57 protein-coding genes and 1 tRNA gene (2 of these 58 running past the window's edge) are annotated in these 57671 nt (G+C 48.0%); 25 read left to right on the top strand and 33 right to left on the bottom strand.

The features are described from left to right. A protein-coding gene (locus ACFQRK_RS15420) for an AAA family ATPase (RefSeq protein ID WP_379008264.1) crosses the window boundary here: on the bottom strand, positions 1–319 show its 5' portion. 239 nt of this gene lie to the left of the window's left edge; the window shows 319 of its 558 coding nt (coding positions 1–319); it begins with the start codon at positions 317–319; its stop codon lies off the left edge, out of view. Between the two features lie 191 nt (positions 320–510). Between ACFQRK_RS15420 and ACFQRK_RS15415 the strand changes: the two genes are divergently transcribed. After that, on the top strand, positions 511–1164 hold the full coding sequence (locus tag ACFQRK_RS15415; protein ID WP_379008261.1) for an HAD family hydrolase: 654 nt from the start codon (positions 511–513) through the stop codon (positions 1162–1164). Between the two features lie 68 nt (positions 1165–1232). Here the strand turns inward: ACFQRK_RS15415 and ACFQRK_RS15410 are convergent, their stop codons facing one another. Next, on the bottom strand, positions 1233–1463 hold the full coding sequence (locus ACFQRK_RS15410) for a dodecin family protein (RefSeq protein WP_379008258.1): 231 nt from the start codon (positions 1461–1463) through the stop codon (positions 1233–1235). Positions 1464–1704: 241 nt separating this feature from the next. Between ACFQRK_RS15410 and ACFQRK_RS15405 the strand changes: the two genes are divergently transcribed. After that, a complete protein-coding gene (locus ACFQRK_RS15405; protein ID WP_379008256.1) occupies positions 1705–2652 on the top strand; it encodes an MBL fold metallo-hydrolase in 948 nt (315 codons plus the stop codon). Positions 2653–2666: 14 nt separating this feature from the next. Here the strand turns inward: ACFQRK_RS15405 and ACFQRK_RS15400 are convergent, their stop codons facing one another. Next, positions 2667–3401, bottom strand: coding sequence for a hypothetical protein (locus tag ACFQRK_RS15400; RefSeq protein ID WP_379008254.1), 735 nt, complete (start codon positions 3399–3401; stop codon positions 2667–2669). Positions 3402–3556: 155 nt separating this feature from the next. Between ACFQRK_RS15400 and ACFQRK_RS15395 the strand changes: the two genes are divergently transcribed. The 4 genes from ACFQRK_RS15395 (at position 3557) to ACFQRK_RS15380 (ending at position 7158) form a co-directional block, all read left to right on the top strand. Next, positions 3557–3919: a hypothetical protein gene (locus ACFQRK_RS15395; RefSeq protein WP_379008251.1), complete on the top strand. Its 363-nt coding sequence runs from the start codon at positions 3557–3559 to the stop codon at positions 3917–3919. A gap of 9 nt (positions 3920–3928) precedes the next feature. Further along, positions 3929–5548: an alpha-amylase family protein gene (locus ACFQRK_RS15390; RefSeq protein WP_379008248.1), complete on the top strand. Its 1620-nt coding sequence runs from the start codon at positions 3929–3931 to the stop codon at positions 5546–5548. 9 nt (positions 5549–5557) lie between these two features. Next, a complete protein-coding gene (locus tag ACFQRK_RS15385; RefSeq protein ID WP_379008246.1) occupies positions 5558–6523 on the top strand; it encodes a TIGR03885 family FMN-dependent LLM class oxidoreductase in 966 nt (321 codons plus the stop codon). Between the two features lie 110 nt (positions 6524–6633). Continuing rightward, positions 6634–7158 (top strand): RNA polymerase sigma factor, encoded by a 525-nt coding sequence (locus ACFQRK_RS15380; RefSeq protein WP_379008244.1) that lies wholly within the window; start codon positions 6634–6636, stop codon positions 7156–7158. A 16-nt stretch (positions 7159–7174) separates the two neighbouring features. Here ACFQRK_RS15380 and ACFQRK_RS15375 read toward each other — a convergent pair whose 3' ends face one another. Genes ACFQRK_RS15375 through ACFQRK_RS15365 form a run of 3 tightly spaced genes read right to left on the bottom strand, consistent with a single transcriptional unit; the run spans position 7175 to position 8285 of the window. Then, the gene (locus ACFQRK_RS15375; RefSeq protein WP_379008242.1) at positions 7175–7615 is read right to left on the bottom strand and encodes a DUF421 domain-containing protein; all 441 of its coding nucleotides are present in this window, start codon (positions 7613–7615) and stop codon (positions 7175–7177) included. A 1-nt stretch (position 7616) separates the two neighbouring features. Continuing rightward, positions 7617–8111: a hypothetical protein gene (locus ACFQRK_RS15370; protein ID WP_379008240.1), complete on the bottom strand. Its 495-nt coding sequence runs from the start codon at positions 8109–8111 to the stop codon at positions 7617–7619. A gap of 12 nt (positions 8112–8123) precedes the next feature. After that, a complete protein-coding gene (locus tag ACFQRK_RS15365) occupies positions 8124–8285 on the bottom strand; it encodes a hypothetical protein (protein WP_379008238.1) in 162 nt (53 codons plus the stop codon). A gap of 150 nt (positions 8286–8435) precedes the next feature. Between ACFQRK_RS15365 and ACFQRK_RS15360 the strand changes: the two genes are divergently transcribed. From ACFQRK_RS15360 to ACFQRK_RS15350, 3 genes are read left to right on the top strand one after another with little or no spacing between them, the layout of a single operon-like run. After that, a complete protein-coding gene (locus tag ACFQRK_RS15360; protein WP_379008235.1) occupies positions 8436–9188 on the top strand; it encodes a DUF892 family protein in 753 nt (250 codons plus the stop codon). Between the two features lie 8 nt (positions 9189–9196). Next, entirely contained in the window at positions 9197–10000 is an 804-nt protein-coding gene (locus ACFQRK_RS15355; protein WP_379008234.1) for an SDR family NAD(P)-dependent oxidoreductase, read from the top strand. A gap of 47 nt (positions 10001–10047) precedes the next feature. Beyond that, complete coding sequence (locus tag ACFQRK_RS15350) at positions 10048–10401, top strand: response regulator transcription factor (RefSeq protein WP_379008231.1); 354 nt, start codon at positions 10048–10050, stop codon at positions 10399–10401. Positions 10402–10406: 5 nt separating this feature from the next. Here the strand turns inward: ACFQRK_RS15350 and ACFQRK_RS15345 are convergent, their stop codons facing one another. Beyond that, positions 10407–11204, bottom strand: coding sequence for an SDR family NAD(P)-dependent oxidoreductase (locus ACFQRK_RS15345; RefSeq protein WP_379008230.1), 798 nt, complete (start codon positions 11202–11204; stop codon positions 10407–10409). A 73-nt stretch (positions 11205–11277) separates the two neighbouring features. Here ACFQRK_RS15345 and ACFQRK_RS15340 point away from each other — a divergent pair, with 73 nt between their 5' ends. Next, positions 11278–11478: a KTSC domain-containing protein gene (locus tag ACFQRK_RS15340; RefSeq protein WP_379008227.1), complete on the top strand. Its 201-nt coding sequence runs from the start codon at positions 11278–11280 to the stop codon at positions 11476–11478. A gap of 5 nt (positions 11479–11483) precedes the next feature. On the opposite strand, the gene ACFQRK_RS15335 is transcribed toward ACFQRK_RS15340, so the two are convergent. After that, positions 11484–12605, bottom strand: a complete 1122-nt coding sequence (locus ACFQRK_RS15335; protein WP_379008224.1) for a DUF748 domain-containing protein — start codon at positions 12603–12605, stop codon at positions 11484–11486. A gap of 13 nt (positions 12606–12618) precedes the next feature. After that, a complete protein-coding gene (locus ACFQRK_RS15330; RefSeq protein WP_379008222.1) occupies positions 12619–14187 on the bottom strand; it encodes an FAD-dependent oxidoreductase in 1569 nt (522 codons plus the stop codon). 233 nt (positions 14188–14420) lie between these two features. Between ACFQRK_RS15330 and ACFQRK_RS15325 the strand changes: the two genes are divergently transcribed. Next, complete coding sequence (locus tag ACFQRK_RS15325) at positions 14421–16616, top strand: bifunctional alpha,alpha-trehalose-phosphate synthase (UDP-forming)/trehalose-phosphatase (protein ID WP_379008221.1); 2196 nt, start codon at positions 14421–14423, stop codon at positions 16614–16616. Here ACFQRK_RS15325 and ACFQRK_RS15320 read toward each other — a convergent pair. The 19 genes from ACFQRK_RS15320 to polA form a co-directional block, all read right to left on the bottom strand. Then, entirely contained in the window at positions 16606–18393 is a 1788-nt protein-coding gene (locus ACFQRK_RS15320) for a glycoside hydrolase family 15 protein (RefSeq protein ID WP_379008218.1), read from the bottom strand. The genes ACFQRK_RS15325 and ACFQRK_RS15320 overlap by 11 nt on opposite strands. Positions 18394–18461: 68 nt before the next feature. After that, complete coding sequence (locus tag ACFQRK_RS15315; RefSeq protein ID WP_379008216.1) at positions 18462–19250, bottom strand: metallophosphoesterase; 789 nt, start codon at positions 19248–19250, stop codon at positions 18462–18464. Positions 19251–19259: 9 nt separating this feature from the next. Beyond that, positions 19260–20048, bottom strand: coding sequence for a nucleotidyltransferase (locus ACFQRK_RS15310; RefSeq protein ID WP_379008214.1), 789 nt, complete (start codon positions 20046–20048; stop codon positions 19260–19262). A 26-nt stretch (positions 20049–20074) separates the two neighbouring features. Beyond that, complete coding sequence (locus tag ACFQRK_RS15305) at positions 20075–20569, bottom strand: GNAT family N-acetyltransferase (RefSeq protein WP_379008212.1); 495 nt, start codon at positions 20567–20569, stop codon at positions 20075–20077. Between the two features lie 3 nt (positions 20570–20572). Continuing rightward, complete coding sequence (locus ACFQRK_RS15300) at positions 20573–21136, bottom strand: thiamine diphosphokinase (protein WP_379008209.1); 564 nt, start codon at positions 21134–21136, stop codon at positions 20573–20575. A 12-nt stretch (positions 21137–21148) separates the two neighbouring features. After that, a complete protein-coding gene (locus ACFQRK_RS15295) occupies positions 21149–22330 on the bottom strand; it encodes a M20 family metallopeptidase (protein ID WP_379008207.1) in 1182 nt (393 codons plus the stop codon). 11 nt (positions 22331–22341) lie between these two features. Then, complete coding sequence (locus ACFQRK_RS15290) at positions 22342–22785, bottom strand: SPOR domain-containing protein (RefSeq protein WP_379008206.1); 444 nt, start codon at positions 22783–22785, stop codon at positions 22342–22344. A 20-nt stretch (positions 22786–22805) separates the two neighbouring features. Next, entirely contained in the window at positions 22806–26096 is a 3291-nt protein-coding gene (gene secA, locus ACFQRK_RS15285; RefSeq protein WP_379008204.1) for a preprotein translocase subunit SecA, read from the bottom strand. A gap of 145 nt (positions 26097–26241) precedes the next feature. Further along, positions 26242–27081 carry a 1,4-dihydroxy-6-naphthoate synthase gene (locus ACFQRK_RS15280; protein WP_379008201.1) on the bottom strand — a complete coding sequence of 280 codons (840 nt, stop codon included), beginning with the start codon at positions 27079–27081 and terminating at the stop codon, positions 26242–26244. After that, the gene (locus tag ACFQRK_RS15275; protein WP_379008198.1) at positions 27078–27341 is read right to left on the bottom strand and encodes a hypothetical protein; all 264 of its coding nucleotides are present in this window, start codon (positions 27339–27341) and stop codon (positions 27078–27080) included. The genes ACFQRK_RS15280 and ACFQRK_RS15275 overlap by 4 nt, the downstream gene beginning before the upstream one ends. A 3-nt stretch (positions 27342–27344) precedes the next feature. Further along, complete coding sequence (gene surE / locus ACFQRK_RS15270; protein WP_379008196.1) at positions 27345–28121, bottom strand: 5'/3'-nucleotidase SurE; 777 nt, start codon at positions 28119–28121, stop codon at positions 27345–27347. Positions 28122–28194: 73 nt separating this feature from the next. Then, a complete protein-coding gene (locus tag ACFQRK_RS15265; protein WP_379008194.1) occupies positions 28195–28380 on the bottom strand; it encodes a CsbD family protein in 186 nt (61 codons plus the stop codon). Positions 28381–28524: 144 nt separating this feature from the next. Next, positions 28525–29925: an OmpA family protein gene (locus tag ACFQRK_RS15260; protein WP_379008635.1), complete on the bottom strand. Its 1401-nt coding sequence runs from the start codon at positions 29923–29925 to the stop codon at positions 28525–28527. Between the two features lie 432 nt (positions 29926–30357). Continuing rightward, a complete protein-coding gene (locus ACFQRK_RS15255) occupies positions 30358–31368 on the bottom strand; it encodes an anion permease (RefSeq protein WP_379008192.1) in 1011 nt (336 codons plus the stop codon). A gap of 23 nt (positions 31369–31391) precedes the next feature. Then, positions 31392–32039: a DUF47 domain-containing protein gene (locus ACFQRK_RS15250; protein WP_379008189.1), complete on the bottom strand. Its 648-nt coding sequence runs from the start codon at positions 32037–32039 to the stop codon at positions 31392–31394. Positions 32040–32131: 92 nt separating this feature from the next. Continuing rightward, the gene (locus ACFQRK_RS15245) at positions 32132–33169 is read right to left on the bottom strand and encodes a sensor histidine kinase (protein WP_379008188.1); all 1038 of its coding nucleotides are present in this window, start codon (positions 33167–33169) and stop codon (positions 32132–32134) included. A 19-nt stretch (positions 33170–33188) separates the two neighbouring features. After that, positions 33189–33848 carry a phosphatidylserine decarboxylase family protein gene (locus ACFQRK_RS15240; protein ID WP_379008186.1) on the bottom strand — a complete coding sequence of 220 codons (660 nt, stop codon included), beginning with the start codon at positions 33846–33848 and terminating at the stop codon, positions 33189–33191. Between the two features lie 51 nt (positions 33849–33899). Further along, entirely contained in the window at positions 33900–35030 is a 1131-nt protein-coding gene (locus tag ACFQRK_RS15235; protein ID WP_379008183.1) for a toxin-antitoxin system YwqK family antitoxin, read from the bottom strand. Between the two features lie 13 nt (positions 35031–35043). After that, positions 35044–37818, bottom strand: a complete 2775-nt coding sequence (polA, locus tag ACFQRK_RS15230) for a DNA polymerase I (RefSeq protein ID WP_379008182.1) — start codon at positions 37816–37818, stop codon at positions 35044–35046. 164 nt (positions 37819–37982) lie between these two features. Here polA and rsgA point away from each other — a divergent pair, with 164 nt between their 5' ends. From rsgA to ACFQRK_RS15215, 3 genes are read left to right on the top strand one after another with little or no spacing between them, the layout of a single operon-like run. Continuing rightward, complete coding sequence (gene rsgA / locus ACFQRK_RS15225; RefSeq protein WP_379008179.1) at positions 37983–38909, top strand: ribosome small subunit-dependent GTPase A; 927 nt, start codon at positions 37983–37985, stop codon at positions 38907–38909. Between the two features lie 50 nt (positions 38910–38959). Continuing rightward, positions 38960–39778: a purine-nucleoside phosphorylase gene (locus tag ACFQRK_RS15220; protein WP_379008177.1), complete on the top strand. Its 819-nt coding sequence runs from the start codon at positions 38960–38962 to the stop codon at positions 39776–39778. Next, the gene (locus ACFQRK_RS15215; RefSeq protein WP_379008174.1) at positions 39775–41772 is read left to right on the top strand and encodes a putative porin; all 1998 of its coding nucleotides are present in this window, start codon (positions 39775–39777) and stop codon (positions 41770–41772) included. Before ACFQRK_RS15220 ends, ACFQRK_RS15215 begins: the two co-directional genes overlap by 4 nt. A gap of 16 nt (positions 41773–41788) precedes the next feature. On the opposite strand, the gene ACFQRK_RS15210 is transcribed toward ACFQRK_RS15215, so the two are convergent. Both ACFQRK_RS15210 and ACFQRK_RS15205 read right to left on the bottom strand, forming a co-directional pair. Then, positions 41789–42451, bottom strand: coding sequence for an HAD family hydrolase (locus ACFQRK_RS15210; RefSeq protein ID WP_379008172.1), 663 nt, complete (start codon positions 42449–42451; stop codon positions 41789–41791). 141 nt (positions 42452–42592) lie between these two features. Then, a tRNA-Val gene (locus tag ACFQRK_RS15205) sits at positions 42593–42670 on the bottom strand. Positions 42671–42789: 119 nt separating this feature from the next. Between ACFQRK_RS15205 and ACFQRK_RS15200 the strand changes: the two genes are divergently transcribed. The 3 genes from ACFQRK_RS15200 to ACFQRK_RS15190 are packed head-to-tail and all read left to right on the top strand — an operon-like array spanning position 42790 to position 45906. After that, positions 42790–44142 (top strand): sigma-54-dependent transcriptional regulator, encoded by a 1353-nt coding sequence (locus ACFQRK_RS15200; RefSeq protein ID WP_379008169.1) that lies wholly within the window; start codon positions 42790–42792, stop codon positions 44140–44142. Then, positions 44143–45462, top strand: a complete 1320-nt coding sequence (locus tag ACFQRK_RS15195) for a sensor histidine kinase (RefSeq protein ID WP_379008167.1) — start codon at positions 44143–44145, stop codon at positions 45460–45462. Positions 45463–45471: 9 nt separating this feature from the next. Next, positions 45472–45906, top strand: coding sequence for a low molecular weight protein-tyrosine-phosphatase (locus ACFQRK_RS15190; RefSeq protein WP_379008166.1), 435 nt, complete (start codon positions 45472–45474; stop codon positions 45904–45906). A 205-nt stretch (positions 45907–46111) separates the two neighbouring features. Here ACFQRK_RS15190 and ACFQRK_RS15185 read toward each other — a convergent pair whose 3' ends face one another. Continuing rightward, entirely contained in the window at positions 46112–46297 is a 186-nt protein-coding gene (locus tag ACFQRK_RS15185) for a hypothetical protein (protein ID WP_379008164.1), read from the bottom strand. A gap of 145 nt (positions 46298–46442) precedes the next feature. On the opposite strand from ACFQRK_RS15185, the gene ACFQRK_RS15180 reads away from it, so the two are divergent. Beyond that, the gene (locus ACFQRK_RS15180; RefSeq protein WP_379008162.1) at positions 46443–46790 is read left to right on the top strand and encodes a hypothetical protein; all 348 of its coding nucleotides are present in this window, start codon (positions 46443–46445) and stop codon (positions 46788–46790) included. Beyond that, positions 46787–47539 (top strand): peptidylprolyl isomerase, encoded by a 753-nt coding sequence (locus tag ACFQRK_RS15175; protein WP_379008161.1) that lies wholly within the window; start codon positions 46787–46789, stop codon positions 47537–47539. Before ACFQRK_RS15180 ends, ACFQRK_RS15175 begins: the two co-directional genes overlap by 4 nt. Positions 47540–47569: 30 nt before the next feature. Here the strand turns inward: ACFQRK_RS15175 and ACFQRK_RS15170 are convergent, their stop codons facing one another. Then, positions 47570–49345, bottom strand: a complete 1776-nt coding sequence (locus ACFQRK_RS15170) for a hypothetical protein (protein WP_379008159.1) — start codon at positions 49343–49345, stop codon at positions 47570–47572. 265 nt (positions 49346–49610) lie between these two features. On the opposite strand from ACFQRK_RS15170, the gene ACFQRK_RS15165 reads away from it, so the two are divergent. After that, a complete protein-coding gene (locus tag ACFQRK_RS15165; RefSeq protein WP_379008158.1) occupies positions 49611–50708 on the top strand; it encodes a VWA domain-containing protein in 1098 nt (365 codons plus the stop codon). 122 nt (positions 50709–50830) lie between these two features. Further along, positions 50831–52312: a sigma 54-interacting transcriptional regulator gene (locus tag ACFQRK_RS15160; protein WP_379008156.1), complete on the top strand. Its 1482-nt coding sequence runs from the start codon at positions 50831–50833 to the stop codon at positions 52310–52312. Here the strand turns inward: ACFQRK_RS15160 and ACFQRK_RS15155 are convergent. After that, on the bottom strand, positions 52290–52787 hold the full coding sequence (locus ACFQRK_RS15155) for a DUF6702 family protein (protein ID WP_379008155.1): 498 nt from the start codon (positions 52785–52787) through the stop codon (positions 52290–52292). The genes ACFQRK_RS15160 and ACFQRK_RS15155 overlap by 23 nt on opposite strands. Before the next feature lie 76 nt (positions 52788–52863). On the opposite strand from ACFQRK_RS15155, the gene ACFQRK_RS15150 reads away from it, so the two are divergent. The 4 genes from ACFQRK_RS15150 to ACFQRK_RS15135 form a co-directional block, all read left to right on the top strand. After that, positions 52864–53442, top strand: coding sequence for a HupE/UreJ family protein (locus tag ACFQRK_RS15150; protein ID WP_379008153.1), 579 nt, complete (start codon positions 52864–52866; stop codon positions 53440–53442). A 35-nt stretch (positions 53443–53477) separates the two neighbouring features. Continuing rightward, a complete protein-coding gene (locus tag ACFQRK_RS15145; RefSeq protein WP_379008151.1) occupies positions 53478–55826 on the top strand; it encodes a M1 family metallopeptidase in 2349 nt (782 codons plus the stop codon). After that, the gene (locus ACFQRK_RS15140; RefSeq protein WP_379008149.1) at positions 55823–56893 is read left to right on the top strand and encodes an Ldh family oxidoreductase; all 1071 of its coding nucleotides are present in this window, start codon (positions 55823–55825) and stop codon (positions 56891–56893) included. The genes ACFQRK_RS15145 and ACFQRK_RS15140 overlap by 4 nt, the downstream gene beginning before the upstream one ends. Positions 56894–57058: 165 nt before the next feature. Further along, positions 57059–57671 carry the 5' portion of an O-methyltransferase gene (locus tag ACFQRK_RS15135; RefSeq protein WP_379008147.1) on the top strand. It continues 23 nt past the right edge of the window, so only the first 613 of its 636 coding nucleotides appear in the window; it begins with the start codon at positions 57059–57061; its stop codon lies off the right edge, out of view.

The raw sequence follows: 57671 nt of genomic DNA, 5'->3' as shown, positions 1-57671 counted from the left end.
CATCCTCGACAGGAAGTTTGCACAACGTCAGGTAGCCGATTACGTCGGGAAGCCCTCTGTCGAAGAATGTAATAGTATGGTCATTCCGAGCTTGTTCGTAATCGATCACGGCCCTGTTGAACATTTCCCTAGCGAAACCCTGTCGATCTGCCCATGGCAGTTTGTCGCCCCCCGATTCAAGTTCCGCCTGAATAATGTGCCGACCGGATTCCGGCATATAGGCATATCCCATTTGTCCAAGTTTTTCAATAAGTGAGGTCTTACCCATTCCGGGGCCTCCGGTTACAACGATCGCCTGTTCGTTTATTTGAATATCCATCGGATGCTGCTTTGAATTTTACCAGGGTTGTTTTCACAATTTAGAAATCCCGATCTTACCGTTTCCGCGGTGTATCGACAATAGGCCGGGGTAAGTTGACGCCCAAAGATACGCGTTTAATTTTAGCCGTCAACTTAATTGCGTTGCATATAAAGGTGAATTTGTATAAGTTTACCACGAATTAAACGCAAATGATAAAAAACTGGGAAGCCGTATTGTTTGATATGGACGGAACACTCATCGATTCCGAATGGTTCTATTATAAAGCGTGGCGAGCTGCACTTAAGTCCTATGACTTTGCGCTGGGAAGCGATTTGTGGTTGAATGAGCTGGCTGGAAAAACTGATGGGCAGGCTTTTGAGGTGCTGCGTAAAAATTATGCTTTCACGGCTGACCGGGAGACGTTCTTCGAACAGGTGCGGGGCCACATTGCCGAACAACATGAAAAGGAATTCGTACCCTTAATGCCGGGAGCTATCGATTTGATCCATTTTTTGGACGAGCGAAAGGTTATCATGGCCGTGGTCACTTCCAGTAAGCGTGAGGTCGCCGCCTATCACCTCGAGCGAAACGGGATCAAGCATTTTTTTGCCGTGTTGGTAACGCGCACGGATGTACAGAAACCTAAACCGGACCCGGAGCCCTATTTCCGTTGCCTGGAAGAGCTGGGGCTGGCGCCGGATCGCTGTTTAGTATTGGAAGATTCCGAGACCGGAACGACTGCCGCTAAATCCGCCGGCTTAACCTGTTTCGGTGTGCAGTCACATGAAGCGATCCGACACGCTTTGAACGTAGATCTTGCCTTTGATAATCTGCACGAGGTACGCGAGTTCTTGGAGAAATGACATGCCGTGCGTTGCCGACGCGGTCTAGCAGTGGATCCGGTCCCCGTGTGGGATGAGGGCCTGTCCGCCTAAACGTTATCATGCTTTTGCCTTTGGCTCTCGTCTATACGGAAGGACACTTTACAAACGGCCCCAAAACTCTTGATTTCACTGCCCTGTACATGTACCTTGAAATCTTTGACGTAAACCGAGTCGACGTTTTTGATGGTTTTGGTGACTTCCGTCACCGCATTTCGGATCGCATCGTCAAAACTGTTTTCGGAAGATGCGATTACTTCGATTACTTTTACAAGTGCCATGGTGATTTTTTTTAGTGATACCAACATCTTTCCGGAGGTGTGGACAAAAACCTTCCGAATCAATGACGTGGCGAAAACGCCGATGGCAAGATTTTTCTTGTGTACTGTTTTCTGACACAATTGTCTACGAAAGTGAATTCCCCAGCAGCGGTGTAAGCAGGGCAATGAAGGAACTCCACGCAGTGCCGATCCGGAGAGCAAACAAACCCGGGCTTTGAAGGTTACCCCTAAAAAGAGGGTTATGAAACAAACTCATGTACATGACGCAACGGAACAGGTGGCGACCGGTGTTTGGCGGCTCAGAATTCTATTTGTAAACGTTTATTTTATTGCGGCTGAAGACGGAAAATGGGTGTTGGTGGATGCCGGGCTCAAGGGATCGGGGAGAAAAATCGTAAAGGTGGCTACCGAATTGTTCGGAGCAGACAATCCACCGGCCGCCATTATTCTCACTCATGGCCACTTCGACCATGTGGGCGCATTTCCTTATTTGCTAGAAGCGTGGAAAGATACGCCTGTATACGCCCATTCCTTGGAAATCCCCTATTTAACCGGGCAGGCGGCTTATCCGCCGCCGGATCCGTTTGCCGGCGGTGGAATGATGAGTTGGGTATCTTTTCTCTATCCTAATGAGCCTGCCGATTTGGGCAACCGAGTTCATGCACTGAATAAAGAGGGTAGTTTGCCTTTTCTTCCAAAATGGCGCTACGTTCACACGCCGGGCCATGCGCCGGGCCATATTTCCCTATTCCGCGATACAGACCATCTCCTTATTACGGGAGATGCATTCGTCACCACGCGCCAAGAATCGGTCTTTTCAATTCTTTTTCAAAAAAAGCAATTATCCGGTCCACCGAAATACTTTACGTACGATTGGGAGGCGGCGGCGGCCTCCGTAAAAGTGTTACAGGAACTCAATCCATCGATCGCCGTAAGCGGCCACGGAAAACCGATGCGAGGAAATGAACTAACCGATGGGCTTATGAAGCTGGTTAGAAATTTCAATTCGCTGGCGGTGCCGTCGAGCGGTCGATATACGAAGGAGCCGGCACGTGTAAACAGGCGGGGCGTGACAAGGCTTCCGAATCCCGCACGGATGCCTACATCGACAAAGACGTTGGTGGTCGCCGTGGCGACCCTGGCGTTTGTAAGTGGCGTATTATGGATGCGAGTTAAAAAAAGGAGATAGAAAAATGGGGTCACTCACTCAAAATGCTCAAAAATCTGATGACCGATGGCATCCACTAGTCCTTGGTCAATACCGTCCATTTTCCAACCACTTTTTGCGCAGCGGATGATGCCCATCGGCTGGTCATTTAGATTTACATCCACTTCATAGCAAACACCCTCCTGACAGGTCTGGGCAATGGGGGCACCTTCGCCTTTATACCGATCGCCTTTATATTCAAATTCCAAGGGAATGGGATCGCTTTCTAACTGCGCGATTATATCCTTTAAAAACTGGATGAGATGTTTGCGCTGCGTCTGTCCGGAAACGCTCCATTTGTTTTTGGTTGCACGCTTATGTGCAAGTTTGAATTCAAGTCCTGTCAACGCCGTTGAATAATCGTTAGCATTCAGCTTTTCAACATATTGATGAGCGAGAACATACCAGTGGTAACCAGTGCCGACGGGTACACCAGATCCCTTGGGAGCCTTTCCCTTCCGTCGTTTGGTTACGGCATAGGAAATCTCCCAGAGGTCGGGTGTGATTTTTGTTTCCCGCCAATTGCCGGCGTCATAAATCCAGTGATGGCTCCTTCCGATCTGCATGCCGGTATAGACTTTTCCATCGTATTTCTTGAATTTATTATAGCTGGATGAAAGGTCCTTTTTGGATGAAGGCCCTTTTTTAAGGGGTTTTTTCGGGCTTTCGCGCTTCACGTTTTGGGCTTTTTCGGGATTGCCCTTCTTTTTTTCATTCGTTAACGTCGCCATGCCGATATCGTTGTTTCTCGTTTACGAAGATGACAGTCTGCCGATGAAATTGTTGGGGGGAATTGAAAAAAATGCGACTGAAAAATTGAAGCCAAACAAACCCGCCCGTCGCGGGTTAGAAAACAAACAGTTTGCAGCGAAAGGAGGATATGCTTGTGAGATTTACGATTCCTGACTTCACACTGTTAACGGAATTGGCGCCGAAGGCGATTACCCTGGCGGGTCGGGTAGTGATTTTTCATTTTCCGACGCATACCATTCTGGAACTCTTAGAAGCTCATAACCCGTTGCTTCATACCATTAGCCCTCGCTATGAGTGGGAACGCGTCAATAAATACGGCGAAATCGAGCAGTTTGCGTTCATTGTACATCGGTATGTAACGGACGATCTGATCAAGGTATTCGAGCAAGCAAAGAGTTGGTATGGCGGCATACTGGACTCGTTTGACGAGCGCCAGGATGAAGCGGATGATTTTCTCGATGTATGGGAGAAACGTTCGGATGATTTGCCAAATTAAGAACACCGTATGCATGAAACCAACTGGTTAAAAAAAGGCGTTATTTATTCACTTGATGTTAGGAGTTTTAAAGATGGGAACCAAGATGGAAAGGGCGACCTCAAGGGGTTACTCTCCAAGTTTGACTACCTGGTAGAATTGGGTATTCAATGCATCTGGATGGCTCCGTTTTATTGCTCTAACCAACAAGACGACGGATACGATGTCGTCGATTACTATCGTATTGACCCCCGGTTGGGTACGTTGGAGGAATTTGGGCTCCTAGTTGAAATGGCCAAATCCAAGGGTATTAAGATTGTTTTGGACTTGGTGGTAAATCATACCAGCAACGCGCATCCCTGGTTCAAAACTGCAATCGGTATGCCAGACTCGCTCTACCATGACTACTACATCTGGAAAGCCGAAAAGCCACCTCACGACAAGGAAGATCTGGTGTTCAAAACGGTCGAAGAAAGCAACTGGGAATATGAGCCCGCCTTGTCGGCTTATTTTTACCACACATTTTATAAGCATCAGCCAGACTTGAATATGACCAATCCTCGCGTCCAAACCGAAGTGCTCAATATCATCGATTTCTGGATGGGAAAGGGAATTGATGGATTCCGGATTGATGCGGTGCCACACATCCTTCGCGACAAGGGGGACTGCCGATTCAACGGCGACCCCCATGATCTACTGGAAGAATGGCGGCGGGCGGTACTCGCCCATGAAGAACGTGCCATCCTAATTGGAGAAGCCGACGTGGAACCAGAGAACTATCCTGAATTTCTGCATAGCGGTCGGTTATCCGCCTTATTTAATTTCTACCTAAATAACTATACGTTCCTCGCGCTGGCCACGCAACGTGCAGATCCCCTTTATTGGGCATTGAAACGGCTTCCGCTTAAAGACCGCAGACCTTATCTTAATTTTCTGCGTAACCACGACGAGCTTGATCTGGAACGTCTCACCGAAGAAGAGCGGGAACAGGTCTATGCACAATTTGCTCCTGAACCGTCAATGATCATTTACGACCGCGGAATCCGGAGAAGACTGGCACCCATGGTCGGTAACGATCAACAGCGCCTGAAATTGGCCATGAGCTTGCTTTTTACATTGCCCGGTACACCTGTGCTGCGGTATGGCGAAGAAATTGGTATGGGAGACGATCTCAATCTTCCCGAACGGAGGAGCGTGCGTACGGTGATGCAATGGTCTGGCGAACAAAATGGCGGCTTTTCGGACGTTGTACCGCATGCGCTTAAGTCACCGCTTATCCGAAAGGGCAGATTTTCATACGAATGCGTAAATGTAGCGAGTCAATCCGCGCAACCGGCATCGTTGCTTAACGAAACGAAGGCGATGATCCATACGCGAAATAAAGAAAGCGACTTATTTGCTGACGGGGACTTTAGGTTATTGGATACGGACCAGGATACGGTCCTCGCTTACATTTATTCCCTGAAAGCCCGTTGGTTGGTTGTGGTCCATCACTTTTCGGCGGAACCAACGCAGGCAACGTTCCTGTTACCATCGGAAGGTTCTACTCCTCCTATTTCGCTGATTGGCAGGGCTCGCGCCACTCAATCAGGTAGTCGATTGACCGTCGAACTAGGGCCATATGCATATAACTGGTTAATTATATCATAAATATTTCGCATGAGCCAGATTCTTTTTCACGCGTCCCATGAACAATTCAAGCCTTCGGAATTATTGGAATATGCTGTATTGGCACAACGGGCTGGCTTTGATGGTATCCATTCATCCGACCATTTTCAACCGTGGAATGAGCGGCAAGGAGAAAGTGGCCATTCCTTCAGTTGGCTGGGGGCTGCCATGCAGGCAACCACACTGCCCTTTGGATTGATCTGTGCGCCTGGCCCACGTCACCATCCAGCGATGGTTGCGCAGGCTGCTGCCACCTTGAGCGAGCTATTTCCCGGCCGCTTCTGGCTGTCGCTCGGCAGCGGTGAGGCCATTAATGAACAAATAACGGGGCAACATTGGCCAAGCAAAGCACTTCGGAACGAGCGATTATTGGAATCCTTCAACATTATCCGGGAACTGCTGGAAGGGAAAACCGTCACTTACCAAGGGCATGTTTGTGTAAACGAAGCACGTCTGTATACGCTCCCTTCAAGTCGGCCGCCTTTGTACGGAGCAGCCCTTACCGAAGAGACGGCTTATTGGATGGGAAGTTGGGCCGAAGGGATGTTAACCGTCAATCATCCGTTGGAAAAACTAAGGCAAGTTATCAAGCAGTTTCGAGATGGAGGAGGACTTGGAAAGCCGATATATGTAAAAGTACAGCTATCTTATTCACGCGACGAATCGAAAGCGTATTCCGGAGCCCTGGATCAATGGCGTACAAACGTGCTGGACGGTGCTATGTTGGCAGAACTATGGAAACCCGAACAATTCGATGCGATCTCCGCGTTTGTTGGTCCGGATGAAATGAAGCGATCTGTCAATATTTCCAGTCATTCGTCACAGCATGCCGAGTGGTTGAAGGCATATCTTTCACTGGGAGTAGACGGATTGATCTTACACAACGTAAACCGGGACCAGCACACGTTTATCGAAGACTTCGGCAGGTTCGTCTTGCCCGAAATACGAAAATTTTAAAAAATCCAAACAATTTCAGGCCGTTTTTGTCTGCTTTTTGCCAGAACGCTGGAACCGAATACTAGACAAACACAATTATTGTTGATTTACTTTCTAATTAAAATGAAGTTATGAATCAGGTAGAATTTAGCAACAAAGTAGTCCAAGAAACAGGAGCATTGACCAGTTACGCACGTTATTTTACACGAGATCCAGAGAATGCGAGTGATTTAGTACAGGACACGATGCTAAAGGCATTTTCCTATTACAATAAATTCAGGGAAGGAACGAACTTACAGGCGTGGCTTTATACGATTCTCAAAAATACATTTATCAACTACTACCGCAGAAAGATCAAAACCAACTCACTGATCGTTAAATCCGAAACCCTGTCATCATCAGATCTTTACATGAGTTCCTTGCGTAATCAGGCCGAAGGAAAGTTTGTGATGAAAGACATCGAGAACGCGCTTTCAAAGCTTTCGGAGGAATATTATTACCCCTTTACCATGTATTATGAGGGGTACAAATACCACGAAATTGCGGAGCAATTCCAGATCCCGATCGGAACGGTAAAGACCCGGATCCATATGGCCCGGCAACAGTTAAAGAAAAGACTAAAGCCTTATGCTAAAGCGACAGATAGAAGGGCATAAATAATAATGATCGTTGCTAGGAAGGTATAATTGAAATTTGCCCATCTCGTTCCAACACCGCATATTTTATTTGGTGCATCTGCTCAAGCCCATGGCTGATACGTGCTGCCTCAAGGATATCCTCGGTGTCGACCTTGGCTTCTTTCATCCTTCCTTTCAACGGTTTACCGTGATCTACCAAAATAAGCGGCGTCCCTTCCAGCAGCCTATCCAGCTTTTTGTATTTTCCTTTTAGTTTTACGAAAACCAAGTCAATCCCCATCAGCACTGTAATCAACACAAGTGCGTTGGTAGTCGAAAAATCATTACCTAAAAGCGCCTGTTGTGTAGCCTCCCCTATAATCAGCAATAAGACGAAATCAAACGTTGTCGTCTCGGCGAGACTGCGTTTACCGAGTACACGGAAAAGCAATAAAAGAAACAAGTAAATGACAGCGCCGCGAATAATAAGTTCCATATTACGGGTAAATAAAGTGCATGAATTTAAAGCTCTGTTTGTTGACCAACCACTCGCCCCTGACACTCCCTGTTTTTTGCGGGTTTAGGTAAAAGCGTACCAACGTCTGCGCTGCCGGGTTTGCCTTGAACGTATAACTAACATATCCTTCGGTAATAGCCGTTTCATAGCTTTCAGGAACGACTTTTTCAATTTTAAAGTGGTCAAGGTATCGCATAGGTATGAGGAATTGAACTTCCTTTTGATCGGTTATCGCCCAACCGATATTCATTTCCTTTTCGTACCGCAGAAACTTTTCGTAATGAAGTGATGTGCCGTTAATTACGATCTTTTTGCTACTTAGCCATCCGTCGCCAAATAAGCCAAGAGCGGTTAAAACAACGATAATTCCAATTCCTATACTGCAAATTTTCTGGACCATCCAGCCTTTTTGTTGGTGATCCAACTTTTCGTCAAGCTCGAGCGAATGCTTGATTCTTTCGATTTTTGTCTGCATAGTGATCAGCCGTTATTCATCTTCCTCTTTCTCTTTGGGCTCGTTGTGGGGCTGTGAATACGAAGGAGGGTCACTCGCAGGGAATGTCTGCTCGATTTCTTCATCCAATTTCCGCTCTCTTTCTTCCTTCGTTCGCTTGACGTCGGCGGCCTTGGTTTCTTTTTTCTGTTGCATGATGTTTCCAGTTTGATTTCCAAATTCCTGTGAAAAGATAACAAGTGATGTGACATTCTGTTTTATAATGAAATTCTTAAAACCGACCATCCACGCTTTTGTTAACTCATCATCCAAGTAAGAATATTTGATAATAAAAAACTATACAACATGGCAACTCAAGAAAAGGAAACCCCGTCTGGTCTGGAACGATTCTACCGGACCATGTTACAAGAAATTTATTGGTGCGAGCTGCACCTGCGTGACGTGCTGGAAAACATGGAAGAACGGGCCAGTACGGACGAATTAAAGGCGGCCTTTCGCACCCATCGAAAGGAAACCGATGACCACGTAACCCGATTAGAGAAAATCTTTTACCTCGAAGGCATGGGAGCGCAACCGATCTTCTGTGTCGGAATGCAGGGCTTGTTTGACGAAGGGTGGCAGGTGATCGACGAAACCGAGGAGGGCTCGGCGCACCGCGATGCCGCACTGATTGTGGCCGCCCAAAAAGTGGAACATTATGAAATTGCCGCTTATGGCAGCCTAAGTACCTTGGCGAAAACGTTGGGCTTTCAGGAAGCGACCGATCTGTTGGCGCAAACCCTAGCTGAGGAAAAGAAGACTGACGGAATACTTACCCGATTAGCCGAAGGCGATATAAATATCGACGCGAGTGTTGAACCGGCTACTGAAAGTCAGTTGCCACCACCCGATACCGAAAGCATCACAACGGATTCTGAACCGGCCATAAATGCGATGAAGGAGGCAACGGCAGGCATGGATGCGGGTGCGGGCTCGCAGTCTGCACGTGAAGGGACCGAGGCAAGTGCGCCGGGGTCGGCTGATGCGCTTTTGGTGGATGACTCAGGTGAGCCCAAAGGCAGGAAGCGGGGTTCCAGCCGCAAGGCCTCAAATCAATAGGAGGAACGATGAACACAAATAAATTTGCACTTGTAACGGGAGGCACTCATGGTATCGGGTTAGAGCTTGCTAAGTTGCTGGCAGCGGATCATTATAACCTGGTCATCGTCGCCCGCAACAAGCAGGAGCTTGACGAGGTAAGCAAGGCGTTGTCAGACCTACACCCCATCGAGGTGATTACCATTGAGAAAGATCTTTCCGATCGCGATGCTCCCCACCAAGTCGTGGAGGCGCTTCAGGCCAAGGGTATTGTGCTAGACATCTTGGTAAACAATGCGGGCCAAGGCGTGTATGGCGAATTTGTTGACACGGAATTGGATCGTGAGTTAGCGATTGTGCAGCTGAACATCAACGCTTGTGTCATACTTACCAAGTATGCGCTGAAAGAGATGGTAGCACGTAATTCAGGGAAGATTCTCAATGTCTCCTCCATTGCAGGTAAAGTACCGGGTCCTTATCAAGCAGTTTACCACGGCACGAAAGCGTTTGTCCACTTTTTTAGTGAGGCCATCCGCAATGAAATCAAAGAAACGGGTGTCACCGTCACTTCCCTGCTGCCAGGGGCCACGGACACCGATTTTTTCAATAAAGCGGATATGGAGGAATCAAAGATCGTTCAAGAGGGCGATTTGGCAGATCCCGCCGATGTTGCCAAAGATGGGTACAACGCGTTGATGGAGGGGAAGGACAAGGTGATTTCTGGATTTAAGAACAAAGTTAAAATCGCAATGAGCAATATGATGCCCGATAGCCTGGCTACGGATAATATGGGCAAACAGCAGGAGCCGGTGACAAAAGGCCAAAATAACTGATCAACGGTTTGAACCCGATCAGTGATTGGAAAATTCAAGGAAACGATATGAAAAAGCAAGTAGCGGTGTTGGAGGATAATCCAAATATACGGGAATTGATAGAATATATACTCGAAGAAAATGAAATTGACGTGGTTAGTTTCGAGTCGACGAGAGCTTTTCTCAATGCATTAGCGAAGATCAACCCAAGTCTTTTTATTTTGGATATTATGCTCCCTGATGGTAACGGAATCGACGTATGCCGGCAATTGAAGTCCAACGAATTAACTCAAAAAATACCCATTGTGATGATTTCGGCTCATTCCAATCAATTACCGTTGGATTGCGATGCCGCAGATTTTATCGAAAAGCCGTTTGATATCGACAACTTTGTAAACACAGTTGAACGGCAGATCGCCTGATAGGCTTACGCTCCCTGCCCAAGCTGGATCATTAATCCTCCATCTACCACGTAGGTAGCGCCGGTCACATAGCCGCTTTCGGCTGAGGCGAGAAAAACGGCTACGTTTGCCACGTCCTCGGGCGTCCCGGCACGTTTCATAGGGATGTGCTGTTCTTTTTGCTTTCTTACCCGCTCGTTTTCCAGGGCTTCCTGATTCATTTCGGTCAGTATCATGCCCGGAGCGATGTTATTGACCCGAATGCGCTTGTCGGCTAACTCTAGCGAGAGGCTTCGGCTGAAATTTTTTATTGCCGCCTTTGAAGCATTGTAATCTGCGTTTCCGGCAGTATTTACATCTTCATGGATCGAACTTATGAAAATGATGTTTCCATCGGAGTTTGGATCCGCTTGCCTGCGCAGGTATTCCCGGCAGCAAAAAAAGGGGCCATACAAGTTGGTTTTTAAGCATCGGTCAAACGTCTCGGAATCCATTTCCGCAACCCGTATATTGCTGCCGTTTACCCCAGCATTGTTCACAAGGATATCGATTCGTCCGTACCGGTGGATGATTTCTTCGAATACGGATGCCACAACGGTTTCATCGCTGACATCCAGGTAGAGGCAAATGGCATCTGATCCCCTGGCCTTGATTTCTTCGGCCGTACGTGTTCCACCTTCTTCATCGGAACGATAGGTAACGACAACCTTTGCGCCCTCTGCACCATACGCAAGCGCTATGGCCCGGCCAATCCCGGAATCAGAGCCGGTAACCAACGCTACCTTGTCTTTCAATCGGTTCATACCGGTATAACAGTGAGCCATGGCATTTGTTTTTACTCACATGGAAACAAACCGGCGAATATGAAGTTATTCCCTTAGTGCATATGCGTAAGAAATGCCGTCAAGCGTTATCAAATACATGGACTATAAAGCGGATACGCGCCTTTTAAAAATCATCTTCCAAACAGGAGCTGTTTACCAGTATTTCAACGTTCCCGAGGCAGTGTATCTTGGACTCCGGCAGGCAAGATCAAAAGGTCGCTATTTCAACAAGCACATTTCCGGTGTATTCTCCTTTGAGCGGCTCTCGTCCTAATCCCATCAATCGTTAAAAATTCCCTTACGTCCATCTACTTCTTTGGGCGAATTGATGTTAATTGCATTGTCTACACTGGGCATCAATGCTTTGATAAATGCGTTTTTTAGAATTTGCCAAACCGCTTCCCAAACCAATACATCCGTTTCACCAAAACTGCCCTCGATAGGAACCCGGGTAGCTACTTGGTTTTCTTTGGGATTTTCCAGGATTTTGCCTACGAAACCTACGATTGCTTCTTTTGCTTGCTGGAAAAAGCTATCGTCGCGGTCCTCCAGGCCGACTACCTCCAAATCCTTGACGATCGGCTTTACATAACCTTTATATCGCCCTCCGTCTGCGGCGAATTCAGAATAAAGCCCAAAAGTACCTTTACTGATGTCGAAACGACCATATGCGATAAAGAAGTCGTTCAGTTCCGGTAAGCTGGCACCCTTGATTTCTGCGGTCAGGTCGAAGGTGGCCTTTTCTGCCAACGCGTCCATCCGCATATCCAAAGAAAGCGTGCCTCCGTATGCATGTGCCTGTGCATGGATCGTTGAAGGCAGCTTTTCGTCTTCCCGATTTGTGTTTTTAAGGTTTTCCGCCAGGATATATGCCTGTTTCAGCGAGATATCTACCAATGGCGACGTCGTGCTATCGGTATAGTGAATACTTCCGTTTTGGACTTCAAACCGATTGACGCGCAACGGCATGAAATCCTTGAGTAACTGCCGGAAATCGTTGGTATCCTTAGCCACTGCGTCGATTTCAGCTTTTTCTTTGGTAAAAATTAACTCGGGCGAATCAAACATGAGTTCACCTACGATTGAGCCGCGGAACAGCGAACGCCATTCGACGGACAGATCGATCTCCTTGACAGCAAAAAACCGCGTCTGGTCGCCGGATGCCGAGTCGACTTTATTCAGGTAGAATCCGTTCAACTGATAGGCGCCCCGATACAAGGCGATATCAATGTCGGCGACCTGGCCATAGTAACCATCCAAACTGGCAAGTGTGCGGTTCGCATACTTCAACACAATCGTTGGCAGCAGCAATCGGATGACAATACATAGCAAAACCACTCCAGCAATTATGCGGTATGTTATCTTCCATTTGCGGGTTTTGGGGTTTCGTTGACCAGTCATTATAGCCTATGCATTAAGAAATGGGAATGGTTTGTAAGTTCTTTCGGGGCGGGCCCGTTAACACATTTCCGTAAACGTCATAGCGCCCGCCGTGACAAGGGCAATCCCAGGTTTTTTCGGCATCATTCCATGCCACGATGCACCCTGCGTGCGTACACACTGGGCTTAGCGCGCTGACCTTGCCGTTCGGAGACTTGTACAGGGCGATTTTCTCTTGTTCATAGTTGACCACTGCGCCGGTTCCGGGAGCCAATTCTATCAGTGCCTCGAGCTGTTCCGTACCAAACCGGTCTGACACAAACCGATAGGCCACATCGGCATTTTCCTTTACGAAATTGGTGAAGCCCGCAACGGGCTTGATCCTCGACGGCGAAAACATTTTTTCGCCGGGATTCTCCCTTCCGAGAATTAGATCGGCCAACAATAATCCCGAAAAACTTCCGAATAAGATGCCGTTGCCGCTAAAGCCGGTGGCCACGTACGTGTCTTCATCGGCTCCCGGAAGTGTTCCGATGTAAGGCAAACCATCGGTGGGTTCAAAATATTGGGCGGACCAACGGAAATCGACTGATGACAACTGGAAGTGTGTACGGGCATAGGCTTCGAGCGATTGGAAGGCACGAGTTGGTGAACCGTGCCCGGTTTTATGGTCTTCTCCACCGATAATGAGGTAGGGCGTATCGTTTACAACATGCGTACGGAAATAATGGTATGGCTCCTGCATATCATACGCGAGATCGGTCGGATACTTACCATCGGCAAGCTGCACTGCCAACACATAACTACGATAAGGTGCACACCTTAGGTGAAGCATATTCAAACCTGGAGGAATGTGGGTTGCATAGACGATGCGGCGGCTCTTTAGGGGCTGATCAGTTGTCTCGATTTGATGAAGATCGCCCTTGCGTGTACTGCCCATCACCCGGGTGTGCTCGAAAATGACGCCTCCGTTGCGAACGAAGCGGTCTGCCAGCGCATACACGTAACGGAGTGGATGCATCTGTGCCTGTTTGTGATAGGCAATGGCTGTTTGAAATTCCAGGGGAACGGGTACGTGGCTTGTTCGGTCTACATCTACGCCTGCGCGTTGGGATGCGGAGTATATTTTCTCGAGTTCAGCGGCTTCCTTTTCGGTTTGGGCGAAAAGAATTCCCTCTTTGTATTCAAAATCACAGGCGATTTGATAGTGAAAAACATTTCGGGCAATAAGGTCTCGTGCTGCCCGGGCCGCATTCGCTACGATCTCGGCGCCGGATGTGCCGAAATTGTTTTCGATGGTATGATACGGTGTATCGAGCATGGTGTTAATGTGGGCCGTCGTACCGCCGGTTGTACCAAAACCCACAAGGTGTGCTTCAGCAATCGCACACGCCAGCCCGGCTTCTTGCAGCAGCAACGCCGTGGTCAATCCGGTGATACCGCCGCCCACGATCAACGCATCCCAGGTACGGTCTGCCCCGGCACCGCTGGCGTTTAGGGGCATGGACGATCCTCTGGCAGCTTGCTGCCAGAGGCTTGGCAGTATGCCATCTCTTGTAAGCACGTCTGATCCCGATTCAGGGGTGGTATTATTTCGCATCATCGCTAGTCTTTTCCTGTGATAACAGGAAGAAGTCGGGATTGTTTAAATTAAAAAAGGGTAAGAAAAGCACAAACTTTTGGTGCTTTGCTTGTTTATAACTATATTGGGGAAGTTAAATCATACGGGTGTACCTGTGCCTGCAATAATCCCCAAATTGGATAAGGCCGCATTCTTTTCACCGACTATCCGTTTTTAAGCAGGCATGGAAACGCCTAGTAATCGTATAAATAAAAGTGAGTAAAACAATCATTGTATCCAATCGTTTACCCATCAAAATTACCGAAGATGAAAATGGCTATACACTGCAACCCAGCGAAGGCGGGCTGGCGACGGGGTTGGCCTCTATTCACGCGAAAGGCGATAACAGCTGGATTGGATGGCCGGGTATTTCTATCGATGATCCACAGCAACGGTCTTATTTCACATCGGTGTTGAAAGAAAAACGGTTGGTTCCGCTGTTCTTGAATGAAGATGAAATCAAGGGCTTTTACGAAGGTTTTTCCAACGAGGTGTTGTGGCCCATTTTTCATTATTTTTCCAACTACGCCAATTACAACTTGCAGAATTGGGAGACGTATGTCCGCGTCAACCAGAAGTTCCTGGATCTGATTTTAAGGGAGGCGGGGCCCGATGACACGATTTGGATTCACGACTATCAGTTGCTCTTGCTGCCCGGTATGCTCCGAAAGGCGCTGCCTGACGTGTCCATTGGCTTTTTCCAGCACATCCCGTTTCCCTCACAGGAGTTGTTTCGATTGATTCCCTGGCGGAAGGAACTGCTGGAAGGGATGTTGGGAGCAGACCTGCTCGGCTTTCACACGTTTGACGATGTCCGTCACTTTATCAGTTCGGCGACCCGCTTGATCGGAACAAACAACAACGCCAACCGGCTGGAAGTAGACGGCCGGGTTGTTTTTGTTGAACCTTTTCCCATGGGAATTGACAGCAAGCGTTTCGCCGATCTGTCGAGAGCCGAAGCCGTCACCAACCGGGTCACCGAATTGAGGGCCAATTTCAGCGGACAGAAAATCGTTCTTTCCATCGATCGCCTGGATTATAGCAAAGGCATTATTCAGCGGCTGGAGGCCTTTGAATTGTTCCTCAGCGAAAATCCCGCCTTTCATAAAAAGGTAACGTTGTATATGATTGTGGTTCCTTCGCGCGACACCGTTCCGCACTATCGGGATCTCAAGGATCAGATAGACCGGCTGGTGGGGCACATCAATGCACAATATGGGGCGTACGATTGGTATCCCGTGGCGTATTTCTATCATGGATATCCCATCACCGAGATCACAGCGCTTTACAACATAGCAGACGTATGTTTGGTGACCCCCATGCGCGATGGGATGAACTTGGTAAGCAAGGAGTACGTCGCTTGCCGAAAGGACGAAACCGGCGTCTTGATCCTAAGTGAGATGGCCGGTGCCGCAAAAGAACTGATCGATGCAATCATTGTAAATCCAAATAATATTCACGACATCAGGGATGCCTTGCTGACTGCGTTGAATATGCCGATGGCCGATATGAAAAAACGCATGAAATCCATGCAGGCCCTCGTATTCAAATTTACCGTCCAACATTGGGCAACTTTATTTATGAATAGACTACAGGAAATTAAAAACGTACAATCCACCACCAAAGCGAGATTGGTTGGAACAAGCATTGAAGAACACATCATTACACAATATAGAAATGCCAGCAGCCGCTTATTGCTACTCGATTACGACGGCACATTGGTTGGCTTTCAGGACGATATTGACAAAGCTTCGCCCGATGAAGAGCTCTACCAATTGCTGGACAGACTGGAAGCCGACATCCTGAATCACCTGGTGATTATCAGTGGAAGAAAGCATAGTACACTCGAAAAGTGGTTTCCGGGCCGGAATTACAGTTTGGTGGCCGAGCACGGGGTTTGGACCAAAGAGCCCGGCACCGAGTGGAGACTCAAAAGCGGACTTTCAAATAGTTGGAAAGAAGAGGTAGGGGCGTTGATGGAGGCTTTTGCCGATCGTACGCCGGGCGCTTTTGTTGAGGAAAAAAGTTTTTCACTGGCGTGGCATTACCGCAAGGTGCAGCGGGATTTGGGGCCGCTAAGGGCCCATGAGCTGATCGATAGCCTGCGCGACTATTCGGCAGCGTATGGGTTGCAACTTTTGGACGGCGATAAGGTGGTGGAAATACGGAGTGCAGAGGTGAACAAGGGCCGTGCGACCCTGGACATCCTTCACGATAACCGATACGACTTCATTCTTTCGGTCGGCGACGATCGGACGGACGAGGATACGTTTCAGGTGTTACCGCCGGATGCATGCACCATCAAGGTGGGAACGGAAGTGTCGGCGGCACGATTTTACCTGAAGCAGCAACGCGACGTAAGGGCATTGCTGCGGAAATTGGCAGATGCGTCAGATACCGCTACCCAATAAAAATAGGCCGGTCGAGCTTCATGGATATTCGATAGGCGGCATTCATCAAACCTACATGGCTGTAAGCCTGCGGAAAATTGCCCCATTGGCTGCCATTGGTCTCATCGACGTCTTCGCTAAAGAGCATTAAGTGATTTGCGTAAGACAACAGCCGCTCAAAAGTTGTGACTGCTTCGTTAATGCGGCCTACGCAGGCTAAGGCTTCTACGTACCAAAAAGCACAAATGAGGAAAGTCGATTTCGGTTTGCCAAAGTCGTCCGCATGCAGGTAACGGTAGAAAAGTCCTTGCGGAGTTTTTAGTTCTCGCTCCAGGGCTTCCAAGTGGGCGCGGGCTTTTTCGGATGCCGGATCCAGATAGTGCATCATGATCAGCTGCAGGGTGCTGGCATCCAGATGAGGGCTGCCCGCTGCATTTGCATAGACCTTACGCCTGTCATCGTAGCAGGCTTCAATGTAATGTGCCGCACGATTCATCAGTGCCTCCGCCCTGCTCATTAACCCCGGGTCGCCGATAACGCGCCCGATCTTATACGCGGCTGAGCAGCCAGCCCACTGGAAAAGGTTGGAGTAGCAATGGTGATTAGCGAAATTTCTGAACTCCCAGATGCCAGCGTCTTTCTCGTCGATTGTCTTCTCGATTTTGAGGAGGATGTAGTCGACCCAACGACCCGCATCCGAACGCTCTTTAAATACGAAGCGATAGTCGGTATATAAGGGAAGCAAAGCGATCATGGCCTGTCCATAGACATCGTTCTGAATGTGTTCATACGCCTGGTTACCGATGCGCACAGGTTTGTTGTTCATGTATCCTTCCAAATTGTCCAAAATGCGCTCGGTTAATTCGAATTGACTATTTATCCCATAAAGTGGCTGCAGTCTTCCCCGATCCGCATGTGCGATATTCGTAATGTAGTGCGCGTACAATTCCATTTCTTCGAACTGTCCGATGTGATTTAATGCGGTGATTACGTAGTAGCTATCGCGTAGCCAACAATAGCGATAGTCCCAGTTCCGTCCGCTGCCCGGATATTCGGGCAGACTGGTGGTTCCGGCCGCAATAATGGCCCCTGTGTCTTCATATTGGTGTATCTTTAACGCGAGTGCTGACCGGATAACCGCTGCCTGGTAAAAAGGAGCAATCGTTGCATGCTTGATCCACCTGCGCCAATAGCCGACAGTTTCGCGTAGAAAATGTTCGACCGTATGTTCAAGGGGAGCCTCCAACGGTTGGCCATAGGTGAGTACCATATATTTGGTTTCGCTCAGCACAAAAGACTCTTCACCGAAAAAATGGCTAATGGAGACGTTGGTGGTTAACCGCATTTGCTCCATTCCGTTGCTGAACTCAACGTGGTTGCTTCCCCGGAATTTGCGGAAAGATTGTTGGCCGTAATCGGATACCGGCTCACAAACCACGCGAATGCGGGGGCTTCCATTCAAAGGTTCAATCTTACGGATTAACATCAGCGGTTTGAAATAACGTTCATATTGGCGGAATCGGGGGGCAAAATCGGTAATCCGGTAGGTTCCATCGGCCGCGGTGATTTCCGTTCGCAGCACATTGGTGTTTTCAATGTAATATTGGCGGCTCGTATATTCGCTGATTGGCCGGATGGAAAACTGCCCGCCCTTTTTTGTGTCGAGAAGGCTTCCAAAAACAAATGAACTATCGAACGAGGGCCAACATAACCACGAGATATTCGTGTCTTTTTGAATATGGGCAAGGTAGGCGCAATTTCCGATGATTCCACTGTTATAGACATGTCGTTTTTCCATGCGTTTGCTAGTAGGTGTTTCAAGAAGGGGGTAAGATACGACTCGTAGCCCAAAAATAAAAAAAGTGGCTATTTGATAGGCAACCGGTCACGAGTGTCAGACAATTCATCAACTTCGATTTCCAGTAGGTGGAACGGGTGGGGTTTTCCCTGCCGAGCGAGCACGGGCAGGGATACGTTCCACACTTTGGTGCCATCAGGTGTCTCTCCTTTATACTGCCCCATATGGGCATGCCCATGGAATACCGCCGCAACTTCTGTGCGCTGAAGCGGTTCGAGCAATCGGGATGAGCCGAGAAACGGGTAGATTTCCAAAGGTTCGCCCTCCACCGTTTGGGGAATCGGTGCGTAATGCATGATGGCTATTTTGGTTATTTTCCCCTGGTGCTGCCCCAACCGGGACAAGGCCCGCTCCAATTTCAATCCCTCGTCTACAGCTTCCTGCACAAACGATTTCATCATATCTTCCCCGAATCTTGAGAGCATGCGTGGGCCAAAGCCGCCTCCGAATCCTTTGATGCCCGCAAATCCAATGCCTTCAATCACCGTTGATTCTCCGTCCAGGACCTGCATATTGGCATGTGTAAGCACTTCCTTTATGATTTTGTGGCGCCCTTTCTCGTAATCGTGGTTGCCTAACACGCCGACGATGGGAAGGTGGTTGCCCTGCAGTTCCTCGGTAAACAGGGTGGCCTCATCTTCGTCTCCGGTATCCGTAATATCGCCTGCGATAACTAATATATCCGCCTCTCGATTGATTGCGGCGAAATAGTCCTTCCATTTTCCCCGGTCTGTATCACGTATATGTAAGTCGCCTATTGCTGCTATTCGTATCTTTCTTTTATTTTCTGTTTCCATCCCTGTCCTTTACACGGTTTTTATGGTATATGCCTTATAATTCCATTCCTTTATATCCACTTCATACTGCGTTTGGTCAATTAACGGCCCCTGGCATACGCGTTCAAGCGAGGGGGGCAGATCGTATTGCTCTTTGGCGCGGTTCAACAAGTCGAGAAATAACTCGTCGGGAATAATACCGCGGTAATCGGCGGGATATACGAATTGAAAAATCAAGAGTTGTGCCAGTAGCAGGTGCCAATGGGTATCCAGGCGCTTCCAAAGCCGTGCCCAATCCAGTCTATGGCCTGTCTTTAATAGCAGGTGGTTGATATCTGCGCTATCGTTGCGCTCCCTGTTCTGTACGTACGTCTTGCACCAAATCAATTCTTCGGGGGGAACGTATCTAACGGGCACGCCGTGGAAGTCGCCGTTCTCGGCATATTCATACCAGGTCTCATCGACTTTGCAAATATTGTTGACCGTATCAAAAATGATATCGATAAAATAATCGTCCTTAAAAACCTTCGCCAGCCACCTCGAATCGGTCAATTCGGTGCGATATCCGTGGTCAGCAAAACATTTAAGGATTTTGGGATACTCCTGCGGCAGGCAGAAGATATCCAGGTCTTTGGTGGCTCGCGGTACACCCGTGTAATGGACTACGGCATATCCGCCGCCAATCATAAATTCGCACTGGCAGTTCTGTAGTATCGCTAACGCGTCGCTATAAATCGAAATTACTTGATCGTTCATCATCATGGATCTTACACCTTGGGAGAAAGCATCCCATGATGAGAGACAATCATAGGTTGTCATTGTTTGGCCTTACGGCCAAAAAGAAGCTATAACGATTTTTGCATGACATAATCCCTCAAGGTATAATCGTGGTACGGGATGTCCACTTCAGACACCACTGTAAAACCTTGGTGCTCATAAAACGCCTTGGCGGGATTATGGCGGTATACATTTAATTCCAAGCGGGACAGATTTGCCGCTGAGGCGAGGGCCGACACATGGCTAATCAGCTGCTTACCGGTTCCTTTTCCCTGTTCGGAAGGCAGGATATACAGCTTTTCGATCCGCATGATGGACAGATACGGCTTCGATTGGAAGCCGACAAATCCAACGGCCGCTTTATCCCGTATTGCCAGCGCAAACTGTTGGCCTTTCTCGAGTTGGTCCAGCAGGGCCGATTCCGAGTACATGAGGTCCAGCATCAGGTTAATCTGACCGTGCGGCAATAACTCACCATACGTTGGCCACCAGATTTCATGGGCTAACCGGTGAATTGTTGTCACATCCGACGGTGTAGCTGCCTGAATCCGTGTTTTGGTCATGATCTAAAGCTGCTCGCCTACTAAGCCGTAAGGCTGATCAAAATGAATGGAATAGAAGCCGTCCGTTTCGGTGAGGTATTCTCTTTCGCCCGTTGGTTGCAAGCCTTTGATTTCCGTTGCTGAATTGCCATATAAAAATACCTTCTCTCCTTGGGGCTTCCATTTCGCGAATCCGGACTTGACGGTAAAAACCCTTCTGCCATTGCCCAAAAGGACTGCTTGGATTTTCGCTGCATAGCGAAGCAGTACGTCAGGCATCGTGTGTGTTGATACAATGTTAGCGGCACGGCACCTTCGTTTTATCAGGTAGTTGAGGGCTGTATCCAGAAATGACGTAGCGATTGGTAAAATACGGATATGATCTTGGGGTAGCTCTACAGGTTCGTCGGCAACGAGCACGTCTGCCTTGATTCCCAGTTCCATAACGGAATCCAGGCTATGCCGATCCAAGATGACCATCGGATTCCATTCCAGCAACTGATTTAGTAGGGATAACGAAATGCCATTTACATCTGCGATGATCAGTGCGGGCTCTTGGTCTTCTCTAACAAAATGGTGCGAAGACATGGGGCGACCTTCTTAATTGCCTAATTGCCGCAAGGCGATGTAGGCCATCAGTCCGGTACTGAGTGCCAGCGCACTTTCATCAACATCAAAGGTCGGTGTGTGCACGGCCGATGTGATTCCCTTCGCCTCATTACCCGTACCTAGTCGGTAAAAGCAGGCGTCGGTTTCCTGCGAATAATAGGCGAAGTCTTCGCCCGCAAGCCAAAGGTCTAAATCCAACACATTATCCTTACCAAGAAATTCTTCCGCATAACCCCGTACCTGGCCCGTCAATTTTTCCTCATTAACAAGGAAAGGATAGCCAATGCGAATGTCAAAATCGCAGGTAGCGCCCATGGCTTCCGCAATGCCGGTTGCCATTTTTTTCATGCGTTTGTGAGCTTCTTTGCGCCATTTCTCGTCGAATGTGCGGAATGTGCCTTCGAGGTACACCTCATTAGGAATCACGTTTGTTGCACCGTTAGCAATTATTTTACCGAAGGACAGCACGCTCGGCATTCTCGGATCGGCAATGCGGCTTACAAGTTGTTGTAGAGCGGTTAGGATGTGGGCGGTAATTACCACCGGATCAATATTTTGCTGCGGCTGCGCACCGTGCCCTCCTTTTCCGGTTACGGTTACGTACAGTTCATCGGTAGAAGCCATGTATTTCCCTGCACGGAAACCTACCTTGCCCGCCGGGATTGAGGGCATCACGTGCTGACCGACGACCGCTTGGGGTGCAGGGTTCTGCAATACGCCGTCTTTGATCATTAAGCTGGCACCGCCGGGTAGGCGTTCTTCCCCGGGTTGAAAAATCAGTTTAACGGTTCCGCCGAAATCTGCTTTTAGTGACTGAAGGATACGTGCGGTTCCCAATAACGAAGAGGTATGCACGTCATGGCCACACGCATGCATCACGCCATCTCGTTTTGAACCGTATTCGCGGCCGGGTACTTCGGTAATGGGAAGTGCGTCCATATCCGCACGTAAGGCAACTACCCGATCCGAGTTTTTTTCACCAGTTATGTGCGCCACCACACCTGTATTCGCCATCGGCGTATACGGAATTCCCAAGTTGTCTAATTCCGCTTTTACAAATGCAGAAGTTTCATATTCCTCAAATGACAGTTCTGGGTTTTGGTGAAGATGCCTTCGGTTGGCCACCGTGTTTTCATAGATTTGTGTGGCGATCGAATTAATTTTATCCCTCATTACCTATTTCTTTATTGGTATACGTAGATCTCCTCGGTAAATATAAATACGTTGTTAAACTGTTTCCGCAGGCCCTGCATCAGGTCCTGCGCTTCGCCCCGGCTTCGAAAGTCACCCACTTTCACGCGGTAATTGGGTTCTTCGTAACTGATGTAGGTATCGATGTCTTTATATAGCGTCTTGAAGCGGGCTTGCTCCGAATAAGCTTCCGAGCGGTTTGCTCCAGAATAAATCTGGACACGGAAACCCATAGCCGTCGTACGTGTAGCATTTTTCCTGTCAACAGGTGGTTTGTTCGCGGGTGCGGCCGAGATCCTGGTACCCATACGGGTCCGCTGCATCAAGCCGATGAGCGGGTCGGCTACCACCTCTACTTCTCCTTTCCGCTGGGCATATCCCATATTGCCAGAAAAACATAGCAGCAAACCAATCAGTGTAAAGCCTAATTTAACCATTGTACTTATTTTTTTTGCGTCTATGCACCGTGGCAATTTTTATACTTTTTGCCGCTTCCGCAAGGGCAAGGATCGTTTCGCCCTACTTTTTGCTCGTTGCGGATAGGCTGCGTACGTTGCACTTCGCGGGTGTCTTCGACCGGGGTGCCGCCGCCTGATGCCACCAACTCCGGCTTGGATGTTTTTACCCTCGCTTCCTGCCGGGGCAGTGGGCGAGCTTCACGTACATCCTGTGGTTGCTGGTTAGGGATTTCGCCCTTAAAAAGAAACCCGACGACGTCTTTATTCATATTGACCAGCATTTCCTTAAACAGATTAAACGCCTCCATCTTATAGATGATAATCGGGTCTTTTTGTTCGTAGACGGCATTTTGTACGGATTGCTTCAATTCGTCCATATCCCGAAGATGTTCTTTCCATGCTTCGTCAATTAAGGCGAGGACAACTCCTTTTTCGAAGGACTTAAAGACCTCTTTTCCGCCGGATTCGACGGCTTTTTTGAGGTTGGTCGCCACTTGGATGCCGCGGAGACCGTCCGAAAAAGGAACCACAATATTTTCGATCTGTCCGCCGCGTGTGGCAAATACGTCCGTCAGGACGGGCAATGTCTGCTTTGCTATTTTTTCGGCTTTTTCATGATAATAAGCGATTACCTGTGCAAATAGCTTGTCCGTTAGCGAGATCACATTGCTATGTCCAAATTCTTCGGCGTCAATATCGGGATCAATGGAGAAGACACGAATCACTTCCAGTTGGAATTCTTCATAGGTGCCCGAGTCTTTGCTGGCTGCCACCAACTCTTCTACCACATCAAAAATTGTATTATTGAGGTCTACATCCAAACGCTCTCCAAACAAGGCGTTTTTCCGTTTGGCATAGATCACCGTACGCTGGGAATTCATAACATCGTCGTACTCCAACAGTCGTTTACGGATGCCGAAGTTGTTTTCTTCCACCTTTTTTTGTGCGCGCTCAATGGACTTGGTAAGCATGCTGTGTTGCATGACCTCACCTTCCTGCACGCCCATGCGCACCATGATGTTGGAAATCCGTTCTGAGGCAAACAAACGCATCAGCGGATCTTCGAGCGATACGAAAAACTGGGATGACCCAGGATCTCCCTGCCGGCCTGCACGACCGCGCAACTGTCGGTCTACGCGGCGTGATTCATGGCGTTCCGTACCGATGATGGCCAAACCGCCCGCTTCCTTAACCCCTGGCCCCAATTTGATGTCCGTACCACGGCCGGCCATGTTGGTGGCGATGGTCACCATGCCCGGCTGTCCGGCTTCGGCCACGATGTCTGCTTCACGTTGGTGCAGCTTGGCGTTTAACACATTGTGTTTTACACCACGCAATTTAAGCATCCGGCTCAACAGTTCTGATATTTCCACAGAAGTGGTACCTACCAGTACCGGGCGTCCTTCCTGGGTGAGCCGATGGATTTCTTCGGCCACGGCATTATATTTTTCACGGGCAGTGCGGTAAATCAGATCGTGGCGGTCTTCCCGCTGAGTAGCTACGTTGGTAGGAATTTCGACCACATCCAGTTTGTAAATCTGCCAAAGTTCTCCCGCCTCCGTAATTGCTGTACCGGTCATGCCCGCCAGCTTGTGATACATGCGGAAATAATTCTGTAAGGTGATCGTAGCGTAGGTCTGCGTCGCATCCTCGACTTTCACGTTTTCCTTTGCCTCGATGGCTTGATGCAGACCGTCAGAATACCGGCGGCCTTCCATGATACGTCCCGTCTGTTCATCCACAATCTTCACCTTGCCCTCGTCGATGATGTACTCATCGTCCCGCTCAAACAGCGTATAGGCTTTAAGCAATTGGTTGACCGAGTGAATGCGTTCAGACTTGACGGAAAAATCACGCATCAATTCTTCTTTTTTCGCCAATTTTTCTTCCGGGCTGAGTCCTGACCTTTCAATTTCTGCCACGTCCGTGCCGACGTCGGGCATAATAAAGAAATTGGGATCTTCTCCCGAGGTGGTAATCAGCTCAATACCTTTTTCCGTGAGTTCTACTTGATTGTTTTTTTCATCGATGACGAAATATAACTCGGCATCTACTTTGGGCATATTCTTGCTTTGTTCCTGCAAGTAATAATTTTCGGTTTTTTGAAGGATTTGCCGGTTGCTGCCCTCGCTGAGAAATTTAATAAGTGCCTTGTTCTTGGGTAATCCCCGATGCGCGCGCAATAAGGCAAGCCCACCGCCTTCCACGCCGGTGTCGCCCCCTGCAATGGCCTTTTTTGCGTCATTCAAAACGCCATTGATAAATGCCTTTTGGGTATTAACCAAGCGTTCGATACGCGGTTTGAGTTCGTAAAATTCATGTTCATCTCCACGGGGAATCGGCCCTGAAATGATTAGGGGCGTACGCGCGTCGTCAATCAGTACCGAATCCACTTCGTCTACCATCGCGAAATGTAGTTTCCGTTGTACCAACGCGTCGGGTGACTGCGCCATATTGTCACGCAGGTAATCAAAGCCGAATTCATTATTGGTGCCAAATACAATGTCAGCGGCATAGGCATTCCGTCTGGAAAGTGAATTTGGTTGGTGTTTATCAATGCAATCGACACGCAGACCGTGGAATTCAAACAAGGGGCCGTTCCACTCGGAGTCGCGTCGGGCCAGGTAATCATTCACGGTTACGATATGCACCCCTTGTCCGGACAGGGCATTCAGGTATGCGGGTAGGGTTCCTACGAGCGTTTTGCCCTCCCCCGTAGCCATTTCAGCGATTTTGCCCTCATGTAACACGATACCTCCGATCAGCTGTACATCGTAATGTACCATGTTCCAGGTTACTTCATTTCCGGCAGCAATCCAGGTGTGATTCCAAAAAGCTTTATCGCCCACGATCCGCACATGCGGCTTGGACGCGGCAATTTCTCGGTCGAAATCCGACGCAGTTACTTCAAGCTCTGCATTTTCCGTGAAACGACGGGCGGTTTCTTTGACGACGGCAAATGCCTCAGGCAATACTTGCATCAGAACCTCTTCCAGCTTTTGGTCCCGATCCTTACCCAATTTGTCAACCTTATCGTAGATGGCTGTTTTCTGGGTCATATCGATTCCTTCCTGTTCAGCCTCTGCTTTCAGTGCGGTTATCTCTGAATCAATGTCAGCAAGGTATTCCTTAATACGTTTTTTGAAATCAGCAGTTTTTGCTCGGAGTTCATCGTTCGAGAGGGATTCCAGCTTCGCATACTCAGTTTTGATTTTTTCAACCAATGGCTGAATATGTTTGATGTCCCGCTCGGACTTACTACCAAATATTTTACTTAAAAATGTTAACATCAGTTATCTCTTAAATGATATGGCATGCTCAATAATAACACCAAACGGCCATTACCGTCATTATGGCATAATGGGCAAAGTTAGTTATTAGATTTGAGATTTGGGACATCCGACTTGACACAATCCCATCCGTTGGCGAAAGGTGCTAGGATAAAAATAAACCCTGGTTTGTTTGGGGAATCAGCCCCATCCCCCAAGCTTTATCAAAAAGTGTCCGGATAGCTGTCTTTCCTTCGTCGCCTAGCGATAGCGAATATCGATTAACGTATAATTCAATATGCTTGTACATTACAGCTTCGCTCATCTCCTGTGCATGTAAGCGGATAAAGTCCAGGCCGGATTTCGGATTGGCAAACGCATATTCCACACTTTTGCGGATTACACGGTCGATCCGGTGTAGGATTTCTTCCGGCAACTGGCGTTTCGCTACGATTCCGCCCAACGGGATGGGTGCACCGGTAGTACGCTCCCAGTAATCGCCGAGATCCATAATCTTATGCAGCCCTTTGTCTTGGTAGGTAAAGCGGTTCTCGTGGATAATCAGGCCCAGATCGATTCGTTCATCAAGCAGTGCCTGTTCGACGGCTGAGAATACCATTTCCTGTTTATTGACTAAATGGGGATATGCCAACCCCAAAAGAAAATTCGCGGTCGTGTATTTCCCCGGTATTCCTACTAACAAATTTTCGGGAACGGAGCTGCTATCCATCAACTCAGGGCGTTTGCAGATCAGCAAGGGCCCGACGCCAAAGCCCAAAGCGCTTCCCGCGTTCAGCAGTACGTAATTTTCCACCGCGTACGCGTAAGCGTGGTAACTCAGTTTGGTAACATCGAGTTCACCCTTGAACGCTTTCTGATTCAACGTTTCAACGTCTTCGTAATACACCTCAAAGTCCAACCCTTCCGTGTCGATTTTATGGTGGATCAGTGCGTCAAAAATAAACGTATCATTTGGACAGGGGGAAAATCCCAGGGTTAACCTCATATCAACGATAACTTCTTAGTAAAAATCAGCAACATCGCTAATGCAAAGGTAATCAAAAGCACGCCACGCGCCGTTGGTTCAAGCTCCCTGCGGTAGAAATAACGAACAAGAAACAGGTTAATTAACGCGGCTATGACATATAAACCTAGTGGTTTGAAACCGTGGGAAAGAATTCCGGGAATCAACATCGGCAGTACGTGCGCGATTACAGGTGGTAACAGTCCGATACCGACTCCCGAAAATAAAGAATTTCGCTGCATTACTTACTGGATTTCGAACTCCCAGGAGTTCAGTTCGGGTATTGCGTGATGTGCCGTCATATCGAATTGAACAGGCACGATCGAAGCGTAGCCGTTCTGCAACGCCCATACATCCGTATCTTCTCCCCGATCACGCAGCTGAAATACGCCGGTAAGCCAGTAATAGCTGCGATTATTGGGGTCTTTTCGTTCATCGAATTCTTCCGCCCATTTAGCGTCGGCCTGACGGCAAATCTTGATTCCTTTTATCCGGTCGGTCTTTGGAAAATTAACATTAAGCAGCGTTCCCTTGGCCAAGCCTGTTTTGAGGACTTGCTTGGTAATGCTTCTCACGTACGGACGGCAGTTCGAAAAGTCGGCATCATTTTCCAGATCATCGTATGAAAATCCCAACGAAGGAATTTCTTCGATTGCTCCTTCTACCGCCGCAGACATGGTGCCGGAATATAATACATTGATGGAGCTATTCAGACCGTGGTTGATCCCCGATACACATATATCGGGCTTCCTTCCCTTGAACACCTTGTTTACGGCGAGCTTTACGCAGTCTACCGGGGTGCCCGAACATTTATACATTTCCACATCCGGGTAAATGTAGACGCGATCAATACGCAACGGCTTTCCGATCGTAATCGCATGGCCCGTTCCGGATTGGGGTCCTTCAGGTGCAACAACAGTCACGCGACCCAGTTTCTGCATTTCTTCAATCAATACCTTGATACCAGGTGCCGTGATACCATCGTCATTGACGACAAGTATAGAAGGTTGTTTTTTTGACATGGGACGAAGTTAAAAAGAAGAAGCGTTATGGACAACTGTCCATAACGCTTCTTCGCCTAATCTGTTAAGCCGATTACAATTGATTCAACCAATCTACCACCTCGTCACGGGCTTTGCCGGTCTTCTTCTGAATACGGCCGATCAGCTCATCTTCTTTCCCTTCTTCATATAATAAATCGTCATCGGTTAAATCAGCATATTGCTGTTTAGCTTTTCCTTTTAACTCGTTCCAGGTTCCTTTTAATTTCAGATTGCTCATCGTATAACATTTTTAGTCTAACACTACAGATTAAACAATAGGATTTGGAAAAAGTTTTAAGAGTATCTCGGTTAGGCTCGTGAAATGCAAAAACGGCTGCCTGTATGAGGCAGCCGTTTTAGGACTGTAATTCGAATAAATTACTTATCTTTTGATTTCAACACGACGGTTAAGTACGCGGCCTTCTTCGGTTGCATTAGAAGCAATCGGAGCTGACTCGCCAAACGCTTGTACGTTGATTTTGGCTGCGTCTACGCCTGAATTAACCAAGTATTGTTTTACAGAGTTCGCCCGGTCTCTTGACAGGTTCAAGTTATAAGCTTCTGAACCTTCAGCAGATGCGTGGCCGTCTAAGGTAACGGTAGCACCGCTTTCGCGCAGATCAGAAGACAACCGATCAAGAGTCGAGTAAGACTCGGTCTTCAATACTGAGCTGTCAAATTCAAACTGGATGTTTGAATAGGTAGCTGAAGACTGTTGAGTTTGAGGCTCGGGGAATTTGATTGGGCAACCAGCACCATCAACCTGAGTACCTGCAGGTGTGCCTGGGCACTTGTCAAATTTGTCAGATACACCGTCACCGTCTTCGTCGCGGCTCAACTCATCAACAAGGCCTTCCAGCGTAGATACGCGTTGCTTCAAAGCCTCAAGCTCGTTACGCAATGAAGGGTCTTTCAACTCATCATACAACGTTGATACAGGGTTGTGCCAAGTCAAATCTGGTTTCGAAGAAGAACCCAAAGAGAATTCTAACCCAGCGTAGGTATACGAGAATTTGTCGTTAGCAGCACGGTCAACTACCGGACCAAACAGCGCCTTGTCATCCACGAAATTCATCGTGTAGCCCAAGTTCAATGCTACGCGGTCAGAAAGTTTGAACTTCACGCCTACACCAACCGGGATGTAAGTTTCCCGTTTGAAGTCGCGATCACCTACTAACTCACGGTCAGCGTTAAATTCTTCGCCCCAACCGCCTTTGTTATCCCAAGCACCGGCTGAACCGTCTGCATCTGTATAACCTACAGGGTTAAATGCGATTAAGCCGTAACCTACGCTTGCATAGAAATTAACTGCATTTTCGCGGCGCAGGAAGTCGATGGTAGCCAATTGGAACACACCATTCAAGCTAGCAGCATATTGTACTGAAGTTTCTGCAGATTGGTATCCACCGGCAGGCGCAGCTGCGGCACCGTTTTCTGCAGGGAACAAGTAAGCATTTCCTACACCGTTGTTGTTGTACGTAAAGATACGGCCACGGTTACCGGCAGCTTCCAAACCGAACCAGCTTGACAATTGCTTGCGAACTGTGATTCCGTAGTATTCGCGAAGTTTATATCCGCCAAAACCTACTTTTTGATTAAATGCATTTGATCCACCGATGATCACAGATGGCGTTGTAAAACCACCGTTGACCCCAATTGACCACGTCCTGTATTGACGCCTTCCGCCAAATACAGTCGGCTCTTGCGCCTGCACCGTTTCGGACAACCCTAAGGCCGCAACGAGCGAGCAAGCAACTGCCGTTTTGATTGTAGAATAATTCATACTCTTGTTTTTTTTAAGGTTAAAAATTTTTAATTGTCTAATTTTTCGCAAAAATAACCAATAGTTTGATTCACGCAATATTTGCAAATACTATTCCAGTTTTTTTCTTTTCTGTGATTTTCTAAAAAAAACTCACTAACAGGCACTAGCCAAATAATCTATAAAGAACTCACTCAGCTGTTTAACAATCAGTTATAAACTTTTTTGCTAATTCTATGCTGTCGACCGGTTTCCTCTCGGAAACGGGTTAAATGCTGTCAAGAAACTTCAAACGCACGATAGGCCACCTCGGAAAATTGCCTTGTTTATGTCTACTTTTATAGGCAGTTTGGCAAAAACGATGTAAATCTACAGATTAATCATATGGTTTCCTAAAAAAAGCCAAAAGAAATTTGGCGTCATAAACCGGAAGCAAACCGAGCGGAAAGCCGTTTAGAACAAATAGTGGATAACGGCGTAGGTAGCACCAGCGAGTATCGCAGATACCGGAATCGTCAGTACCCAAGCCCACAAAAGACTGATGGTAACGCCCCATCTTACCGCAGAGACTCGCTTCACGACGCCGACACCGATGATTGAACCCGTAATGGTATGGGTGGTAGATACCGGAATGCCGAAATGTTCGGTAATTCCCAATGTTACGGCGGCAGCCGTTTCGGCCCCTACACCTTCCAGAGCATTCACTTTCGTGATTTTAGTGCCCATGGTCTTTACGATTTTCCACCCGCCGCTCATGGTCCCTAAGGCAATGGCTGAATAACAGGTGAGGGGGATCCACTCCGGCATGGCGGCGCCCGACTCGAGATACCCTCCAGCAACCATTGCCACAAAGATAATCCCCATTACTTTCTGGGCATCGTTACCTCCATGTGCAAAGCTCAGCGCTGCGGATGAGACCAGTTGAAGTTTTTTAAACCACCATTCGGCAACAGAGGGTTTGGCCCGTTTGGATATATTGATGATCAAAAGGGTGATAACCACGGCAATGAACATGCCGATGAGCGGGGCCAATGCGATAAACGATATGATCTGTAACGTGGCCTTTAAGTTGATAGCGCCGATGGCGCTGTCGCCTAGGATAAACGCATGGGTCATGCCTGCGCCCGCAAACCCACCGATTAATGTATGGGAAGAGCTGGAGGGGACACCATAGTACCAGGTGAAGAGATTCCAACCGATTGCGGCCATCAATCCCGCGAAAATTACTTCAAGTGTGATGTATTGTTCGAGTACAGTTTTTGCGATGGTGTTGGCTACTTTATGGTCGGTAAAATAAAAATAAGCTGCAAAATTGAAAGCAGCCGCCCATAATACAGCCTGGAAGGGTGACAACACTTTTGTTGACACAATCGTAGCAATCGAATTCGCCGCGTCATGGAATCCATTGATATAATCGAAAGCTATCGCAAGAATAATAACAATAACCAATAGTGTTGTGACCATAATACGCTTTCGGGATTATTTAATTAGGCGTTTTTCACTAAAATGCTTTCCAACACGTTGGCTACGTCTTCGCACTTATCGGTGGCGGTTTCCATCGCAGACAATACCTCTTTATACTTTATTAGCGCGATTGCATCTTTTTCGAACTCAAACAGTTCACCTACGGCCTTATCAAAAATGTAGTCCGCTTTATTTTCAATACTGTTAATACGGACGCACGAGTCGGTGATATTCCGAATATTTTTAAGGTCGCGTAATTCGTGAACTGCTTTAGCCACATCTTCCGTAGCCTCCAGGATCAGATCGGCTATCTCAATAATGGGATCAGTAATCTTTTCCAACTTATAGAGATCTATCCGGTTGGAAGCTCCGTGTATAAAGTCTGCCACATCATCCAGCGAACTGGTCAATGTATGGATATCTTCCCGGTCGAACGGTGTGATAAAATTTTTGCCCAGCTCTAAATGGATCTGGTGGGAAATATCGTCACCGCGGTGTTCTAGGCCTTCGATTTTCCGGCACAATTCCTTCCGTTTACTGTGATCGGCCAGATTTACCAGCTCTTTCAATAATTTCGCCATGTCAATCAAGTTACTACTGGCTTGCTCAAACAGGGGAAAGAATTTCTTGTCTTTGGGAACAAAATACTGGAATATACTATTGAGTGACATAAACAAAATATTTCTGCAAAAATATAACGTTAATGTTAACTTAATGTTAATTAACAGATTGTTCCATGTTAACTTGCTGGGTTTAGGGAAGCCTAAATGGACGGCTTTATTTTTTCGAGTGTGAATGCAAAAGTCGTTCCCATACCTTCTGTACTTCGCACGTTGATGGTTTGTTGATGAGCTTCGATGATATGCTTTACAATCGCTAGGCCTAATCCGGAACCGCCGATTTTGCGCGAGCGGCTTTTATCTGTCCGGTAAAACCGTTCAAAAACTCTTGGTAGGTTCTTTTCTTCGATTCCAATGCCATCGTCCGTCACTTCGACCAGTACGGCTTCAAACAATTCGTAAATTCGTATATTCGTATGGCCTCGCGTCTTTCCATACTTTATTGAATTGCTTACCAGGTTGACCAGTACTTGTCTGATTTTCTCCCGGTCAGCTTTAACCAGTGTGGAAGAATGGTACTTTTCCTTGAACACCAAAGATATATCATGTAATTTGGCTTTATCTTCCATGGATTCGAGCACCTCTTTGATCAAAATCACCAAGTCAAACTTCTGGTAGTTGATAGGAATCTGGCCACTTTCCAATTTGGATATTTCGTCAAGGTCTTTGATTAAAAATGTCAATCTATCCAAATTCTGAGAGGCCTTAGTCAAAAACTGAGCAGCCATTTCTGGATCCTCTTGCATCATGCCGTCTTGTAACGCATCGATATACCCTTGAACGGCAAATAGCGGCGTCTTGAATTCATGTGAAATATTGGCGAGGAATTCCCGTCGGAATTTCTCCTGATCCTTTAGTGCATCTATCTCCCTTTTTTTTTCTTTCGCCCAATCCCTTACCTGTTTTTCCACGTCGTTGATTGGGTCATCGCTCATTTTTTCGCCCAATGCGTCTTTCAGGTCCTTGCCCAACTTCAGGTTATGGATCAATTTATAAATCAACCTAATCTTGTTATATATATAGCGTTGAAATAAGTAATAAAAAGCAAAAAAACTGATGGCAAACGAGATGGCAAAGGTGATGAGAAAGTGGAGCCAGCTGTGCTGGAAATAAAAGTTCACACAGGCAATGGAGATGCCAACGGCACACGCATTGATGAAAACAAACCAGAGAAACCTCATCGTTGCAGCAGATTAAAAACTAGTGAAACCGGCCCAGCACCGTAAGGCCGCCGGAGACCTTGTCTCCGATTTTAACATCGACTTTGGCATCCAATGGCAAGAAGACGTCTACGCGTGAGCCAAATTTGATAAACCCAAACTCCTTCCCCTGCTGTACGGAAGCACCTTCTTTCACATACCAAACGATACGTCGTGCCAGGGCTCCGGCAATTTGCCGGAAAAGTATTTCCTTTCCCTGTTCGGTGCGCACAGCTATTGTGGTTCGCTCATTGAGGGTCGATGATTTGGGATGCCAAGCCACCAGGTATTTGCCCGGATGATAACGGAAAAATGTGACCAAACCGCTCACGGGATTCCGATTGATGTGAACGTTGACGGGCGACATGAAGATGGACACCTGTAGCCGCTTGTCTTGGAAATATTCCGTTTCCTCCACTTCTTCGATCACGACAACCTTGCCATCTGCCGGGCATAAAATGAGATTTTCATCCGTGGCGATCCGCCGTTTAGGGCTCCTAAAAAACTGAAGGATTGTCACAAACAGCAAAAACGACAGCACGTAAGTGAACCAAACGATCCACACATTATCCGGTAAGAAGTAGTGCACCAGCGCATTGGCAACCAAAATAAGCAATGCAACAATCGCAATACTGGTATATCCTTCTTTGTGAATGGTCATATAACGAATTTAGCTAGCGAAGTTAGGCAACTTACGGAGGTTATGCAAGTGTCAAATTCCTTTCTCCCGCCGGACTTTGACGTCAAAAAAACGAAGTTTCCGCTCCGCAACATCGGGAAATGCTTCCATGGTTACCGTGAGCTTATCGTCAATGAATTTCCCGTCTGCGAACGACGGGAACCAAAACCTCACCCACTTAATTCCCTCGACAAACAAATCGGCGTACCGTTTCCGGGTAAACGTCGTATCCATTTCTATTTTTTCGGGTTCTCCGGTCCGACTCACAGTGACAGTAAATTTAATATTCAACGGCTCGGGTATTTCGTCCAATTCACCTTCAAACCAATCTTCCAGATGGTTACTTAAATAACCGGTAAACCCTGAATATTCATCGATGGAACATTCCTTGCCAATAAGTGCTTCGGCCCGGGTAAAAAAGTCGACAGGCAGCAGCCGGTATCTCGCTGCATCGGAGAATTCTTCGTCCTTGTAACTTTCGTATCCACGGATGAACCTGCCGTGTTGATAAAACTCGTGTCCTGCGCCCTCTTTCTTGCCGTCGCTGAAGATGTATTCAATGATCCAGTTGCCATGGGGTTGACCATCAACCACCTTCCCCCTACGCGTATACCGAACGTATCCGAATTCGTTGTAGCCATCGGCTTCAACGGCAAACTCGTATTGTCCGTTTCCGTCGACTACCCGTTGACGACCGCGGCGGTCCCAGAAATTACGGATCTTTATCCCTTGGTCGCCGTATTCCACTTCGAGCAGCGGCTTTCCATCCGGATAAGCATATTTCCACAACCCGTCGGGAACATCTTGTATATAGGTGCCTTCCCACTTAATCTGCCCGTTTGGATGATATGCTGTGAATTTTCCAGCTTTCTTGCCGTTTTGATAGCTTCCTCTTAGAACCACCCGGCCCTGGTTGTTAAAGTCAATGAATGGACCAACAAACACCCGCTGCTGGAAATCATAATTTGCTACACGTTCGACCGCCTTAAACTGACAGTTCTTATCGGCTAAAAAATAGTGATCGTCATAGAAAAACCGGGTCTGCCCGTTGGGTGCGCTTTCGTAATAATGGGGAACTTTCTGGGTCGAATCCAACCCATTTGCCAAGGTTATCGGTGAAAATACCAGCAAACAGAAGAACAGCCCTAACCGCAACGCAACCATACCTGTCTAATGCCTAATGAGCTTCCAGCCAATTACGCCCCACTCCCAGTTCGACCACAATTGGAACAGACATCACCAAGGCATTTTTCATATGCAGCTCAGCAAGTTCGCGGAATACGGGCAACTCCTCCTTTGGGACGTCAAATACCAGTTCATCATGCACTTGCATGGTCATCTTGCCGCGCAATCCGCGTTGCTTAATCGCCTCGTGTATCGCAATCATGGCTATCTTAATCATATCCGCCGCCGACCCCTGGATCGGTGCGTTAATGGCATTTCGTTCGGCAAACCCCCTTACGGTTTGATTGGCCGAATTGATGTCTCTCAGATAACGCCGCCGTTTCAGCAACGTTTCTACATAGCCATTTTCTTTCGCGAAATTGATGGTGTCATTCATATAACGCTTGATGCCTGGATATTGCGCAAAATACTGTTCGATGATCTGTGCTGCTTCCGTTCGAGGAATACCCAGGTTCTGGGAGAGGCCGAAAGCTGACTGACCATAGATGATGCCGAAATTAACGGCTTTGGCATTTCTCCGTTGTTCAGAGGTGACTTCATCCAACGACACCCCATATACCTTCGCCGCAGTGGCCCGGTGCACGTCCAAGCCTTTCGCAAATGCATCCAGCATACCTTCATCTCCGCTCATGTGAGCCACCAACCGTAATTCAATCTGCGAATAATCGGCGGATAAAATCACGTGGTCGTCATCCCTCGGTATAAATGCTTTGCGCACTTCCCTTCCCCGCTCCGTACGGATGGGAATATTTTGAAGATTGGGGTTTGTCGAACTCAGCCGGCCTGTGGCCGCCACAGCTTGGTTATAGGATGTATGTACCCGCCCGGTGATGGGGTTTATCAGCTGAGGAAGTGCATCCACATAGGTCGATTTGAGTTTCTGCAATTGTCTGAATTCCAGAATATCTTTTACAATATCGCTCTTCGGAGCTAATGCCAGGAGTACATCTTCGCCGGTTTTATACTGTCCGGTCTTGGTTTTTTTGGCTTTGGGGTCAAGCTGTAATTTCTCAAAAAGCACTTCGCCAAGTTGCTTCGGCGAAGCGATGTTAAATCTAACACCCGCTTTTTCATAAATGGTTTTCTCAATTACAGACGACTCACGTTCCAAGGCTTCCGAGAATTGCCGCAGCACCGGTACATCAATATTGACTCCGCATTGTTCCATTTCGGCAAGTACATGCACCAATGGAAACTCTACCTTTTTAGCCAGTTCGATAGCCTCTGCCTGCTCCAGCAAGGGTTCAAAAACCGCCTTCAGCTGCAAGGTAATATCGGCATCCTCCGCAGCGTATTCTTTGATGGTTTCTATATCGACATCCTGCATGTTTCCCTGTTTCTTACCCCTCGGGCCAATCAGTTCTGTAATGGAGATCGGCGTATAGCCTAGGTAATTTTCAGCCAGGACATCCATTCCGTGCCGCGTATCCGGATCGATGAGGTAATGTGCCAGCATCGTATCGAACAACGGCCCCCGCACGGTGATGCCATACCGGGCGAGGAGAAGGATGTCGTATTTTGTATTCTGTCCGATTTTTTCTATGGTCTCGTCCTCGAACACGGGTTTAAAATAGGCTAGTAACCGCAGGCATTCATCGCGATCGGGGCACGCGGGAACATACCAAGCCTTGCCCGGTTCAATGGCAAAGGAAAGACCCACCAAATCTGCGGTGTTTGCGTCTGTACCCGTGGTTTCCGTGTCAAAGCAAAAACTTCGCTGTTTGGATAACAAAGCGGCCAATTCCTGTTGCAGCTCCGGCGTATCCGCCAGGAAATAGGTATGGGGTGTGTTGTGGACACTACGGCCGGCCGTGGGTGGCACATATTCGGCTGCCGCATCCGGAGTCTGCAAGCTGCTGTCGACCGCGTTTCCGAACAGATCCATCTGTGCACCTACGGTCGACTTTCCGTCCAGCACGTTAAACTCTTCACCAAAAACCCGCTTGCCAAGAGTACGGAATTCCAACTCAGCAAATAGCGGCTCTAGGGCTTCCCGATCGGGTTCGCGAAGCACCAATTTCTCTTCGTCCAATTCAATGGGTACATCCAATTGAATGGTCGCTAGCTTTTTCGAAATCAGCCCCTGTTCCGCAAACGTTTCTAGATTTTCCTTTTGCTTGCCTTTGAGCTGATCGGTATTAGCCAATATATTCTCCATGGAACCAAAGCGTTTAATCAGGTCCTTGGCCGTCTTCTCGCCGATACCCGGTATGCCCGGTATGTTATCCACGGAATCTCCCCAAAGCCCCAGGATATCGATCACCTGCTTGACGTCGGTTACTTCCCACTTTTCCAGTATCTCCTTCACGCCAAGGACTTCCGCTCCATTGCCCAATCGGGCGGGTTTATAGATGAAGACGCGCTCTGACACCAATTGCCCGAAATCCTTATCGGGGGTCATGCAGTATACCGTATATCCACGGGCTTCAGCCTGTTTTGCCAATGTGCCGATGATGTCGTCAGCCTCATAGCCATCTAACGTAATGAGGGGTATGTTGAATCCTTCTATCAATTTATATACATAGGGGATCGCCGCGGCCAGATCTTCGGGAATGGCCTGTCGGTTTGCTTTATACGATTCGAACTCGGCGTGCCGATTCGTGGGCGCCATCGTATCAAACACGACGGCGACGTGCGAGGGTTGCTGTGTGCGTAACAATTCAAGCAACGTATTGGCAAATCCGAATATCGCAGACGTGTTAAATCCCGTCGAAGTGATTCTTGGAGTTTTACTTAATGCAAAATAAGCCCTGTAGATCAAGGCCATACCATCTAAAAAAAACAATTTTTTCACCTGTGCTTTACGTATTGGTGTCGTACAAAGATAGGCGATAGCGATGAGATGCATTGCACAAATTCATAACTTCACAAATAAATTTACGACTTTTGCAGCAATGGCGGTAGATACAAACGGATACAACGGGTAATGGAATGAGGGGCCTTGTCACCAAATCAACGGGGAGCTGGTATGAGGTGCTTGCTGACGACGGCAATACTTACAAGTGCCGGATCAAGGGCAAATTCAGAACCAAAGACATCAAAACCACGAACCCCATCGCGGTCGGCGACTGGGTGGACATCACGCTTGAAGCGGAAGCCGCCGGCGATACCGCCATCATTGTGCATCTGCATGAACGAAAGAATTACATTATCCGTAAATCTGTAAACCTATCGAAGCAAGCCCAGATCATCGCCGCCAATCTGGATCAGGCGCTGCTGGTGGTCACGTTGGCCTCGCCATTTACTTCTCTAGGGTTTATCGACCGCTTTCTGGTCACCGCCGAAGCATATGACATACCCGCAGGGTTGTTATTTAATAAGCTGGACCTGTTCTCTGAAGAAGGCCTGGACATATTGCGCGATTACGAAGGAATCTATAAAGCCATCGGCTACCCCTGCTACGAAATTTCTGCCCTTAAAGGTACGAACGTCGAAATTTTAAAAGATTTGCTTCGGAATAAAACCACGTTGATTTCGGGCCATTCCGGTGTCGGCAAATCTACGCTGATTAACGCCATCCACCCTCATGCAAAACTTCGTACGGCAGCGGTTTCCGAATGGTCAGACAAAGGTAAGCATACCACGACCTTTGCCGAAATGATTACGCTTCCCTTCGGCGGCCAGTTGATTGACACACCGGGAATACGTGAATTGGGCATCATCGATATTGAACAACAAGAACTTGGGCATTTCTTTCCCGAAATGCGTGCGTTAATGAACGATTGCCGCTTCCATAATTGCCGTCACATCAATGAACCCGGATGCGCGGTACTGGCGGCCCTTCGTGACGAGGAGATTGCACCTAGTCGTTACGAAAGCTATCTGAGTATTTACCACGGCAACGATACGCGAACATAGTTTTGCCGCTTGCGGAAATTACGCTAAGTTTGGCGAACAAGTTTGAAGCTATGTTTCATTTGATTGAAGAAACCACGTCATTTATCAAACATCGCATCGGTGATTTTACACCTGAATTCGGTATTATTCTGGGTACAGGTTTGGGCAAACTTGCCGAGGAAGTAGAAATCAGCTACCAACTCATGTATGCCAATATTCCGAATTTTCCGATTTCCACCGTCGAATTTCATACCGGCAAACTGATATTCGGTACACTCCGTGGCCGCCGTGTCGTAGCCATGCAGGGGCGCCTTCACTACTACGAAGGGTACAGTATGCAACAGATTACGTTTCCGGTACGGGTCATGAAGGCACTTGGAATCTATAAATTATTTGTATCCAATGCTTCAGGGTCTCTCAATCCCGCAATGCGAAAAGGTGATCTGGCAATCATTGACGATCATATCAATCTTTTGCCGGACAATCCGTTGCGAGGGCCTAACGATCCCCGCTTTGGCCCGCGCTTTCCCGACATGAGCAGGCCCTATGACGCCGATATGATTCAACAGGGGATGGCCATTGCCCAACAACGGAAAATTACAGTCCACCGCGCCATTTATGTATCCACACCCGGACCCAATCTGGAGACCCGGGCGGAATATCGCTATATGCGCTTCATTGGCGGAGACATCGTGGGAATGAGTACTGTACCCGAAGTTATTGTGGCCAACCATATGGGGTTGCCTGTCTTCGCCATTTCGGTTATCACTGACGAAGGTTTCCACGAAGATTTACGGCCTGTTTCGCTTGCTGAAATCGTCGAAGTGGCCGCCGCCGCTGAACCGAAGATGGCGGTAATATTGAAAGAATTGGTAGCTTTGCAGCAATGAAGGTGTTGCTTCGCGTTTTGCTACTCTCGGTGTGTTCGTTTTCTTTCCTGCCTGCGTTGTATGCGCAAGAGGAAGAATTTAGTAGCGCACTTGACTCGGCGCGCGCCGCAGAAGATAATAAAGTCGATAGTGTAATTTATTCGGCAAGGTATATACGATACACTACCCTTGCCATGATGAAGCAAGGCACGTTTACCTATCAAATCGATACGCTCCACCAGAATTTCCAGTATTACAACCCCCAGAATCAACCGATGAATCCCAGCATCAACCTGGGCAGTTATGGGCTGGCCACGCGTGACCTGCTTTTTGTTCCGAACAAAAGCATCGGATTCCAGACCGGATTTCACAGTTTGGAGCGATACCTTTACCGATCGGATTCCATCAAGTATTACCGAGCACGGGCACCCTTTTCGGAACTGTACAATGTCGGGTTCTTTTTTGACGATCAGGTTATTCGCGCAAAAGTGACCCAGAATATCAATCCCCGGCTAAACATCGGTGGTGAGTTTCACGCGGCGCGTGCCGATGGGTATTACACCAATCAGCGATACAACGACTTGAAGTCTGCCGTTTTTGCCTGGTATGAATCCGCCAACCATCGATATAATTTATTGACGAACGCGGTGTTCAATAAGCTTATTTCCACTGAAAATGGGTCCATTCTCAACGATACCATTTTCCGTGATCCAGATAGGCGGCCCAGCGACTCGAAACCTACCAAGCTTACAGGCACCCGTGACGAACGTCCCAGGCACACTTGGCGGGACAACAGCATCTTCCTTCGTCAAAGCCTGTTTTTGGGGCGCCTGGATACAATCCATGCCGGTGAGCCCGAACAGCAGATCCTTCCTACGAACCGCATGTCCCATAGTCTAAACCTGCGTTTTCAAAATTTCCAGTTTTATAAGAACGAAGAAGATTTGAACGGTGCCTTTCCCTTTGTGCAAAACCGGCTAACTGAAGATACCACACGGGTAAATACGATTACCAACGATTTTGGCTACAGCTTTTACCTGCGGGGAAAATCCCTGGCTTTTATCAAAAATGAGGTGAAAATTGACCTGGGATACCAGCATGATATGCACTGGTATCGCGACCGCGGATACCACACATTCCTCCAAAATAGTACCCTGAAAGCCGGTGTTGGATACCGGTTCAGTGATCGGATTAGCATAACGGGCGATCTGAATCAGATAGTGCAAGGAGCAAACTTTGGAGACTACCTTTACGAAGCCAAGGCAGACATCCTGCTGAGTAACACGATCGGCCGGGTTGTGCTGGGGGCGTATACCCAAAACAAATCGCCTGAATGGCTGTTTCAGCGAGTGAACTATACCTACCATCAATGGGATGCCCGGGATCATAATTTTGAGAAGACCAAAACCACCAACCTCTCATTTTCCTATCAGAATGCTGCCATAGGGTTCTCGGGAAAAGCGGAATATTTTCTAATCAGTAATTACCTCTATTACAGTGAGGTGGATAATCCAGAGCGTGATTCTCGAAAGCTGCGCGTTATTGAGCCCACACAACTGGGAAGCAACATCAACCTACTGAAGCTGTCCGTGGGTCAAAACGTCACACTCGGAAGATTTCATTTCAAGAATTTCGCGGTGTACCAGAAGTCGGATTACAATGCGGTACTCGCTATTCCCGAACTCTATACTTGGCATAGCCTCTACTACCATGGCTTGCTCTATAAAATTGTCGATTTTAACCTTGGTTTTGACGTTCGCTTCAACACCCCTTTCCGAACGCCTTCCTATGCCATTAACATCGGACAGTTTTACAACGACAACGTGGGAATCGAGTTCTCTACCTATCCCATTGTGGATGTATGGGCCACAGCTACCCTCAAACGCGCCAACCTTTTCCTGAGTTATAACTTCGTGAACCAGCACCTATGGCCAGCGGGATATTATACAGTGCGAAGGTATCCGATGAACAACGCCAATCTTCGGGTAGGCATTGCGTGGAAATTTTACGACTAGTTTGCCTTGTTGTAAGTCACAGGGTTGTGAAAATACGGTTTTGTAACCACGCCGAAAAGTCGGCGACGGAGTAAAACAACGCATCCGGGTTCAACGCTTCCAACGCCCTCGCGTCTGTCGTCTCTGCCCAGGCAGCGCCAATCACCGGGATGCCCACTTCACGGGATGCGATTATGTCGCTTGGCGCATCTCCCACATAAATGGCCTGATTGTTATCATTGATTCCAAGTATCTCCAATACTTTCCGGATGCCGATGGCTTTGACCGGTCCCGAAGGTGACCCGGTTTCGATGGCCCGGAAATATTCCGCCAAGCGGAATTGGCTTAAGGTAATTTGCGTGCTCGCAGGTCCCTTTCCGGTGACCATGGCCAACGCTACACCGCCGGCGTTAAGCATAGCCAGCAATTCCGGAATCCCGTCAAACGCAGTGGGACACATGTCGTGGAAAGCTTTGTAATGTGCTAAATAATCTGCGACCCCCTGTTCATAGTGATCTGGCGCCAACTTCATGATGGTGCCCTCTTCTGAAGGCCCGAATGTAGCGATGATCTCCTGATCCGATAAGGCTCGATTTGCGAGCGGTTCAATGGATGCTCGGAATGCCCGTATGCAAAGCGGCAAGGTGTTCGCTAACGTGCCATCCAAATCAAATATTACGGTGCTTATCGTTTTTATCATAGACGAAGATACTTTATTTTGCTGTTTTCATAACCTACCATCCTATGAATTTTCACCCCGAACGCAACCCCGCGGGAAGGGGTCGGTGATGCGTATGCAGGCGTCCAAGGTAAAAAAAAACACCCGCCATGTGGCGGGTGGTGGTGGGAGCTACTGGGTTCGAACCAGTGACCCCCTGCTTGTAAGGCAGGTGCTCTGAACCAGCTGAGCTAAGCTCCCTTCGTTTTCGGACTGCAAATATAGTGCTGTTACCTGACATTCAAAATTATTTTTTCATTTTTTTGCGAGCCGAACTTATAGTTGTAGTTTTACGTTTTGATTGGATAGTAAGCAGCTCCATGAAACATTCACGTATATTAGTCGTAGACGACGACCCGGATGTGCTAACCGCTGTACGGCTCTTGCTTAAACAACAAGTAAGTAAAGTCATCACAGAACATAATCCTGAGCAGATCCCCTCCCTAATTGCACGAGAAAGCCCCGATTTGGTATTGTTGGATATGAATTTCAAAAGCACCATCAATACCGGAAACGAAGGACTATACTGGCTTGGCCGCATAAAGGCGCTTAAACCGGAATTGCCTGTTGTCATGATCACGGCTTATGGCGCGATAGATTTAGCGGTAACGTCGTTAAAACAGGGAGCTGCCGATTTTGTGGTAAAACCCTGGCAAAATGAACAGCTCATTGGCGTGATTACCGGATTGTTATCGAAGAAGGGCCCTAAAAAGGCAGCTGAACCTGCAACGGGGCCGGATTCGGAATTTATCGGAGAATCGGAGGTCATGCAGGACTTGCTGTACAAAATCAATAAAATCGCACCTACCGATGCCAATATTCTTATACTGGGCGAGAATGGAACGGGCAAGGACTTGATCGCAACCGGTATCCACAGGCAATCCTCGCGAGCAGATCGGCCTTTTATCAAAGTCGATGTCGGTGCATTGACCGAAAGCTTGTTTGAAAGCGAACTATTCGGTCATAAAAAAGGCGCATTTACCGATGCCCGGGAAGACCGTATCGGCCGGTTTGAAGCCGCGAATGGCGGCACGTTATTTCTCGATGAAATCGGGAATATCTCCCTCCAACAGCAGGCCAAATTGCTCAGCGTGCTACAAAATCGGCAGGTTATTCCGTTGGGAAGCAATACGCCTATCCCCATAGACATCCGGCTGGTTTGCGCGACCAATGTGCCTTTGACAGAATTGGCCAATGAAAGCCGTTTCCGCAAAGATCTTATCTATAGAATTAATACGGTCGACCTGCAGGTGCCGCCTCTGCGGGAACGAGGCGATGATATTCTTCGCATTGCCCGTCATTTTCTTCAAAAATATGCAGAGAAATACAGGAAGTCCCTGACGGATCTTGACAACAGCGCAGCCCAAAAACTCCTCAAATATCACTATCCAGGTAATGTTCGGGAGCTTCAGTATAGCATTGAGCGTGCTGTCATCATGGCGGAGGGAGAAATTCTGGGGGCGGAAGACCTTATCTTCTCGGCGATAGAGCAGTCGTCGCAGAACCATCCCGTGCAACGTCAGCTACCCGAAGAACACAACTTGGGCGAACTCGAGCGCATCACCATCGCCAATGTGGTGGAAAAACATGGGGGGAATATCAGCAAGGCTGCGAAGGAACTCGGAATCACGCGGACTGCTCTTTACCGGCGGCTAAATAAATATGACCTTTAAATGCGGCGATTTCGGCGGCTGATTTTTTTTCGTGCTATACTGCTTTTAGTGGCCTTAACCGGTCTGGCCTATCTATTGTTTAAAGAACAGTACCTATACAGCTTACTACTGGGGCCGTTTTGCATTTGGATGCTCGCACTCAATTTCCGCTCGCAATTGCGGGCCTATAAGGAACTGGAGGAATTTGCGGAAGCCGCCCACTACCGTGATTTTACGCGACATTTTCCACTTAGCCACGCGAAAGCAGAGTTGCTGCCTTTGCGAAGCGCCTTTAACGAAATCAACGGCGTTTTTAAAAAAATCAGTAGCGAAAGGGAAACCCAATACCAATACCTGCAGCAGATTCTGGAAATTGTCGATACCGCTATACTGTCCTACAACATCGATACCCAAGAGGTTGTGTGGATGAATGAAGCTTTCAAAAAACTGTTTGGCATTCCCTACCTCCATAAATTTGAGGCGCTCCAGCGTCGAAATGAAGACCTCTACCTCAAAAGCATTCAGTTGGTCCCCGGCGATCAAAGGCTGCTTAGCGTAAATGCGGGACGGGGAAATATCAAGCTGCTGCTTACCACAAGCCAATTTCAGACACCTGAAGGAAGGTTCCAGCTGATCGTCTACCAGAATGTTAACGAGGCCATCGATGAAACGGAATCCAAAGCTTGGCAAAAACTACTGAGTGTACTCACCCACGAAATCATGAATTCAATTGCTCCCATATCTTCGCTGGCGGACACGCTAAAAAGCCGTTTGGATAACCTGCCTAACAACGAAGACCTCGACGATATCCGGCTCGGCACCGAAACCATAAAACGTCGAAGCGAGGGGTTGCTTAAATTTGCGGGCACCTATCGTTCATTAAATAAAATCGAGCGGCCTAATCTCAGCAAGGTGTATGCGTCAGAATTATTCGAAAATCTGTACCAGCTTATGGAGCCCTCGCTCATTCAAAAAAATATCGAGTTAGATATCATTCTCAAAGACACACAATTGCAACTGGAGCTGGATATAAATTTAATTGAGCAGGTGTTGATCAATTTGTTACTCAATGCCATGGAAGCCGTTAAGGAGATGCCCAGCCCATACATTTCGCTGTCTGCCTCGGCAAACGACGGCAAACCGCAGATTAAGATAAGTGACAACGGTATAGGCATCCCGCCGGATTTGCTCGAAAGCATTTTTATCCCGTTCTTTACAACGCGAAAAACAGGCAGTGGCGTAGGCCTCACCCTTAGTAAGCAAATCATGCTGCTGCACGGCGGAAACATCTTGGTTCAAAGCGAAGCGGGAAAAGGAAGCATATTTACTTTGCAGTTTTAAGGATTGATCATGAAGATATTGATGGTATGTCTCGGCAATATATGCCGTTCCCCATTGGCGCACGGTGTTTTACAACAATTGGTTCACAGAAAGGGGCTTGACTGGACCGTGGATTCTGCAGGCATTGGCGGTTGGCATGTGGGCAATCCACCCGATCACCGCGCGATTGCTATTGCTAGACGCTATGGCGTGGATATCAGCGAACAACGGGCACAGCAATTCAGTGATAGTCATTTCGATGCGTTCGACCACATCCTTGCGATGGATCGCAGAAACCTCCGCAGTCTGATGACTCAGGCCAAAACGGCTGATCACCGCGCGCGCGTACAGCTTTTCCTTGACGACAGTGAAGTTCCGGATCCTTATTACGACAATGACCTCTTTGAGCCCGTTTATCGTCTCGTGCTGCAGCGATGCAATGAATTGATCGACATACTGAAATAGCATCTGTTAAAAAAAAAGCGCCACCGAAGCGACGCCTTTCCAGATACTAAAACAAACAGTTCATACTATACTAAGTAATTTACCGTTTTCTTCTACACGCCCAACCGGGAATGTTATTTTGTTAAATGTTATTTCAAAGTTCCATTAACGATTAGTGACGTAACAATATTATGCCAACAATCGGTATCGGCTCGATAAACAACGATTATTTGCGGTGTCCGTCGGCAACCCGTTTGAAAATCAATATGATCACGAAGGAGAACGTCCTTTCATCCGATGTCAGTATGGGCGATAGCTCCCGAACGTTGCCCGTTTTCCGCACACTGTTTGTGGAATAATTCCACAGATTGTTGCGGTGCACCGCAACATACGACCGGCCGAGGGTCTCCATACGCCGCTACCGATTTACCACACCCCTCACCGCATTGGGGTGTCTCAAAAGACATGGGAGATCGATAACTGCGAAGCGATATTAATGAACGCAAGGGACCTAGTGAATAATTGCTTTTTATCTGCAATTTATCTAAGTTTGCTCGGTGAACGCGACGTTAATCAATCGGAAGTGGGCCGAATTACAGACCGAGACCGCTGCACGGTTTGAGATGGAGAAGCCCGATATCAAGATCATGCTATTCCTAATCGGCGTACAGGAATTAGGTAAAGGCCCGCTGAAGTTTACCAAGAGGCAAAAGGAAGAGTTGATGCATATTGCCACTTGCCGACTGTTCAGCGCAATGGGTTTTTACGAGTTGGAGGGATTAGATCAGGACGGCTGGCCGCATTGGCGGCTTGTCAAGCCCATTCCCAACTACACGCTTTTGGAGCAGGAGATGCTTCTAAAGTCGCTCATTATTGATTATTTTGAAGAACTAGGCAACGCATGATGAAACGAATTTTTTCCGTTATAACGCTTTTTATCTTCCATATCTGCTTAGTGCATGCTGCGCCGCCTCATAAGTACGTACGTATCATCACTACGCAAGGGGAATGCTTGCTCATGCTATACGATGAAACACCGCTCCATCGCAATAATTTCGTAAAGCTGGTACGCCAGGGATATTACGACGACCTGTTGTTTCACCGAGTGATTCGCAATTTTATGATTCAAGGAGGCGATCCCGATTCCCGTCATGCCGCGGAACGGCAGCGCTTGGGCGAAGGGGGGCCAGACTATACCATTCCGGCGGAATTTTCTGACAGCCTTTTTCACAAGAAAGGGGTAATTGCGGCTGCACGTGATGAGAATCCGGAAAAAGCTTCCAGCGGTTCCCAGTTTTATCTTGTGCAGGGGAGAACATTTACTGATGCGGGGCTTGATAGCCTGGAGCAAATGCGACTGGGAGGGCGCAAAATTCCGCCTTATCAACGTGAAGTATACAAAACCCTGGGTGGTACACCTCACCTAGATCAGAACTATACGGTATTTGGCGAACTTATTTCCGGCATTGATGTAATCGATCGGATCGCCGCCGTCGAAACAGACCGATATGACCGGCCTCTACAGGACCAACGTATGGATATGGTAGCGCTTACCCGCCGGGAAGCAATTAACTTGGAACGTGAACAAGCAGGATTGCCCCCCAAGAATGGGGTGTTTGTCAAGTTTCTGGACCTGTTCAGGCCAAAATATTAAGGAAAGGCATTTTACTACATCGCTTTCGGACTAATCTTCTTTTCCCCTATCCTTTTTTCCGAAAACTCGTTTAAAGAAACCGCTTGTTCTCTCGGAGGCTTTCTTGGCATCTTCTGCCGCATTCATGATTTTTCGCTCCCTTTCCGGACTGATTCCCGCGCATTCTTTGATCCCTTGTAGCAAACTTTGCCAAAGCGTTTTAAAAAACGAATACGTATGGGGTCGTGTGTAGTTGATCCTGCCTGTATGGTATTGGCCATTTGCATCTGGATTGCTGTCATTAATGATGAAACTATTTGCCAGAAAGGAGGCTACTTTCATCGATCCCTTTTTGCCTTCCTCGGTAGTGGTTAGTAGGTTAAGTCGCATTTGGTTGTAGTCAAAGCGCAATGATCCTTTGGATCGGTAATCGTCTGCAGAAAGGTCGAAGCTCAAACGCCTTATATTGGCACTGGCTACCTCTGCATTTAGCAGCGGCGTGATAATCCGGTTCAACGGTTTGCCATTCATTGGGCCAAGCGACCCCTTATAGGTGTGCGAACCTCGCTTATCCAGCATATCAAAAGTGAATTCTACGTTCAATTTGCCAATGTCCATCAAATACGTCGTCAAATCTGCCCGCATGGTTTTGTTCTGGATCAGCGCCAGCGAATCATTGGTCACATTGTAAAGCACGCCACCGGTTCGATCAAAGGTTATCTTCCCTTCCTTTTGGTATTTACGGCCCACTTCAGCATAACTGATGTCGATGTTATTCAGCACAACAGAATCGATTTTCAGGGGTTGCTTCATTTTGCGCAGTAATTGATGCGGCGATTTGCCAATTTTATCGGTAACGTGTTTCGGGTACCGCAGATCATTGGATATGACCACGGTGCCGCTGTCAATATGTAGGCTGCCGGCGTGTATTTTCTGATTGTTTACAAAGCGTTGCAGATCGATGTCTTCCAGGCGTATGGTCGGAAACGCGATTACCACCATCTCCTTTGCCATTTTTTTTCGTTTATAAAATTCGTCCTTACTCATCCGGGGCGCATACTTCAATCCCGTAAGTGTGACTTGTCTATATAGCGTGGCGATTTGCAGGCGATCGAAACTTGCGTAATAAAAGCTGTCGGGGGTTTCGTACCGGAATCCCGGCACATCCACATCGATGGCCCGTGTGTGAAAGAATCGGGTAGTATCAAATTGGGAGATTGAATCGATCAGAATGTCACGCACTTTGACATTCAGATTGTGCAGTTCGGTTTCGTTGGTTGCCGTGTCTGTCTTCTTCGAAAACCTGAAATGGATATCGTTAAAAAGCACATTACTTACACTTAACTCATTGAGAATGCCGGAAATACGTTGGTAAAGCGTTTGCGTATCACGCTTGATCGCAATTGTGTCGTTGTAAGCATGGTATTTGTTCACGATGTGTATATCGGGTGTGTCGATAATGATGTCGTCAATGTGCAACCGCCGATCTGTAAGAATCCGGCGCGGATGAAAGCTCCGGATTTGTAAATTTTCAATACGAATGTTATATACATTGTCGGGTGCTTGTTGCATACGCTCCAGTTCGGCATACCGCCCACTGTCTACGGTCAGCCGCAAACTCTTAATGGATGCGTTACCGGTAATCAAGTTAAAATCCAGATCCTCGTAACCAATCAGGTAAAGACTGTCCGTTGATCTGATGACGGCCTCCTTGATCTGAGCATCCAATATCGGCTTCCAATGTCGGCTTAGGTACCATGCACCTGCTACCACGATTATGAGCAGGCCTGTTACGATGCCAATAACCCATTTCCAAATTGGTTTCATAAACTAACGTAACGCTTAATGCAAATATTCTTTTTTTGTTACCCGACTAAATATTGACTGAGAAACAATAATTGTTATAAAACCTGCATGTCAGCCTGACGCAAAGGGCAATGGAAATGCAGGTTCCATTAGACCACTGAAAACAATTATTTCATAATGAATGTTTTCGTAAAAATACAGATTTATGAACAAATCGCCACAGTGTAAAAAAACAACAGTTGGTTCGTACAATCGTAAAAAAGAGCTAACTTAGACAGAAAATAATATGCGCGGCTACCATTTTTCACAATATATTCCCAGCCCATTACCCAAAGGCAGTTTTGACGAACTGCTAAAGCTTTTCATGCAGTTGCTGCAGTATACGGCAGGAGACGCGGGAGAAGCACTGGCTTGGCTTAATGAATTGGACAAACAATACAACCTGACAAATGACGACTACGGGATCGGCGATTTCATACAGGAGCTTAAAGATAAAGGATACCTCAGTGAGGATTCCGGTTCGGGAGAATTCCGGATAACGGCAAAAAGCGAGCAAAGTATCCGCCAATCTGCCCTGGAAGAGATTTTTGGCAAGCTCCGGAAAAGTGGCCGGGGCAACCACAACAGCAATCTATCGGGTTTGGGTGAAGAAAAAAACGCGGATCGACGAGAATATCAGTATGGCGATAGCCTGGACCAGATCGATATGACCTCGTCTATCCATAATGCGCAGGTGAACCATGGCATTGGCAATTTCATGCTGACCGAACGGGATCTCGAAGTGGAAGAGCGGGATTTTAAAACCTTGACATCTACGGTGTTGATGATCGATATTTCCCACAGTATGATTCTTTACGGTGAAGATCGAATCACGCCCGCCAAGAAAGTCGCCATGGCGCTGGCTGAGCTTATCCACACCCGTTATCCCAAGGACACACTGGATATCGTGGTGTTCGGCAACGATGCATGGCCCATCACGCTCAAAGATCTGCCATATCTGCAGGTTGGGCCTTATCATACGAATACGTTGGCAGGATTGGAATTAGCAACCGATTTATTACGCAGGCGCAAAACCCACAACAAACAAATCTTTATGATTACCGATGGTAAACCGACCTGCCTGAAGGAAAACGGCCGTTATTATAAAAACAGCGTCGGTTTGGACCGCAAAGTGGTCAACAAGACGCTCAATATGGCGGCCCAGTGCAAACGCCTGAATATTCCGATTACGACATTTATGATTGCCCGTGACCCCTATCTGCAACAATTCGTCCGGCAGTTTACTGAAACCAATGGAGGCAGAGCGTTTTACAGCTCCCTTCAGGGCCTGGGGGAATACATCTTCGAAGACTACATCCGCAACCGGCGCAAAACCGTGCGATGATTGGTTTACGTCTCTTGCCCGCGTCTGGATTCGGAATGCTACGCTACCGTATCCTGTGCCCGTGAATGCAATAGATTAGAAGCACTGAGGATCAAAAGATAAAACAAAGAGCAAATTAACTTATGGATATAGCAATAAAAACGATTGGTGAACTTAAGAAATCAGGGTATCGGTACCGAACGGTAAAAGACGAACTCAGAGCCAACCTCATCGAGCTGCTGCGTGAAAACAAAGTCGGCTTTCAGGGAATTGTGGGCTACGATGAAACGGTCATTCCCGAATTGCAGACAGCAATTCTTTCTCGGCATAATATTTTGCTGTTAGGGCTGCGCGGTCAGGCAAAAACCCGTATCGCCCGGCTTATGGTGGATCTGCTGGACGAATACGTGCCCTATATAGCGGGAAGCGAATTGTTTGATGACCCAATGAATCCCATCTCATGGTATGCCCGGAATGAGATCGAGGCACATGGCGACGATACGCCCATTGCTTGGCTGCACCGTTCAGAACGATATACCGAAAAGCTGGCTACGCCTGATGTGACGGTGGCCGACTTGGTGGGCGATGTAGATCCCATCAAAGCGGCGACGTTGAAACTCACTTACAACGACGAGCGAATCATCCATTTCGGGTTGATTCCCCGCGCCCATCGCGGTATTTTCGTGATCAATGAACTTCCCGACCTTCAAGCGCGGATACAGGTTGCATTGTTCAATATGCTGCAGGAAAAGGACATTCAAATCCGTGGATTTAAGCTTCGTTTACCGCTTGACATCCAGTTCGTATTTACCGCCAATCCGGAGGACTACACCAACCGTGGTTCCATCGTGACTCCGCTTAAAGACCGCATTGAGAGCCAGATTCTCACCCATTATCCCAAGAGTATTGACATTTCCCGCAAGATTACGTTTCAGGAGGCGCATATTACTCCCCAGCAGCAAGCAGCCATTGAGGTCGATGGCCTGCTGAAGGATTTAGTCGAGCAGGTTGCGTTTGAAGCCAGGCAAAGTGAATTCATTGACCAAAAGTCGGGCGTATCGGCGCGTCTCACCATTTCTGCGTACGAAAATCTGGTTAGTGCCGCCGAACGGAGACTACTGATTTCGGGGCAGAAAAAGACCGTCGCCCGGTTGGCTGATTTTTCCGGCATTGTCCCTGCCATCACCGGTAAAATTGAGCTGGTGTATGAGGGCGAGCTAGAGGGGCCTGTCCATGTGGCGCATCGGCTGATCGGTGGCGCCATCAAAACCTTATTCACCCAATATTTCCTCCATCCGGAGAAAGCCAAGAAGTCAAAGAGCGAAAATCCCTATGCGCCTATCGTCGATTGGTTTACACTTGGAAACGAGGTGTCTATTACCGACGCCCTATCAGACAGTCAGTATAAAAAAACGCTCATGGGAGTGCCCGGCTTGGCTGCATTGGTCAAAAAGCTGCACCCTAAATTGGTCGAAAGCCAACAGCTGCTGTTGATGGAATTTGTCTTGCACGGGCTAGCAGAATACTCGCAGCTTAGCAAAAATTACCTGTATGGAGGCGTTGGATTTACCGATATGTTGGGCAGCCTGTTTAACGGAGATTTCAGCGAGGGAGATTTTGAGTAAATTCAAAAACAGCGTGATGCTCGGGATTGTCCAGTTTGATACTCTTTCGGGTACCATTGGCCGTTACGTGTAAAATATTGCTTTGTTTGGCGAATCGGTCAAACAATAATCGGTTGTTAACGGCGATACGTTGTACGGAGGTTATCTTCGTGGCCTCTAGGTAACACCAAGCGACATCGTCTTCTATTTCATATCCGAGGTAGTGCAGTGTTTGGGGCTGGCCGTTTACGGAAAGATTCATAGAGCGGCGTAGGTACCGAGCAATCAAGCTATCTGTTTCATTGCGGTTTGCCGGATTGATCAGGTCAATTGTTGTCGCATGCTCCGCCGCTTTGAGCGCAACCTCCAGATCGTCGTAGAATATGCGGCAACTGATTTCCACGCGTTGCGCCTCCTTGTTATAGTCAACTGTGGTTATGCTCACATAAAACGGGTGCAGCACTAACCAAATCGCCTGAATAAAAAGGTTACTCATATTTAATCACTTGATTGTGTGTTTTCGGAACAAATTAACGTAATATTGTAGCGAATACCGCAACATAATATACAATATGCAAGACTTTTGGGTATATTTTGAGTTGGGGTTACAGCATATTCTGGACCTGGCAGGTTATGATCACATTCTTTTTGTCATAGCCCTTTGCTGCACGTATTTTGTAGGCGACTGGCGAAAAGTGGTTATACTGGTCACGGCTTTTACCGTTGGACACTCCCTGACATTGGCACTGAGCGTTTTCAACCTTATCCGGGTGGATACCGCGTTGATTGAATTTCTTATTCCGGTCACCATCGTTGTAACGGCCTTCAGTAACGTTGCCACGAAACGCAAACGACGGAAAATCAATACGGATTGGCTTACCTACAGTTACGCCCTGTTTTTTGGACTTATACACGGACTGGGATTTTCCAATTACTTGCGTTCGCTGCTGGGCAAAGAAAGCAGCATCGCCGGACCACTGCTGGCTTTCAACTTAGGCCTGGAATTGGGCCAACTTGCGGTTGTCTTTATTGTCTTGATCCTATCCTTTATTGCGACCACGCTATTTTCAGTCTCCAAACGCGACTGGACATTCTTTTTATCGGCGGCAGTTTTCGGTATTGCGCTTGTGATGGCGTTGGAGCGGATTTAAAAAAATACTACCTTTACCGAAAAAACACTACGCACGTGAAACCATCTTATCTCCGTTTTTTTGTGTTTGCGGCTTGTATGGCTGTATTCTCGGCCTACGCCCAATACCAGAACAACCCGGGGTCCAACCACGGCAACAAATTTGAACAGCTAGGTACGTTGTTGAGCGATCCGAATGTATACCGTACCGCTTCGGGAGCGCCTGGCCATCAGTATTGGCAGCAAAGAGCCGATTACGTGATTGATGTGGAAGTAGACGATGACAATCAACGGGTCATAGGGTCGGAAACCATCACCTATACCAATAATTCGCCGGACCCGCTCTCTTACCTTTGGATTCAGCTAGACGAAAATGAACATAAAGCGGATGCGGAAAGCAAGAAATTTGACGAAAGCTCGTTGAGCGAACAGGTTACGACCAGCCAGTTGCAAAGCCTGATCAGGAGCGACAAGGATTTGGGGGTTAAGATACAGAAAGTCACCGACGGAGCAGGAAAGGCGCTTGCCTATACGATCAACTACACCATGATGCGGATAGAGCTTCCGACCCCATTAAAGTCCGGTGCCAAATTTGTTTTTAAGATCGAGTGGCAGTATAACATCAGCGATCGCATGGCAGAGGGTGGGCGCGGTGGATACGAGTATTTCGCCGAAGACGGCAATTACCTATACACCATTACGCAATGGTATCCTCGTATGGCCGTCTACTCCGATTTTCAGGGCTGGCAGAACAAGCAATTTACAGGTCGTGGCGAATTTGCCCTGGTATTTGGTGATTTTAAGGTCAACATAACCGTGCCATCAGACCATGTGGTGGGTGCTACGGGCGAGTGCCGAAACTATGCCAGTGTGCTGACAGCGGCGCAGTTGGATCGGTGGAAACAGGCACAGCAAGCGGATGAGCCCGTCGAAGTGGTTACTTTAGAAGAGGCCCATAAAGCCATGAAGGGCAAGGCCACCGACAAAAAAACCTGGGTTTATGAAGCGAAAAACGTACGGGATTTTGCGTTTGTCACGTCCCGTCGCTTAGTTTGGGATGCCATGCGCGTCAAAGAGGGCATTGAAGGCCATGCGCCCATGGCCATGTCGTACTATGGCCCCGAAGCCTATCCGCTCTATCGCCCTTATTCCACAAAAGTGGTAGCGCATACGCTTAAAGTGTATTCTAAGCATACTTTTCCTTATCCGTATCCGGTTGCGATTTCGGTGGAAGCGTCCAACGGTATGGAGTATCCCATGATCTGCTTCAATTATGGGCGAGCGGATAAAGACGGTACTTATTCCGAGGCGACTAAATACGGCATGATCAGCGTAATCATCCACGAAGTGGGGCATAATTTTTTCCCCATGATTGTCAACTCCGACGAAAGGCAATGGACCTGGATGGACGAAGGACTTAATACCTTTTGCCAATTTCTAGCTGAGCAAGAGTGGGACAAAGACTATCCCTCGCGTCGGGGGCCTGCGCATAAGATAGTCGATTACATGAAGCTTCCTAAAGAGCAACTCGAACCGATCATGACCAATTCCGAAAACATTGTGGAGTTTGGCCCTAACGCGTACGCCAAACCTGCAACCGCGCTCAATATCCTGCGGGAGACGGTGATGGGCCGGGAATTGTTCGACTACGCCTTCAAAGAATACGCCCGGCGTTGGGCCTTCAAGCATCCCACGCCCGCTGATTTCTTCCGGACCCTGGAAGATGCCTCGGCGGTGGACCTCGATTGGTTTTGGCGGGGTTGGTTTTTCAGCATAGATCCGGTCGATATTTCCCTCGACGATGTGCAGCATTTCCAACCCATGGGCAATTTGCAGGATGCACAAACAACGGCGAAGGCTGCCTTTGAGAACGATCTGAACACCGTATCGCGCCAACGTAACATCGATGAAGGGGTAAACTTTGCCGTCGAAGCGGATACCGCTCTGCAGGATTTTTATAACAAGTGGGATCGCTTCGAAATTGCTGAGGAAGACAAGCGGGCATTTAAACAATATTATGAGTCATTGTCGTCTGATGAAAAAGCTCTATATGATGGCAAATATCATTTCTATCAATTGAAATTTTCTAACAAGGGCGGTTTGGTGATGCCAATTATTTTGCAGTGGACGTTTGCCGATGGTACTACCGAAATCGAACGTATTCCGGCTTACATCTGGCGCAAAAACGAGAGTGAGGTGACGAAAGTCTTTGCAAAAAACAAGGAAGTAACCGCCGTGTTGGTAGACCCCCTGCGGGAAACAGGAGATATCGATGAAGGAAACAACGCCTGGCCACGCACACACACGCCTACGCGGTTCCAATTGTTCAAGCAGCAGCAAGGTCCTGCGCGCGGCGCTTCCACGGGGCCTAATCCTATGCAACGCGCAAAGAGGAGTGGACAATGATTGCGGAGCAGCGCTTACGCGATTTTACGGTTAAGGTATTCAAAGCCATCGGCTGTTCCGACACCGATGCGGATTTGGCTGCGGATGTGCTGCTTGCGGCCGACCTACGAGGTATTGACTCACACGGGGTTGCCCGGCTCAGTGGCTACGTACGGCTATGGGAAAGCGGACGCCTCAACCCTAAGCCCCGGGTCCGCGTAGTACACGAAACCCCCACAACGGCAACGGTCGACGGTGACGGTGGGTTAGGACTTGTCACTGCGCCCTTTGCGATGGACATTGCCATCGAAAAGGCACGGCAATTTGGTTCGGGCTGGGTGGCCATCCGCAACTCTAACCATTTTGGCATTGCCGGCTATCATGCACTCAAAGCGGTAGCGCAAGAGATGATCGGCTATGCCCTCACCAATGCAAGCCCGTTGGTTGCTCCTACCTTTTCATCCGAACGGCTGTTGGGAACCAATCCCATCTGTTATGCGTTCCCGGCGGGCAGTTACCCCCCGGTAGTGGTGGATATGGCTACCTCTGCCGCTGCGAATGGTAAGCTGGAAATCGCCGAACGTGCAGGTAAACGGATCCCCGACGGATGGGTACTTGATGTGGAAGGACAACCCACCACCGATGCGACGGCCGTCAAAAAAGGCGGGGCTCTGCTTCCGTTGGGAAGCGATCGCAATCACGGTAGCCACAAAGGCTTTGGTCTTTCTGCCATTGTTGATATTCTCTCGGGTGTCTTGTCAGGAGCCAATTATGGGCCATGGGTGCCCCCATTTGTGGCTTATCTTCAACCCGTGGCAGGCCAACCGGGGCAGGGTATCGGTCATTTTGTGGGCGCCATGCGCGTGGATGGATTTCGCCCTGTCGCCGACTTTAAAGCTAACATGGATCAGTGGATCACACGGTTCAAACACGCCAAGCGTGTTGATGAACGGCAGTCGGTCATCATCCCAGGAGAGCCGGAATACGAAGCCGCCCTGGATCGGCAAAAAAATGGCATTCCACTGGTCGAAGCCGTGCAAGAGGACCTGAACAAACTGGCTTCAAAATTAGGTGTCGATTTGCTCTGATTCTGTCGGGCAGCTGGTGTGTTCTATCTTGTTGTTTATCACTGACTTGAATTGTTTTGTTTGCGAATTGAGATGCAAATTGCTGGCAAACCTTTTGCTACCCCTGATAAAAATTTGCTCCTTTGATCTTCACGATGCCGAGGTTTTTATATAAGTTTGCGTCCGATGGATATGTTCGATGACTTATTGACGAGCTATCTGGAAAAGACCTGCGATGCGGAATCTGCGCTGTTGCAGCATATCCATAGGGAAACCTATGTAAAGGAAACAAAGCCTCATATGCTGTCAGGCCACTACCAAGGCAGGTTGCTGGCCTTTTTAAGTAAGCTGGTATCGCCTCACCGGATTCTGGAAATCGGCACGTTTACGGGATACTCGACCTTATGCCTCGCGGAAGGCCTTGCTCCTGGGGGTGAAATCCATACGATCGACAACAACATAGAACTGGAAGATCGGGTGCGGGGTTACTTCGGGGCGTCTGAGTGGCACCATGCGATTAATTACCACATTGGTGATGCAGTAACTATCATTCCTCAACTGGAAGGACCGTTTGATTTGGCCTTCGTAGATGCCGATAAAAAGAATAATGGTCGTTATTATGAGCTGGCACTCGAAAAAATGCGAAAGGGGGGGGTGATCATCATCGATAACGTACTATGGAAAGGAAAAGTGATAGCCGATGCCACCGATTCCCAAACCCTACAGATTGCTGCCCTGAACAAGCAGCTGACGACCGATAATCGTGTTGATAAATTGATTCTTCCCATTCGGGATGGAG

The sequence above is a fragment of the Parapedobacter sp. GCM10030251 genome, from assembly GCF_042666505.1.
GTDB lineage: Bacteria > Bacteroidota > Bacteroidia > Sphingobacteriales > Sphingobacteriaceae > Parapedobacter.
This window is presented reverse-complemented; position numbering and strand designations above follow the sequence as displayed.

Excerpts from the sequence above, each read along its gene's own strand:
- ACFQRK_RS15335 (WP_379008224.1), bottom strand. The coding sequence starts at position 12,605 with ATGACTGGTCAACGAAACCCCAAAACCCGCAAATGGAAGATAACATAC.
- ACFQRK_RS15235 (WP_379008183.1), bottom strand. The coding sequence starts at position 35,030 with ATGGTTGCGTTGCGGTTAGGGCTGTTCTTCTGTTTGCTGGTATTTTCA.
- ACFQRK_RS15280 (WP_379008201.1), bottom strand. The coding sequence starts at position 27,081 with ATGAGGTTAACCCTGGGATTTTCCCCCTGTCCAAATGATACGTTTATT.
- ACFQRK_RS15380 (WP_379008244.1), top strand. The coding sequence starts at position 6,634 with ATGAATCAGGTAGAATTTAGCAACAAAGTAGTCCAAGAAACAGGAGCA.
- ACFQRK_RS15310 (WP_379008214.1), bottom strand. The coding sequence starts at position 20,048 with ATGACAACCTATGATTGTCTCTCATCATGGGATGCTTTCTCCCAAGGT.
- ACFQRK_RS15410 (WP_379008258.1), bottom strand. The coding sequence starts at position 1,463 with ATGGCACTTGTAAAAGTAATCGAAGTAATCGCATCTTCCGAAAACAGT.
- ACFQRK_RS15375 (WP_379008242.1), bottom strand. The coding sequence starts at position 7,615 with ATGGAACTTATTATTCGCGGCGCTGTCATTTACTTGTTTCTTTTATTG.
- ACFQRK_RS15320 (WP_379008218.1), bottom strand. The coding sequence starts at position 18,393 with ATGGAAAAACGACATGTCTATAACAGTGGAATCATCGGAAATTGCGCC.
- ACFQRK_RS15175 (WP_379008161.1), top strand. The coding sequence starts at position 46,787 with ATGATGAAACGAATTTTTTCCGTTATAACGCTTTTTATCTTCCATATC.
- secA (WP_379008204.1), bottom strand. The coding sequence starts at position 26,096 with ATGTTAACATTTTTAAGTAAAATATTTGGTAGTAAGTCCGAGCGGGAC.
- ACFQRK_RS15330 (WP_379008222.1), bottom strand. The coding sequence starts at position 14,187 with ATGATGCGAAATAATACCACCCCTGAATCGGGATCAGACGTGCTTACA.
- ACFQRK_RS15265 (WP_379008194.1), bottom strand. The coding sequence starts at position 28,380 with ATGAGCAATCTGAAATTAAAAGGAACCTGGAACGAGTTAAAAGGAAAA.
- ACFQRK_RS15415 (WP_379008261.1), top strand. The coding sequence starts at position 511 with ATGATAAAAAACTGGGAAGCCGTATTGTTTGATATGGACGGAACACTC.
- ACFQRK_RS15355 (WP_379008234.1), top strand. The coding sequence starts at position 9,197 with ATGAACACAAATAAATTTGCACTTGTAACGGGAGGCACTCATGGTATC.
- ACFQRK_RS15140 (WP_379008149.1), top strand. The coding sequence starts at position 55,823 with ATGATTGCGGAGCAGCGCTTACGCGATTTTACGGTTAAGGTATTCAAA.
- ACFQRK_RS15160 (WP_379008156.1), top strand. The coding sequence starts at position 50,831 with ATGGATATAGCAATAAAAACGATTGGTGAACTTAAGAAATCAGGGTAT.
- ACFQRK_RS15385 (WP_379008246.1), top strand. The coding sequence starts at position 5,558 with ATGAGCCAGATTCTTTTTCACGCGTCCCATGAACAATTCAAGCCTTCG.
- ACFQRK_RS15210 (WP_379008172.1), bottom strand. The coding sequence starts at position 42,451 with ATGATAAAAACGATAAGCACCGTAATATTTGATTTGGATGGCACGTTA.
- ACFQRK_RS15215 (WP_379008174.1), top strand. The coding sequence starts at position 39,775 with ATGAAGGTGTTGCTTCGCGTTTTGCTACTCTCGGTGTGTTCGTTTTCT.
- ACFQRK_RS15315 (WP_379008216.1), bottom strand. The coding sequence starts at position 19,250 with ATGGAAACAGAAAATAAAAGAAAGATACGAATAGCAGCAATAGGCGAC.
- ACFQRK_RS15365 (WP_379008238.1), bottom strand. The coding sequence starts at position 8,285 with ATGCAACAGAAAAAAGAAACCAAGGCCGCCGACGTCAAGCGAACGAAG.
- ACFQRK_RS15165 (WP_379008158.1), top strand. The coding sequence starts at position 49,611 with ATGCGCGGCTACCATTTTTCACAATATATTCCCAGCCCATTACCCAAA.
- ACFQRK_RS15360 (WP_379008235.1), top strand. The coding sequence starts at position 8,436 with ATGGCAACTCAAGAAAAGGAAACCCCGTCTGGTCTGGAACGATTCTAC.
- ACFQRK_RS15290 (WP_379008206.1), bottom strand. The coding sequence starts at position 22,785 with ATGGTTAAATTAGGCTTTACACTGATTGGTTTGCTGCTATGTTTTTCT.
- ACFQRK_RS15295 (WP_379008207.1), bottom strand. The coding sequence starts at position 22,330 with ATGAGGGATAAAATTAATTCGATCGCCACACAAATCTATGAAAACACG.
- ACFQRK_RS15300 (WP_379008209.1), bottom strand. The coding sequence starts at position 21,136 with ATGTCTTCGCACCATTTTGTTAGAGAAGACCAAGAGCCCGCACTGATC.
- surE (WP_379008196.1), bottom strand. The coding sequence starts at position 28,121 with ATGTCAAAAAAACAACCTTCTATACTTGTCGTCAATGACGATGGTATC.
- ACFQRK_RS15305 (WP_379008212.1), bottom strand. The coding sequence starts at position 20,569 with ATGACCAAAACACGGATTCAGGCAGCTACACCGTCGGATGTGACAACA.
- ACFQRK_RS15400 (WP_379008254.1), bottom strand. The coding sequence starts at position 3,401 with ATGGCGACGTTAACGAATGAAAAAAAGAAGGGCAATCCCGAAAAAGCC.
- ACFQRK_RS15155 (WP_379008155.1), bottom strand. The coding sequence starts at position 52,787 with ATGAGTAACCTTTTTATTCAGGCGATTTGGTTAGTGCTGCACCCGTTT.
- ACFQRK_RS15200 (WP_379008169.1), top strand. The coding sequence starts at position 42,790 with ATGAAACATTCACGTATATTAGTCGTAGACGACGACCCGGATGTGCTA.
- ACFQRK_RS15260 (WP_379008635.1), bottom strand. The coding sequence starts at position 29,925 with ATGAATTATTCTACAATCAAAACGGCAGTTGCTTGCTCGCTCGTTGCG.
- ACFQRK_RS15250 (WP_379008189.1), bottom strand. The coding sequence starts at position 32,039 with ATGTCACTCAATAGTATATTCCAGTATTTTGTTCCCAAAGACAAGAAA.
- ACFQRK_RS15185 (WP_379008164.1), bottom strand. The coding sequence starts at position 46,297 with ATGGAGACCCTCGGCCGGTCGTATGTTGCGGTGCACCGCAACAATCTG.
- ACFQRK_RS15340 (WP_379008227.1), top strand. The coding sequence starts at position 11,278 with ATGCCGTCAAGCGTTATCAAATACATGGACTATAAAGCGGATACGCGC.
- ACFQRK_RS15275 (WP_379008198.1), bottom strand. The coding sequence starts at position 27,341 with ATGCAGCGAAATTCTTTATTTTCGGGAGTCGGTATCGGACTGTTACCA.
- ACFQRK_RS15245 (WP_379008188.1), bottom strand. The coding sequence starts at position 33,169 with ATGAGGTTTCTCTGGTTTGTTTTCATCAATGCGTGTGCCGTTGGCATC.
- ACFQRK_RS15405 (WP_379008256.1), top strand. The coding sequence starts at position 1,705 with ATGAAACAAACTCATGTACATGACGCAACGGAACAGGTGGCGACCGGT.
- polA (WP_379008182.1), bottom strand. The coding sequence starts at position 37,818 with ATGGCCTTGATCTACAGGGCTTATTTTGCATTAAGTAAAACTCCAAGA.
- ACFQRK_RS15370 (WP_379008240.1), bottom strand. The coding sequence starts at position 8,111 with ATGCAGACAAAAATCGAAAGAATCAAGCATTCGCTCGAGCTTGACGAA.
- ACFQRK_RS15255 (WP_379008192.1), bottom strand. The coding sequence starts at position 31,368 with ATGGTCACAACACTATTGGTTATTGTTATTATTCTTGCGATAGCTTTC.
- ACFQRK_RS15345 (WP_379008230.1), bottom strand. The coding sequence starts at position 11,204 with ATGGCTCACTGTTATACCGGTATGAACCGATTGAAAGACAAGGTAGCG.
- ACFQRK_RS15190 (WP_379008166.1), top strand. The coding sequence starts at position 45,472 with ATGAAGATATTGATGGTATGTCTCGGCAATATATGCCGTTCCCCATTG.
- ACFQRK_RS15240 (WP_379008186.1), bottom strand. The coding sequence starts at position 33,848 with ATGACCATTCACAAAGAAGGATATACCAGTATTGCGATTGTTGCATTG.
- ACFQRK_RS15220 (WP_379008177.1), top strand. The coding sequence starts at position 38,960 with ATGTTTCATTTGATTGAAGAAACCACGTCATTTATCAAACATCGCATC.
- ACFQRK_RS15170 (WP_379008159.1), bottom strand. The coding sequence starts at position 49,345 with ATGAAACCAATTTGGAAATGGGTTATTGGCATCGTAACAGGCCTGCTC.
- ACFQRK_RS15195 (WP_379008167.1), top strand. The coding sequence starts at position 44,143 with ATGCGGCGATTTCGGCGGCTGATTTTTTTTCGTGCTATACTGCTTTTA.
- ACFQRK_RS15150 (WP_379008153.1), top strand. The coding sequence starts at position 52,864 with ATGCAAGACTTTTGGGTATATTTTGAGTTGGGGTTACAGCATATTCTG.
- ACFQRK_RS15390 (WP_379008248.1), top strand. The coding sequence starts at position 3,929 with ATGCATGAAACCAACTGGTTAAAAAAAGGCGTTATTTATTCACTTGAT.
- rsgA (WP_379008179.1), top strand. The coding sequence starts at position 37,983 with ATGAGGGGCCTTGTCACCAAATCAACGGGGAGCTGGTATGAGGTGCTT.
- ACFQRK_RS15350 (WP_379008231.1), top strand. The coding sequence starts at position 10,048 with ATGAAAAAGCAAGTAGCGGTGTTGGAGGATAATCCAAATATACGGGAA.